The 55,471-nt window shown below is 64.0% G+C and carries 54 protein-coding genes and 2 pseudogenes (2 of these 56 cut by a window edge); 34 read left to right on the forward strand and 22 right to left on the reverse strand.

Annotated elements, in window-relative coordinates; genetic code table 11:
• The 19 genes and pseudogenes from ACLEJP_RS03205 to ACLEJP_RS03295 form a co-directional block, all read left to right on the forward strand.
• Positions 1-167: the end of a hypothetical protein gene (locus ACLEJP_RS03205; protein ID WP_440804491.1), read on the forward strand. 364 nt of this gene lie to the left of the window's left edge; the window shows 167 of its 531 coding nt (coding positions 365-531); its start codon lies beyond the left edge, outside the window; it ends in the stop codon at positions 165-167.
• Positions 164-745 (forward strand): phage baseplate assembly protein V, encoded by a 582-nt coding sequence (locus ACLEJP_RS03210; protein ID WP_440804492.1) that lies wholly within the window; start codon positions 164-166, stop codon positions 743-745. The genes ACLEJP_RS03205 and ACLEJP_RS03210 overlap by 4 nt, the downstream gene beginning before the upstream one ends.
• Positions 746-786: 41 nt before the next feature.
• Positions 787-996: a hypothetical protein gene (locus ACLEJP_RS03215; protein ID WP_440804493.1), complete on the forward strand. Its 210-nt coding sequence runs from the start codon at positions 787-789 to the stop codon at positions 994-996.
• 2 nt (positions 997-998) lie between these two features.
• Positions 999-1,325: a GPW/gp25 family protein gene (locus ACLEJP_RS03220; protein ID WP_019096799.1), complete on the forward strand. Its 327-nt coding sequence runs from the start codon at positions 999-1,001 to the stop codon at positions 1,323-1,325.
• The gene (locus tag ACLEJP_RS03225) at positions 1,322-2,302 is read left to right on the forward strand and encodes a baseplate assembly protein (RefSeq protein WP_440804494.1); all 981 of its coding nucleotides are present in this window, start codon (positions 1,322-1,324) and stop codon (positions 2,300-2,302) included. The genes ACLEJP_RS03220 and ACLEJP_RS03225 overlap by 4 nt, the downstream gene beginning before the upstream one ends.
• The gene (locus ACLEJP_RS03230) at positions 2,299-3,021 is read left to right on the forward strand and encodes a phage tail protein I (RefSeq protein WP_440804495.1); all 723 of its coding nucleotides are present in this window, start codon (positions 2,299-2,301) and stop codon (positions 3,019-3,021) included. The genes ACLEJP_RS03225 and ACLEJP_RS03230 overlap by 4 nt, the downstream gene beginning before the upstream one ends.
• Entirely contained in the window at positions 3,018-3,704 is a 687-nt protein-coding gene (locus tag ACLEJP_RS03235) for a phage tail-collar fiber domain-containing protein (RefSeq protein ID WP_440804496.1), read from the forward strand. Before ACLEJP_RS03230 ends, ACLEJP_RS03235 begins: the two co-directional genes overlap by 4 nt.
• A gap of 7 nt (positions 3,705-3,711) precedes the next feature.
• Positions 3,712-4,449 carry a hypothetical protein gene (locus ACLEJP_RS03240; RefSeq protein WP_440804497.1) on the forward strand — a complete coding sequence of 246 codons (738 nt, stop codon included), beginning with the start codon at positions 3,712-3,714 and terminating at the stop codon, positions 4,447-4,449.
• Positions 4,450-4,458: 9 nt separating this feature from the next.
• Positions 4,459-4,923: a hypothetical protein gene (locus ACLEJP_RS03245; protein ID WP_440804498.1), complete on the forward strand. Its 465-nt coding sequence runs from the start codon at positions 4,459-4,461 to the stop codon at positions 4,921-4,923.
• Between the two features lie 90 nt (positions 4,924-5,013).
• Complete coding sequence (locus tag ACLEJP_RS03250; RefSeq protein ID WP_440804499.1) at positions 5,014-6,180, forward strand: phage tail sheath subtilisin-like domain-containing protein; 1,167 nt, start codon at positions 5,014-5,016, stop codon at positions 6,178-6,180.
• A 12-nt stretch (positions 6,181-6,192) separates the two neighbouring features.
• The gene (locus ACLEJP_RS03255) at positions 6,193-6,702 is read left to right on the forward strand and encodes a phage major tail tube protein (protein WP_186678542.1); all 510 of its coding nucleotides are present in this window, start codon (positions 6,193-6,195) and stop codon (positions 6,700-6,702) included.
• Between the two features lie 48 nt (positions 6,703-6,750).
• Positions 6,751-7,047 carry a phage tail assembly protein gene (locus ACLEJP_RS03260; RefSeq protein ID WP_237859486.1) on the forward strand — a complete coding sequence of 99 codons (297 nt, stop codon included), beginning with the start codon at positions 6,751-6,753 and terminating at the stop codon, positions 7,045-7,047.
• 132 nt (positions 7,048-7,179) lie between these two features.
• Complete coding sequence (locus ACLEJP_RS03265; RefSeq protein WP_440804500.1) at positions 7,180-10,122, forward strand: phage tail tape measure protein; 2,943 nt, start codon at positions 7,180-7,182, stop codon at positions 10,120-10,122.
• Positions 10,123-10,131: 9 nt separating this feature from the next.
• Positions 10,132-10,977, forward strand: a complete 846-nt coding sequence (locus ACLEJP_RS03270; protein ID WP_440804501.1) for a phage tail protein — start codon at positions 10,132-10,134, stop codon at positions 10,975-10,977.
• A complete protein-coding gene (locus ACLEJP_RS03275; RefSeq protein ID WP_019098343.1) occupies positions 10,952-11,161 on the forward strand; it encodes a tail protein X in 210 nt (69 codons plus the stop codon). Before ACLEJP_RS03270 ends, ACLEJP_RS03275 begins: the two co-directional genes overlap by 26 nt.
• Positions 11,162-11,219: 58 nt before the next feature.
• Entirely contained in the window at positions 11,220-12,266 is a 1,047-nt protein-coding gene (locus ACLEJP_RS03280; protein WP_440804502.1) for a phage late control D family protein, read from the forward strand.
• Between the two features lie 36 nt (positions 12,267-12,302).
• The gene (locus ACLEJP_RS03285; RefSeq protein WP_440804503.1) at positions 12,303-12,854 is read left to right on the forward strand and encodes a glycoside hydrolase family 19 protein; all 552 of its coding nucleotides are present in this window, start codon (positions 12,303-12,305) and stop codon (positions 12,852-12,854) included.
• On the forward strand, positions 12,851-13,411 hold the full coding sequence (locus tag ACLEJP_RS03290) for a lysis protein (RefSeq protein ID WP_440804504.1): 561 nt from the start codon (positions 12,851-12,853) through the stop codon (positions 13,409-13,411). Before ACLEJP_RS03285 ends, ACLEJP_RS03290 begins: the two co-directional genes overlap by 4 nt.
• A gap of 118 nt (positions 13,412-13,529) precedes the next feature.
• A pseudogene (locus tag ACLEJP_RS03295) lies at positions 13,530-13,725 on the forward strand (DNA adenine methylase); the annotation flags it as partial.
• A gap of 99 nt (positions 13,726-13,824) precedes the next feature.
• On the opposite strand, the gene ACLEJP_RS03300 reads toward ACLEJP_RS03295, so the two are convergent.
• Positions 13,825-14,967 carry a two-component system sensor histidine kinase NtrB gene (locus ACLEJP_RS03300; RefSeq protein ID WP_440804505.1) on the reverse strand — a complete coding sequence of 381 codons (1,143 nt, stop codon included), beginning with the start codon at positions 14,965-14,967 and terminating at the stop codon, positions 13,825-13,827.
• A gap of 580 nt (positions 14,968-15,547) precedes the next feature.
• Between ACLEJP_RS03300 and ACLEJP_RS03305 the strand changes: the two genes are divergently transcribed.
• Positions 15,548-15,967, forward strand: a complete 420-nt coding sequence (locus ACLEJP_RS03305) for a response regulator (RefSeq protein WP_440804506.1) — start codon at positions 15,548-15,550, stop codon at positions 15,965-15,967.
• Between the two features lie 786 nt (positions 15,968-16,753).
• Here ACLEJP_RS03305 and ACLEJP_RS03310 read toward each other — a convergent pair.
• Complete coding sequence (locus ACLEJP_RS03310) at positions 16,754-16,981, reverse strand: DUF6555 family protein (protein ID WP_440804507.1); 228 nt, start codon at positions 16,979-16,981, stop codon at positions 16,754-16,756.
• Between the two features lie 151 nt (positions 16,982-17,132).
• Between ACLEJP_RS03310 and ACLEJP_RS03315 the strand changes: the two genes are divergently transcribed.
• A complete protein-coding gene (locus ACLEJP_RS03315; RefSeq protein WP_440804508.1) occupies positions 17,133-17,450 on the forward strand; it encodes a hypothetical protein in 318 nt (105 codons plus the stop codon).
• Positions 17,451-18,756: 1,306 nt separating this feature from the next.
• On the opposite strand, the gene ACLEJP_RS03320 is transcribed toward ACLEJP_RS03315, so the two are convergent.
• Positions 18,757-19,401: a LysE family translocator gene (locus ACLEJP_RS03320; RefSeq protein WP_440804509.1), complete on the reverse strand. Its 645-nt coding sequence runs from the start codon at positions 19,399-19,401 to the stop codon at positions 18,757-18,759.
• Positions 19,402-19,662: 261 nt separating this feature from the next.
• Between ACLEJP_RS03320 and ACLEJP_RS03325 the strand changes: the two are divergent.
• Positions 19,663-19,941 (forward strand): annotated as a pseudogene (locus tag ACLEJP_RS03325) (LysE family transporter); the annotation flags it as partial.
• Positions 19,942-19,947: 6 nt separating this feature from the next.
• On the opposite strand, the gene ACLEJP_RS03330 reads toward ACLEJP_RS03325, so the two are convergent.
• The 14 genes from ACLEJP_RS03330 to ACLEJP_RS03395 form a co-directional block, all read right to left on the reverse strand.
• Entirely contained in the window at positions 19,948-20,223 is a 276-nt protein-coding gene (locus ACLEJP_RS03330; protein ID WP_016715601.1) for a peptidylprolyl isomerase, read from the reverse strand.
• A 96-nt stretch (positions 20,224-20,319) separates the two neighbouring features.
• Positions 20,320-22,272 carry an acetoacetate--CoA ligase gene (locus tag ACLEJP_RS03335; protein WP_440804510.1) on the reverse strand — a complete coding sequence of 651 codons (1,953 nt, stop codon included), beginning with the start codon at positions 22,270-22,272 and terminating at the stop codon, positions 20,320-20,322.
• A gap of 163 nt (positions 22,273-22,435) precedes the next feature.
• Positions 22,436-22,915 carry a serine protease inhibitor ecotin gene (gene eco / locus ACLEJP_RS03340; RefSeq protein WP_440804511.1) on the reverse strand — a complete coding sequence of 160 codons (480 nt, stop codon included), beginning with the start codon at positions 22,913-22,915 and terminating at the stop codon, positions 22,436-22,438.
• A 55-nt stretch (positions 22,916-22,970) separates the two neighbouring features.
• Positions 22,971-23,741 (reverse strand): 3-hydroxybutyrate dehydrogenase, encoded by a 771-nt coding sequence (gene hbdH, locus ACLEJP_RS03345; protein WP_440804512.1) that lies wholly within the window; start codon positions 23,739-23,741, stop codon positions 22,971-22,973.
• A gap of 10 nt (positions 23,742-23,751) precedes the next feature.
• Positions 23,752-25,143 carry a GntP family permease gene (locus ACLEJP_RS03350; RefSeq protein WP_440804513.1) on the reverse strand — a complete coding sequence of 464 codons (1,392 nt, stop codon included), beginning with the start codon at positions 25,141-25,143 and terminating at the stop codon, positions 23,752-23,754.
• 260 nt (positions 25,144-25,403) lie between these two features.
• The gene (locus ACLEJP_RS03355; RefSeq protein WP_440804514.1) at positions 25,404-26,804 is read right to left on the reverse strand and encodes a sigma-54 interaction domain-containing protein; all 1,401 of its coding nucleotides are present in this window, start codon (positions 26,802-26,804) and stop codon (positions 25,404-25,406) included.
• Positions 26,805-26,840: 36 nt separating this feature from the next.
• Positions 26,841-27,857, reverse strand: a complete 1,017-nt coding sequence (locus ACLEJP_RS03360) for an ABC transporter permease (RefSeq protein ID WP_440804515.1) — start codon at positions 27,855-27,857, stop codon at positions 26,841-26,843.
• Positions 27,857-28,915, reverse strand: a complete 1,059-nt coding sequence (locus tag ACLEJP_RS03365) for a microcin C ABC transporter permease YejB (RefSeq protein WP_440804516.1) — start codon at positions 28,913-28,915, stop codon at positions 27,857-27,859. Before ACLEJP_RS03365 ends, ACLEJP_RS03360 begins: the two co-directional genes overlap by 1 nt.
• Positions 28,912-30,837, reverse strand: coding sequence for an extracellular solute-binding protein (locus ACLEJP_RS03370; RefSeq protein ID WP_440804517.1), 1,926 nt, complete (start codon positions 30,835-30,837; stop codon positions 28,912-28,914). The genes ACLEJP_RS03365 and ACLEJP_RS03370 overlap by 4 nt, the downstream gene beginning before the upstream one ends.
• Positions 30,838-30,850: 13 nt before the next feature.
• Positions 30,851-31,132, reverse strand: coding sequence for a peptidylprolyl isomerase (locus tag ACLEJP_RS03375; protein WP_003258780.1), 282 nt, complete (start codon positions 31,130-31,132; stop codon positions 30,851-30,853).
• A 32-nt stretch (positions 31,133-31,164) separates the two neighbouring features.
• Positions 31,165-32,274 (reverse strand): 3-deoxy-7-phosphoheptulonate synthase, encoded by a 1,110-nt coding sequence (locus ACLEJP_RS03380; RefSeq protein WP_440804518.1) that lies wholly within the window; start codon positions 32,272-32,274, stop codon positions 31,165-31,167.
• Between the two features lie 555 nt (positions 32,275-32,829).
• Positions 32,830-33,381 (reverse strand): YbhB/YbcL family Raf kinase inhibitor-like protein, encoded by a 552-nt coding sequence (locus ACLEJP_RS03385; RefSeq protein WP_440804519.1) that lies wholly within the window; start codon positions 33,379-33,381, stop codon positions 32,830-32,832.
• A 48-nt stretch (positions 33,382-33,429) separates the two neighbouring features.
• Positions 33,430-33,741, reverse strand: coding sequence for a hypothetical protein (locus ACLEJP_RS03390; protein WP_440804520.1), 312 nt, complete (start codon positions 33,739-33,741; stop codon positions 33,430-33,432).
• Positions 33,742-33,965: 224 nt separating this feature from the next.
• Complete coding sequence (locus tag ACLEJP_RS03395; protein ID WP_440804521.1) at positions 33,966-35,261, reverse strand: MFS transporter; 1,296 nt, start codon at positions 35,259-35,261, stop codon at positions 33,966-33,968.
• A gap of 155 nt (positions 35,262-35,416) precedes the next feature.
• Here ACLEJP_RS03395 and ACLEJP_RS03400 point away from each other — a divergent pair, with 155 nt between their 5' ends.
• Positions 35,417-36,292 carry an AEC family transporter gene (locus ACLEJP_RS03400; protein WP_440804522.1) on the forward strand — a complete coding sequence of 292 codons (876 nt, stop codon included), beginning with the start codon at positions 35,417-35,419 and terminating at the stop codon, positions 36,290-36,292.
• Between the two features lie 51 nt (positions 36,293-36,343).
• On the opposite strand, the gene ACLEJP_RS03405 is transcribed toward ACLEJP_RS03400, so the two are convergent.
• Positions 36,344-38,860 (reverse strand): excinuclease ABC subunit A, encoded by a 2,517-nt coding sequence (locus ACLEJP_RS03405; RefSeq protein ID WP_440804523.1) that lies wholly within the window; start codon positions 38,858-38,860, stop codon positions 36,344-36,346.
• A 190-nt stretch (positions 38,861-39,050) separates the two neighbouring features.
• On the opposite strand from ACLEJP_RS03405, the gene ACLEJP_RS03410 reads away from it, so the two are divergent.
• The 4 genes from ACLEJP_RS03410 (at position 39,051) to ACLEJP_RS03425 (ending at position 43,910) form a co-directional block, all read left to right on the forward strand.
• On the forward strand, positions 39,051-40,226 hold the full coding sequence (locus ACLEJP_RS03410; protein WP_440804524.1) for a M20 aminoacylase family protein: 1,176 nt from the start codon (positions 39,051-39,053) through the stop codon (positions 40,224-40,226).
• An 80-nt stretch (positions 40,227-40,306) separates the two neighbouring features.
• Positions 40,307-41,617, forward strand: coding sequence for a citrate-proton symporter (locus ACLEJP_RS03415; RefSeq protein WP_440804525.1), 1,311 nt, complete (start codon positions 40,307-40,309; stop codon positions 41,615-41,617).
• Entirely contained in the window at positions 41,614-43,071 is a 1,458-nt protein-coding gene (locus tag ACLEJP_RS03420) for an amidase (RefSeq protein ID WP_440804526.1), read from the forward strand. Before ACLEJP_RS03415 ends, ACLEJP_RS03420 begins: the two co-directional genes overlap by 4 nt.
• A gap of 65 nt (positions 43,072-43,136) precedes the next feature.
• Entirely contained in the window at positions 43,137-43,910 is a 774-nt protein-coding gene (locus ACLEJP_RS03425; protein ID WP_440804527.1) for an IclR family transcriptional regulator, read from the forward strand.
• A gap of 7 nt (positions 43,911-43,917) precedes the next feature.
• Here the strand turns inward: ACLEJP_RS03425 and ACLEJP_RS03430 are convergent, their stop codons facing one another.
• Together ACLEJP_RS03430 and ACLEJP_RS03435 are read right to left on the reverse strand one after the other, a co-directional pair.
• The gene (locus tag ACLEJP_RS03430; protein WP_440804528.1) at positions 43,918-44,829 is read right to left on the reverse strand and encodes a LysR family transcriptional regulator; all 912 of its coding nucleotides are present in this window, start codon (positions 44,827-44,829) and stop codon (positions 43,918-43,920) included.
• A gap of 16 nt (positions 44,830-44,845) precedes the next feature.
• Positions 44,846-45,502 carry an HAD family hydrolase gene (locus ACLEJP_RS03435; RefSeq protein WP_440804529.1) on the reverse strand — a complete coding sequence of 219 codons (657 nt, stop codon included), beginning with the start codon at positions 45,500-45,502 and terminating at the stop codon, positions 44,846-44,848.
• Positions 45,503-45,593: 91 nt separating this feature from the next.
• On the opposite strand from ACLEJP_RS03435, the gene lexA reads away from it, so the two are divergent.
• Genes lexA through ACLEJP_RS03455 form a run of 4 tightly spaced genes read left to right on the forward strand, consistent with a single transcriptional unit; the run spans position 45,594 to position 51,333 of the window.
• A complete protein-coding gene (gene lexA, locus ACLEJP_RS03440) occupies positions 45,594-46,211 on the forward strand; it encodes a transcriptional repressor LexA (protein ID WP_440804530.1) in 618 nt (205 codons plus the stop codon).
• Positions 46,211-46,831 carry a translesion DNA synthesis-associated protein ImuA gene (imuA, locus tag ACLEJP_RS03445; RefSeq protein ID WP_440804531.1) on the forward strand — a complete coding sequence of 207 codons (621 nt, stop codon included), beginning with the start codon at positions 46,211-46,213 and terminating at the stop codon, positions 46,829-46,831. Before lexA ends, imuA begins: the two co-directional genes overlap by 1 nt.
• 6 nt (positions 46,832-46,837) lie before the next feature.
• Entirely contained in the window at positions 46,838-48,256 is a 1,419-nt protein-coding gene (locus ACLEJP_RS03450) for a Y-family DNA polymerase (RefSeq protein ID WP_440804532.1), read from the forward strand.
• Positions 48,253-51,333 (forward strand): error-prone DNA polymerase, encoded by a 3,081-nt coding sequence (locus tag ACLEJP_RS03455; RefSeq protein WP_440804533.1) that lies wholly within the window; start codon positions 48,253-48,255, stop codon positions 51,331-51,333. Before ACLEJP_RS03450 ends, ACLEJP_RS03455 begins: the two co-directional genes overlap by 4 nt.
• A 152-nt stretch (positions 51,334-51,485) precedes the next feature.
• Here the strand turns inward: ACLEJP_RS03455 and ACLEJP_RS03460 are convergent, their stop codons facing one another.
• Entirely contained in the window at positions 51,486-52,307 is an 822-nt protein-coding gene (locus ACLEJP_RS03460) for an aldo/keto reductase (protein ID WP_440804534.1), read from the reverse strand.
• Complete coding sequence (locus tag ACLEJP_RS03465) at positions 52,295-53,200, reverse strand: LysR family transcriptional regulator (protein WP_440804535.1); 906 nt, start codon at positions 53,198-53,200, stop codon at positions 52,295-52,297. The genes ACLEJP_RS03460 and ACLEJP_RS03465 overlap by 13 nt, the downstream gene beginning before the upstream one ends.
• Positions 53,201-53,340: 140 nt before the next feature.
• On the opposite strand from ACLEJP_RS03465, the gene ACLEJP_RS03470 reads away from it, so the two are divergent.
• The 3 genes from ACLEJP_RS03470 to ACLEJP_RS03480 all read left to right on the forward strand — a co-directional run.
• Positions 53,341-54,039 carry a CoA transferase subunit A gene (locus tag ACLEJP_RS03470; protein WP_225777952.1) on the forward strand — a complete coding sequence of 233 codons (699 nt, stop codon included), beginning with the start codon at positions 53,341-53,343 and terminating at the stop codon, positions 54,037-54,039.
• Between the two features lie 35 nt (positions 54,040-54,074).
• Positions 54,075-54,731 (forward strand): CoA transferase subunit B, encoded by a 657-nt coding sequence (locus ACLEJP_RS03475; protein WP_186674200.1) that lies wholly within the window; start codon positions 54,075-54,077, stop codon positions 54,729-54,731.
• A 186-nt stretch (positions 54,732-54,917) separates the two neighbouring features.
• On the forward strand, positions 54,918-55,471 hold the 5' portion of the coding sequence (locus ACLEJP_RS03480; RefSeq protein ID WP_440804536.1) for a short-chain fatty acid transporter. Its footprint extends 865 nt past the window's final position; the window shows 554 of its 1,419 coding nt (coding positions 1-554); the start codon lies at positions 54,918-54,920; the stop codon falls past the right edge of the window.

The raw sequence follows: 55,471 nt of genomic DNA on the forward strand, positions 1-55,471 counted from the left end.
AGCTGGATAGCTTCGCGGTTTGGGTCGTCGAATGGACGCAGATCATCTACCTGGGCGAAGAAGAGTGGCCATGGCCCCGGGAGCCTGGCCCAGTGAAGTTCGCCTTCGATCCTGACAGTGGCCTCGGCAACGAGGACCAGTATCGAGAACCGGAGGCGCTGGCATGAGTTACGCGGCAGCGCAAATGGATCGCATGCTGGCGGGCCTGGTGATCCCCTGTTACGTCGTGGCGGTCGACCTGGCCGCCGCCAAGGTGCGGGTATCTGACGGCGGCGCGTGGACCAGTGCCTGGGTTCGCTGGCATGCCCAAGCCGCCGGCAAGGCCCGCCACTGGCGAGCGCCGAGCCTGGGGGAGCAGGGTGTGCTGGTGAGCCCGAGCGGCGAGCCCGCACAGGGGACGTTCGTTCCTGGACTGTACGGCAACGCCGGCCCGCCGCCGGACAATCGCGATCATGTCGAGACGTGGCGTTTTGAGGATGGCGGCTCCCTGGTCTACGACTGGGCGGCCAACAGCTACACCATCAAGCTGCCCAGCGGCACGGTCAGCATTGAGGTCGGCAGCAGCAAGGCGGTAATCACGAGTGCCGCGATCAACGCCGAGTCGACCGCGATCAAGGCCAAGGCGCCGGCCATCACACTGGAGGGTAGCGTGGAGATTGTCGGGCCGTTACGCGTGACGGGCGACATCCTCGGCCTCGGGAAAATCATCGATACCGCCGGCAACACGGCGAATCACAAACACTGACAGCCCGCTTTGCGGGCTTTGTCTTTTCTGGAGCATCACTTATGGCAGTTAAGAAAACCGCCGACACTGAAACGGTCGTCGGTGTGACTTTCATCGACCGCGCTTTCACCTCGCGCTCGCTGTTCCTGCAGGCCGGTGACGACCTGCGCGAGTTCAAGGTGCTGGCCGGCAGCGTGACCGTCCAGGCCGACGACGCCGAGGCGCTGGCGTTTCTGCGTGGCCATGCCGACCTGCAGCAGCTGGACGGCTAAGCATGATTGGCCTGGACCGCAGGACTGGCCAGAAATCCACCGGCCTCGATCATCTGAAACAGTCGATTGAGGACATCCTGACCACGCCCTTGGGTAGTCGCCGTATGCGGCCTGAATACGGCTGCAACCTGCGCCGCTTTGTCGACCTGCCGGTTAACGAGGGCTGGAAAAGCGCTGTGCAGGCCGAGGTTGCCCGCGCCCTGGGGCGCTGGGAACCGCGCCTGCAGTTGGAGCGGGTCAAGGTCGTTTCGGTGCTGGATGGCCAGATTGGCCTGTTGCTGACGGGCCAGTACCTGGGTAGCTCGGCCGTTGTGGAGGTGAGCGCATGATTGACCTGTCTTTATTGCCGCCGCCCGGCGTGGTGGAAACCCTCGAGTTCGAGACGCTATATCAGGAGGTGCTTGGCATCTTCCGCGCCCATATGGGCGACCAGTGGACCGCGCTTCTTGAGTCGGACCCGGTGGTCAAGCTGATGGAGGTCATGGCCTACCGTGAGCTGATGGTGCGTGCCCGTGTCAACGCGGCGGCCAAAGCCAGCTTGCTGGCCTATGCCAAAGGCGCCGACCTCGACAACCGCGCAGCCGACTACGGTGTGCAGCGCCTGACTATCCGCGCGGCTGACCCCGATGCGGTGCCGCCGGTGGAGGCGGTGATGGAAAGTGACGAGGCGCTGCGCTACCGCACGCGGCTGTCGCTGGAGGCGCTGTCCGTCGCCGGCAGCAGCGGGGCGTATGAATATCACGCACTGAGTTCGTCGGCCGAGCTGGTGCACGTTTCGGTCGATTCGCCCCGGTTTTCCGGGGTGCCGGTGCCAGCCCCAGTTAAAGCGCAATTGCCGGCCGGGGCCATTGTCGTGGTCTGCGACTACGATGCTGGCCTGGCCAACCCGCTGCCTGGCGATGTTTCTCTGGCCGTGTTGGCACGGCCTGAAAGCACCGTCCCCGAGGCGCAGCTGGTGACCACTGTCCTCAAGGCGCTGTCGGCCGATGACGTGCGGCCGGTGACGGATCGGCCGCGCGTACAGGGTGGTATTCCGACTGACTTTCAGGTTGAGGCGGTGCTGTGGGTGGAGGCCGGGCCAGACCCTGACGTTGTCCTTGCGGCGGCCGGGGCCAGCCTGGACAAGGCCATTGCTGCCGCGCGTCGGCTGGAGGGGCAACTGCCCGTCTCGGCCGTCTACGCGTCGTTACACGTAACGGGCATCAGTCGTGTCGACCTGATCAAGCCGGCGGCAGGAGTGGTGTGTGACAAGCGGCATTACCCGCGCGCCACGTCCATTGCCCTGACCACCAAGGTGGTCACATGAGCCTGTTACCGCACAACGCCACGCTGCTGGAGCGCGCCCTGGAGCGCGCCGGCGAGTTCGGCGTGGACCCGGACATTATCCGAGGCGTGGCCGACTCGGCGCGCTGCCCGCCTAACTTCCTGCCCTGGTTGGGCTGGGCGCTCAAGGTTGAAGGCTGGGAAGCGGCCTACACCGACGAGCAGCGCCGCGCGCTGATCCGTGAGGCGATCCCGGTTCACAAGACCAAAGGCACCGTCGGCGCAATCCGGCGGGTACTCAAGGCGGTGCGAGTCAATGCGGAGCTCAAGGAGTGGCACCAGATCCCAAACGCCGCGCCGTACACCTTCCACGTCACGGCCTGGGCCAATGACAACCGGTCGGGCGAGGGTTCGATTATCTCGCCCGAGCTGGGCGCGCGCCTGCGCGCCCTTATCAATGCGGCGAAAAACGAACGCAGTCATTACGAGTTCCGGCTGGGTGCGCGCTTCGACGGCGGTCTGGTGCTGGGTAACGCTGTCCAGGGGCGCACATTGCAGCGCCGGACGATGGAGCCGGCGCCGGTGCCAATTGATCCGTCGGCCCAAACGCTGCAGCTAGCCAATGCCGCCAACGTGCTCGGCGTCCATCGGCGGTCTGCCGAGACGCAGGGCGTTCCTATCAACGCTGAATCGGGCCTTGTTGCTGCCAACGCAGCACAGGGGTCCGTCGTCGTGCGCGGCACGATGGAGGCTGTTTTATGAGTACACCGTTACAACCTGTCATCACCAAGGCCGGCTTGGCGGCCATCTTCAACACGACTAATTCGGGTTTTGCGGCTGAAATCACTCATGTCGTCGTCGGCACTGGCAACTACACGCCCAGCAACGAGCAAAAGACCCTGCGCAACCAGGTAGCCAAGTACCCCATTGCCGGGGGCGAGAAGCTGACTAGCACGTTGTTGCACCTTTCCGCCGTTGCCGATGGTCCTGGCGCATTTTGGGTGCGGGAGCTTGGCTTTCTGCTGAGCGACGGCACCTTGTTGGCCGTGTGGTCGCACCCTACCGAGGCGCTTGCCTACAAGCCGGCCGGCGACCAGTTGTTGCTGGCTTACGACCTGTCGCTGGCCGCATTGCCGGCAAACAGCGTGACCATCAACACCTCGCCGGCTGGGCTGAACCTATCCCTGGCTGAACCCTTGGCCGCGCTGGCATCCGCATTGATTGGTGAGCAGCTGCGCAACCTGCAGCAGCAAGACCAGATTGAACAGCTGATGCAGCAGCAGCGCATGGCGCTTGCGCAATTGAGTCACCTGCAGGGACGTATCGAGCAGGCTGAACAAACGCAAACGGTAAACCATGAAGGGCTGCTGAGCATGGGTATTACCGCTGCTGACTCAATCATTTCGACCCAAACACAACTGACAAAACACCTATACGGAGTGTGACAAGGCTATGAGTCTCGAAACTGAAATTTCCGGTCTGACGTCGACTGCCAAGGCATTGATCGATATCTACGCTGGCAAGAATGCTGCGATAGATAAATCAGTTGCCGCTGCGGTTGCTGCTGTGCCCAACATGGAGCGGACCTGGTACGTCAACCAGATAACCGGGAGCGACGATAACGCGGGCACTGCGGCGGCGCCGCTTGCAACTATTGAAAAGGCAATGAGCAGTACGCCTGCCGGGGGCACCTGTAACGTCCGACTGCAGGCCGACTACATCCATACCAAGAGCACCGTGATTACAGTGCGCAACTTGCTGATATCCAGTGACGTGTCTGGCCTGAAGCGTAAATTCACTGTGACCTACCAGCTGGGTACTGATGGGCAGTACTTCATGTCTGGTTTCGCCATGGCGAGTTCATCCACTGTCGCTTTCTTGGATGTGACGCAAGTGATGCCCAGTCCGGCAGGGCTTAACCCGGTCCCAACCGGAACCGCCAACATCATGTTCCGGTCCTTCAGCCTTCAGATTGCGGCCCTTTACGCGGTCAAGTACGCCGCATGCGATCTACAGATGCCGGCTGACTTCGTGGGCTGGCTGGCCATGCAGCATAACAACGCGCTGATACTGCAGGTGGTTTCCTCCAGCTTCCCCTCGGGCTTTGCGGGTCGCTACGCCTACGGCGTTCCAGCCGGGGCGCTGGCGAAGGATTACCCGAACATCATGACCAATCTGACTTCGTTGTAAGGAATCGCTATGCAAAAACTGAATCTATCCGTCGACATGGGCGGCGGCATCATCCTGCAAGGTTATATCTACGAGGACCTGCCACTTGAGGCCGCCCTTAAAGCGGCCGCGATGCAAGTCGACCAGTCCGCCGACCAGGCGCGAGCCAGCATCATCGGCGGCTCGCTTCGCGTGGTTGAGTACGAAATGGCCGAGAAGGAGGCCGCCGCCTTCAAGGCTGCTGACTTCCAGGGTGAGGTCCCGCCTACCGTTCAGGCTGTTGTCGATGCGCAAGGCGTAGGGGCGCAGGAGGCCGCTGAAGGGATTCTGGCCGAGACGGCCGCCTGGCGTGGCGCGCTGTGTGAAATCCGCGCCGCACGCTTGAAAGGCAAGGCCGAGGTGCTCAAGGCGACCAGTCATGCCGAGGCGGAGCGCCTGGCTGACGCAGCTATCGCAGCGATCCGCGACAGTATCGCCGGCATCACCACCGCCTGATTCTGCTGCGTCCACCTTGAGCGCCCCGTTTTCGGGGCGTTTTCGTTTCTGCAGGGCCGCCACGTGCGGCCCTTTCTTTTGGAGCTTTCCATGGCTGGATTTTTTCACGGCGTTACCGTAACGAACGTTGACACCGGCGCGCGCAATGTCGCGCTGCCGTCCTCCTCCATCATCGGCCTGGTCGATACCTTCACCGAGGGCGCGAACGTCTCGGCTAAGGTCGGTGACCTGTTGCTGATTACCAACGAGCGCGAGGCCGTGGCCGCGTTCGGTGCCGATGCTGCCATCACCAAGGCTTGCCGGGCGATCTATACGCGCTCCAAGGCGGTTATCGTCGCCACGGGCGTGGCCAAGGGGGTCGACGCCGCCGCGCAGATTTCCGCGATCATTGGTGGAGTGCAGGCCAGCGGCAAACGTACCGGCCTGCAGGCGCTGCTCGACGGCAAGAGCCGTTTCAACGCCCAACCACGCCTGATCGTCGCGCCCAAGCACAGCGCGACTCAGGCGGTCGCGACCGCGATGCAGTCGATTGCAGAAAAGCTGCGCGCCGTGGCAATTGTCGACGGCCCCAACACCACTGACGAGGCGGCCAGTGCCTACGCCAAGTCGTTCGGCTCCAAGCGCATCTATATGGTCGACCCGGGCGTGCAGATGTGGGACACCACCGCCAACGCGACGGTCGACGCGCCGGCCTCGGCCTGGGCTGCAGGCGTTTTTGCCTGGACCGACAGTGAGTATGGTTTCTGGTCCTCGCCTTCGAACAAAGAGTTCGTCGGCATCACCGGCACCACCCGCGCCATCGAGTACCTGGACGGCGACGAGACGTGCCGGGCCAACCTGCTGAACAACGCCAATATCGCGACGATCATCCGTGACGACGGTTTCCGTCTGTGGGGTAACCGCACGCTGTCGAGTGATCCGAAATGGGCGTTCGTCACCCGCGTGCGGACCATGGACATGGTCATGGACGCGATCCTGTACGGCCACAAATGGGCGGTGGACCGGGGTATTACCTCGACCTATATCCGCGACGTGACCGAGGGCCTGCAGGCGTTCATGCGCGATCTGAAAGCCCAGGGCGCAATCATCAACTTCGAGGTCTACGCCGACCCGGTGCTGAACACGGCCAGCCAGCTGGAGCAGGGCAAGGTGTACTGGAACATTCGCTTCACCGACGTTCCGCCGGCCGAGAACCCCAACTTCCGCATCGAGGTCACCAATCAATGGCTGACCGAAGTCCTCGACCAAGTCGCGTAAGGAGCACATCACATGGCAATGATTCCCGAAATTCTGGCCAACATGAACCTGTTTGTGGACGGGATCAGCTTCCAGGGCGATGTGCCCAGCCTGACCCTGCCCAAGCTCACGCTGAAAATGGAGGAGCACCGGCCCGGTGGCATGGATATGCCGATTGAGATGGATGTGGGCATGGACAAGATGGAGTCCAACTTCACCACCACCGGCGTGCGTAAAGAGTCGCTGAAATTCTTTGGCCTGGCTGACGGCAACGCGTTCAACGGGACGTTCCGGGGTTCGTTCAAGGGCCAGCGGGGCGAGACCAAAGCGGTGATCGTCACTCAACGCGGCACCTTGAAGGAGCTGGATATGGGGGACTGGAAGCCGGGCGACAAGGCTGAGTTCAAGCACTCCGTGGCGTTGACCTATTACAAGCTCGAGGTCGGTGGTGAGGTCATCTATGAGATCGATCCAGTGGCGATGAAGCGCGTCATCAACGGTGTCGACCAGCTGGCCAGCCAGCGCCGCGACCTCGGCCTGTAATCCCCTGCAACCCTTCCGCATTCCTTTCTGATTCAAGGACACCGAGTCATGAGCAAGCCAGCACCGAAGTACCTCAAGCTGACCGCTGAAAATGTCACCGTCACCCTGACCAAGCCAACCGAGATGAATGGTATCAAGGTGGACACCATCACCCTGCGCGCGCCGACCGTGCGCGATATGCGCCTGTCCAGCCAGACCTCGGATGGCGACGACGAGCAACGCGAACTGAACCTGTTCGCCTCCCTGGCCGAGGTCAGTATCAAGGACCTGGAGGGCCTGACCTACAAGGATTACAACCGTATCTCGACCGGATATACCTTTCTGGTGCGAGAGGACGAACTGTAATCCTCAGACGATGAAGGCCGCCGCCAAGCGACTGGCGGCCGAGCTGAATTTCTCGGCCGAGGAAATCATGACCATGTCCTATGCCGACCTGGTCTGGTGGCTTACAGATTGAGCTTTGCATAGGGGGCTCCGGTGGCGAACAAACTAGCGTTAGCGCTGGTGATCGGCGGCACGGTCGCCTCATCGGTAGGTGCCGCATTCAAAACGGTTGAAAACGGCATCCAGAAATTGGAGGCCAAGGGCAACAGGGCCAAGGTGCTGAAAAGCACCATTGGCGAAACCATCAAGCTGCGCGAGGAATGGAAGCGCGCCCACGACAGTGGTGCTGCCGGTGCCGACAAGCTGTTGCGCAAGCTGAACGGCAACCTTGAGGCGCTGCGCAACCAAGGCGTCGAAGTCGGGCGCCTTAAGCGCGAGTACGAGCGCCTTGGCCGCGAAGCTCGTGCCACCGGTCTGCAGATGAAGGGACACCAGCAGCTGCAGGCGGGCAAGGAATCGCTCAAGTCGAACGTAGGGAAGGCAGTGGCCGCCACGGCCGCTGTTGCTGCGCCGACGATGATCAGCGCCAATTACCAGGCGATCATCCGCGACATTGCGATCAAGGCTGACATCGTCAACAAGCCCCAGGAACAGCAGCTAACCCGGACGGTAATCGGCACGGCCGCTGACACCGGGATGGCGCGCAACGACGTGGCCGCTCTGGTCAACCAGTTGGTCGGCGCCGGCATGGAGCTGGATAAAGCGCTGGCCTACGCGCCGGTGGCGGCCAAGTTCGCCGTCGGGCAAGGCGCCTCGGGCGTCGACACGGCGTCAATGATTCAGGCGCTCGAGCAGAACGCCAAGATCAGCGATCCGAAGGTCATGCAACAGGCGCTGGAGGCGATCGCCTATCAAGGGCAGGCGGGTAGCTTCGAGGCCAGCGATATGGCCCGGTGGTTCCCGCAACTGCTGGCCGGCATGGAGAAGAGCGGCATCACTGGGCTAAATGCGGTGACTTCGCTGGGCTCCATGCTGCAGGTACAGATGAAGACCGCCGGTGGTTCTGATGAGGCTGCCAACAACCTCAAGAACTGGATGGAGAAAATCGGTTCCGGCGACGTGGTCAAGGCCTACAAAGACGCTGGCATCGATTATCAGGCTTCGCTGAATACCGGCCTGCAGAAGGGGATGAATGTCATTGAGGCGTCCATGGCCCTGGCCATGAAGTACGTTGAAAAGACTGACCCGGACAAGGCCAAGAAGATCGAGGCGGCCAAGGCACAGATCGACAAGGAGGTTGACCCGGAGAAGGCCAGGGCAGCACTGGACGCCTTGGAGAAGACCCTGCGTACCGGCGATATCTTTGCTGACATGCAGGTCAAGGCGGCGCTGACCGCCTACGGGCAGAACCGGGGATTGTATGAGGAGCTGAAGGCCAACTCTGCCAACGCGCAGAAGGTCGGCGGCATCCTCGACAAGAACCTGGCCGAGCGTCGCGAAACCTCGGCCCAGCAATGGGCAGAGACGGTGCAGGCGGCTGACGACGCCATGCGCAGCTTTGGCGATGCCATCCGCCCAGCGACTGACATGGCGGCCAAAGGGCTGACAGCGGTCGCCCGTGGCATCACCTCCCTGTCGGACACCTTCCCGGCGGTCGTGACGGGCATTGCTGGTACCGTGGCGGCCATCCTGGCGTTACGGACCGCGTCTAGCGCGTTCAAGATCGGGCGGGGTGTGGTCAACATCGCGCGCGGCCGTGGCCTGGAGCGTTTCGCCGGCCGTGCTGGTCGGGGTGCACAGGCGCCCATCAAACTGCCCAAGACAGGCAACAAGGTGCTTGATACCGGTTTGGGTGCGTTGGGCAAGGTGTTTGGAGCCACGACCAGTAATGACCCCGCCCCAATCGCCGACAGCGATCCGCAGCGCGTGTTTGTAGTCAATGCCGACGCTATTGGACGGGTCGGCGGTAGCGTGGCCTCTTCTGGGCCTGCCGAGCCCGGTAGCCGTCGTGCACGCCGTCGACGGCGGCGTCGAGCTGGTACGGCGACCAATGCGCGGCGCTCGCCTGTTCCGTCCGCAGCCAAGGCGCATGTGCCAACGGCGGGCGTTGCGGCGCTCGCTGGTGCTGCCGAGGCAAACAGGCTGGGGCGCATGGTGCGAGGCGTGCGCGGCATCACCAAGGCTGCCGGCAAGCTGCCTGGGGGCAAGCTGATTGATGCGGTGCCCGGCGTGCTCGACGTAGCGCTGAATGCCGAAACCCGAGACGAGAAGGCCGAGGGTTACGGTGGCGTGGCGGGCGGCATGGCCGGGGCCATGGCGGGAGCAGCAGCAGGCGCGGCGATTGGTTCGATTGTGCCGGTCATTGGCACTACTGTGGGTGGCATCGTCGGGGCGGCCCTGGGCGGCCTCGGTGGCGAGTCCGTCGGCGGTTGGCTGGGTAAGCGATGGTTTGGGGAAGAAGCGCCCGAGAATGAAGAAAAGGCGCCAGTGCCGGCGGCACCAGGCGAGGCGCTACGCGTAACGCTGCAGCCGCAGGGGAACAAGCCTGTTACTCCGGTAGTGCCCGAGGCTGGCAAGCCGGCGCCGGCGCAGCCCACCATGGGCGAGTCCGTGCGCAGCCAGCCCAAGGCCAGCGCGGCCGATCCCGTTCCGCCACCGGTTAGGCCGGTGGTCATGCCAGCACCACACGCGCTGATGGTCCCGGCAGCACCGGTGGCGCCTCTGGTGCTGGCGGCATCTGCGACCAAGGCCGCCCAGGTCCCGACACACCAAGCGGCCTCCCAGCCGGCACCCCGGCCGGATGCGCTGGGTGGTGTGGTGCGCGACATGCCGACCCAGGCAAAGGCGCCGGAACCAAAGCTCCCCGAGCCGGCTAAGCCAGCCCAGGCGGCCCCGCTCAAGCCGCCGGCCCTGAAGGTGGACCAGGCCTTTACGTTCGCACCGTCGATCAAGGTCGAGGTGCTCGGGGATGTGAAAGAGCCAGAGCAGCTGGTGCGCGAAATTGAGTCGCCGCTGCGCCGCCTGTTTGAGACTTGGCAGCGCGAAGCGGAGGCGCGCATGGCGTCGGCCCAGTTGTTCGATCAACCACACGTTTAAGGAGGGTCTATGCCCTACATGGAACAGCTGGAATCGTCCCTATCCGGGCTGGTTTCAGCTGGGGAGGCTGGGCGCAAGGGGGTGGATGGCATGCTGTCACCCCTCAATGGCGCGGTTGGCAGCATCACAGGCGCCGCATCCGAACTGGAAAACATCCCGTTTGTCGGACCCGAGGCCGGGGAAAAACTGGGGCGCATCGTGCGTAGTATCAACGTGGCCCAGTCCCAGGTGGGGCAAGTGGCTTCGATGTATAGCCGTGCCGTCACCGGCGCCGCCCAAGTGCAGGAGCGCCTGGGCACGTTCAAGATGATGGCGGCCAAGGTCACGGCCGAGGCCAAGCGGGTGGCGGGAATGGTTAGCCCGTCGCTGGCCAACATCCTACCTTCGGGCGGGCTGCTGGGCTCGGCCACGCCACTGGCCGAGGCGGTCGCGCCGTTTCCCCACCTGCTGATCATCCAGCCGCACGACCCCAAGCTACAGCCGTATTACTTCAACCTGGACACCGCCGCCTTTGACGAACTGCGCCGGCAGGCGTCGTTCCGCTGGGCTGGCCAGGAACGCTTGCGCCGCAGTGTGGCGCAGCAAGCCGTTGGCCTGGGTGAGGAAAAGATAACGCTCAGGGGGGCGATCTTTCCGCACCACAAGGGCGGCATTAAGCAACTGAACGTGCTGCGCAGCATCGGCCGCAACCTGCAGGCGCTGAAGTTGGTCACGGGCTACGGCGAGGTACTGGGCGACTGGTGCCTGGTGAGCGTGGAGGAAGAACAGGGCCACTTGTTGGCAGGTGGCATCCCTCGGAAACAAGGGTTCACCCTGGAGTTTGTGAGCTATGGCAACGATCTGCAGAACGTCTAGTGGGGATCTGTTGGATGTGATCTGCCAGCACCATTACGGGCACCTCAATGGCACCGTCGAGGCGGTGCTGGAGGCCAATCCGGACTTGGCCAGGGAGGTGCAGCCGTACCGCGCTGGCCTGCTGATCCAGTTGCCCGACCTGTCGGCGCCGGCGGTGGAGCTGCTGCAGCTGTTCGATCGATAACCCGCGTTACGCGTAACGAGCCCCGCCCTGTGCGGGGTTCTTCATTTCTGGAGCAAGCATGAAACCGACGTACCGTATCGTCGCTGATGGCAAGGACATTACCGCGCTGATCAATGACCGCCTCTTGCTGTTGCGGATATCGGACAAGCCGGGCATGGAGTCGGACGAGTTCGAGCTGCGCATTGACGACCGTGACCAGGCTGTTGCGCTTCCTGGGCGCGGCGGCCGGGTGGAGGTGCTGCTGGGCTATGAGGGCCGGCCCCTCAAGCGGATGGGCGCCTTTACCGTCGACGAGGTGCAGCTGTCCGGCCCGCCGGACACCATGACCATTCGCGGCAAGGCCAGCGACATGCGCGGGAGCGGCAAGACCGTACGTAGTGGCAGCTGGGAAAACGTTCCGCTGTCGCAAATCGTCAACGAGGTGGCCAAGCGCAACGGCTGGGAGCCGGTGTGCCCGGTGACTACCAAGATCGAGCGCGTCGACCAGCGCAACGAGTCGGACTTCAACTTCGTCACTCGCCTGGCCAAGCAGTACGACAGCACCGCCAAGGTGGCTGAGGGCAAGCTGCTGGTCATGCCTCGGCAGGGCGGAAAAAGCATCAGCGGCAAGACCCTGCTGGTCGTGAACATCAACAAAACCGAGGTCGAGCGCTACCAATTCCGCCTCGGGGATCGCGGCGCGCAGAAGGCTGTGCGGACCCAGCACCAGGACAAGAGAACCGGCGCCTTGCAGGTGGTCCAGCTGGACAACGACGAGGCCCCCGACGGCCTGCCCCCGGTGCATACCGACCGCCATATCTATCCCGACAAGACTGCCGCGGAGCAGGCCGCCAAGGCGCGCTTGGCAGCGTTCAACCGCAGCACCGCCGGTGTGCGCCTGGAAATGGCCGGGCGCACTGACCTGTTTGCCGAACGCACGATCAATGCCCAGGGTTTCAAGGTCGGCCTGGATGGCGAGTACCTGGTGGACAGCGTCGAGCAGGTATTCACCGCCAGCGGCTGGACTACCACCGTGGAGTGCAACGGCGGCAAGAAGGGCAAGGCCAAGGCCTCGGGCAAAAAGAAGAAAGACGACAACAAGCCGCTCAGGGTTGAGCAGCTGTAATCCCAAAGCCGCACGCGGCAGCAATTGGAGAAATGAATGGCTATCTCAGTACAACAGCTACAAAAGATCTACCCGAACGCCGGCCCGAAAGCCGGCGTTTTTGTTCCCGGCCTCAACGCCACGATGGGTAAGTTCGGCATTATTACGCGCCTGCGTATGGCTGCCTTCCTCGCCCAGATAGGGCATGAGTCGGGCCAACTGCAGTACGTGCGTGAGCTCGGCAATGACAGGTACCTGTCGAAGTACGACACCGGGCGTTTGGCCCAGCGTCTGGGCAACACGCCTGACGCAGATGGAGATGGCCAGTTCTTTCGAGGTCGTGGCCTCATCCAGGTAACAGGCCGCTTCAACTACGAAGCCTGCAGCGAGGCTCTGTTCGGAGACAGCCGTCTGCTCCATACACCGGAGCTGCTCGAGCATCCAGTCTATGCATCGATGTCGGCCGGCTGGTTCTGGCAGAAGGAGGGGCTGAACAGCCTGGCCGACAAGGGCGACATGCTGACCATCACGAAGCGGATCAACGGCGGTACAAACGGCCTGGATGATCGCATGACCATCTACAAGCGAGCCCTTGAGGTGCTGCAGTGACCGCCTGGGGCGGTCGCCTGATCGCCGTGGCGACCTTGGCGCTCGCTTGTGCCATCGGTGCCCGGGCAGCGTGGGTATGGCAGGCGAACGCCTATGGGAAGCAGCTCGCCGAACAGGCTGGCGATTACCGCAAGCAGCTGGCGGAGAAGGATCGCCTGCACGGCCGTGAACGTGAGGAGGCAGCTGCAGCTGCGCTCAACCAACTGGCAGAGCAGCAGGATGCGCGCCGCGCCCTGGAGGCTCGCCTGCAGGATCAGAACAACACGCACTGGAAGGAAATGAACGATGCTCAACAAGCTCAGGCTCGTCTGCGTGACCGTCTTGCTACCGCTGATCTGCGGTTGTCAGTCCTTGTCGACACCGGATCCCTTGCCACCCAGGGTTGTGACAGTGGGATGCGAGAAGCCACCAGCACCGGAGGCGTGGTACATGGCGCCGTACGCGTCCAACTTGACCGAGCGCATGCTCAACGAATTGTCGCCATCACCGATGAAGGCGACCGGGGACTGATTGCGCTGCAGGCCTGCCAGGCCTACGTCCGCGAAGTCACCAAGTGAAAAGAGGCGAGCCGGGTGGATGCGCCAACATCCAGCCCGGCCCGCCGAACCCGCAGACCCTTCCTGCAAGTCCAGCCGTGGCCTCTGCCTTGTGCACAAAGCGCGGCGAGCCTAACACCTGACCTCTCCAATTATTCCCCTGGAAAGGTGGCAAGCGCCGCCTGGCCGACCGCTTGATCCCTCTCTTCCCCCCTCATGAATGCTATGTCGAAGTCTTCGCCGGCGGAGCCGCGTTGTACTTCATGCGTCCCCAACCAGCCCCGGTGGAGGTGCTGAACGATCTCAACGGTGACTTGGTCACCTTTTACCGCCTGTGTAGATATATAAAAGTTATGAGCGGATATCTATGGTCGCCTCCCATCATTTCCTATGCGTTAACTTTTTTTCAATCAGTCAGGTTCTTCAGTCTCTGATTAGGGGTTGATATCAATCGCTGGGAGATAAAGACGTATGGTTGTCCCCAAGCCTAGCGTGCTTTCTGCGAGAATGGCGCCATTACTCTGTTTAGCGAATCCGTAAGCTTGGCTGAGACCTAGCCCTGTGCCTTTGCCGAAGGGTTTTGTTGTGAAAAACGGCTCAAATATCCTTGGCATCACTTCTGGAGCGATGCCTTTCCCATTGTCGTTCACTTCAAAACAAACGAATTTTCCATGCAGCTTCTCCACTGCATTGTTTAACTCCACTGACTTTACTGACACGCGAATCAGTCCGCCGTTCTGAAGAACATCCCGGGCATTAAACAGCAGATTAAGAAGCACCATTTGCAGCTGCGTGGCATCCACTTCGATACTTGGCAGATGAGATTCAACTTCCTCTTCCAGAGCAATCCCTGGCGGTAGCGCATGCCTAAACATGCCCAACGCGGACGATAACAGTTTTTTAGGGCGATGTGCTAAAGGGGTCATCTGCCGTTGACGTGCAAACCCGAGAAGCTGCTGGGTCATCTCGGTACCCCGTTGGCCTGCGTCGAGTATAAGCTCCAGCAGACGCTTTACTCGGACCTGGTCTTGGCTAGCCATAGCCAAGCTTGCAGCATTGATAATGATGGATAGAAGATTGTTGAAATCGTGGGCTATCCCGCCTGTAAGCTGACCCAGCGCTTCCAGTTTCTGTGCTTGGAAAAGTTGGGCGCGGATGGAATCGAGCTGCAGCGCTGACTCACGCCGGTCAGTAATATCGCGGGTAACTTTAGCAAATCCAATGAATTGTCCTGTGTCATCTCGGATTACATCAAGCGCTGCTAAAGCCCAAAATTGAGATCCATCCTTTCGTAAACGCCAGCCCTCGTCTTGTGCTACACCATGCTCCAAAGCTTGATTGAGCAATCGCTCAGGTCGACCCTCTTCTCTGTCCTGCAGCGTAAAAAAGAGGGCGAAATGGCGACCGATCACTTCTGAGGCGTGATAGCCTTTGATCCGCTCAGCGCCGGCGTTCCACGACACGATACATCCAGAAGGGTCAAGCATGTAAATCGCGTAGTCTACGACTGATTGCACCAACTGTTCATAGCGGCTTGCAGGCATAGAGGATTGTTCATTTGTAATAACTGGGTCCATACAACCTCGCACGCATTTCATCAAAGCCGAGTGTATTGAGCCTCGGGTCTGGCCATCTTACTCCAAGCGAAAGCCGATTATACTGCCGTTTGCGCCATCTATACTCTCAAAATTCTTGTACAAAAAAATTTACGCGTATAGCTTTTCGGAGTTAGCGTACCTTTTATGGGCTATAGCCCAGTGTTGGGTTATGAAGCTCCACTGTTGTCCGGCAATAGTAAGGATTAAGAGTCTTGTAGCGTTTCGCTTGATAAGCTAGCGCAGCAGAAAGGACGATGAATTTCGGAGGCACAGATAAAAACTTCTTAGGCCTATAAAAGTGATAGTTGCCTTACGTTTAAGGGATGTCCTCGAAGCGACTAGAGCTAATCGAGTCGCGAATGCAGACGGGGCATCTTGATAAAGGTGAGTAACTGCGCTGGCAACAACCAAGCCTATACGAGTGTTAACCGGGGCAACGGGTAAGCCTGTGGGCGGCTGGCAAGCCTCAATGGGGCGGGCGGATGAGAGCGAGTTGACTCTGTAAAACAAAGTGCTATGCTTGCTGCGTTAAGTGTTGACTTTCAAGGCAGGAGGCCTAATGAAATTCAATAAGGAAGCGCTTTCTCTTCAAGGTCTTAGAGTTGTGGTTGTTGAAGATGATTGCCTGCTCCGTAGTTTGATGAGCGATATCATTCTGGAACTTGGCGCCGAATGCTTCGCTTTCAGCAATGCTGACGATGCGCTCATTGACTTATTGACTCAGAATGGCGGCTGCTCATTGATTATCGCTGATCACGGTGTGCCGGGTAGCATCAAAGGAATGGAATTTATATCCATGGCGCAGCAAAAATGGCCAGAGATTCCAGCGATTTTAGTCTCAGGTTTCGATTTAAAAGCTCACGTTTACATATCCGGTAGCGTCTATCTCAGGAAGCCGTGGACTGTCGAGGAGTTCCTGTCTGCTATTGCTTTGGCACTAGGATCGAGTCCATCTCAAGCCGGTGTAGGCTCTAGCTGAAGACTAGGGCGATGCAATCACGTGCGATCCACGTAGTGCCGTCGTTATGTTGAATGCGCCAGAGTGTCAATTTATAAGGTTAAGCAGTTATACCACGGTGCGACGGGGCCTGCTAAGCTTCCTACTCGACCACCTGTTTATTTCTATTGATGCAGCACCCAGCGACATAACTCACCGGACAGCTGGAAATTTCTCAATTTAGTTTCATACTTACAACGTCCATCATTTTTTGTGGGGTGTTTATGGCTTGTCCTGTTTGTGATGGAGACGCCGTGGTTCGCTGTATTGGTACCGGTGGCCTGCACGTATATTGCAAGCAGTGTGGTGGCTTTTTCAGAATCACTGGCACACTTGAGGCTCTTATGAAGGGGAGGACGATAAATGCCGGTGCTGCGCAGCGACTTCTATCTCAGCGTCGTGAAGCCCTTAAGATGGCAGGGGTTGGTGATGACGGTCCTAGGGACTTAGAACCAACGCTCTATGGAGGTGATTGTTCTACAATACTCATCTCTAATAAATGAGACTTAGGCGGAGTTTTCACCTCATCCATCACTATGGATTCCCGGTAATGATCGCCTGGACGTCCGGCGAGTTTTGATGGCTTCTACTTAGATCATGAACTGGCGACCGTCCTCATAGGTGTTTGTTCTAAATGATAGCTACCTACTGGTTGAAACCGTCAGCTCAGAGTCACCCACGGCAATGGAGTGCATCCATCGAAAAAAAGTCATTCGATGATTGGTCAGAGTTGAGTCGCTCCTTGCGCCCGTTCGGCTTGTGGCTTTCTCAAGAGGAATTCCTCCACCTGACGTTGGTGATGCCATAGCGCTCCGCTAGGGGCCGGCTGACCTTCTTGATTTTCTTGTCACCGCCGAAGCGGGGGATGATGCCCACCCCAGCATCGCAGCTGGCCCAATGCCAAGCTTCTTCGTTAGTCATTCTGGGATGGCGAATCACAAACGAGCGCGCCGTATTGTGCAGAGAATACTCGATGACGTAGATCTGGTCTGACATGCTTGATTCCTGAGCATGGGGTGATACAACGTCATAGATTGCTGCAAAAATGCTTGTTTTGCCATGGCCCTGTGAAAACCGGTCTAATCTTCAAAAAGCGTTTCGTTCCACCCCGGCGACGAAGGCAATCGATTCGGAGGGAGTAATGGGCATGTGGCGGCGCGGTGATGTGTTTTGGCACTGGGCAGACCCGACGCTTCATCATAGGACGTACGATGAAATCTTGGAGAACGGGTGTAATATTCAGGTTCAGGTGCGGTTGTCGCGTACTGGTGAAACTCAGTTGTTTATTGGTATCTACGCCCGAGAAGGACAATGCTTACATGAGGAGAGCCACGATCGGCTGCCCGGAAAAAACATGAGCCGGGCCTTGGTATGGGGCGTGGCCAAGGCTCGGGAGATGGCTCCCCTACTCACTGGGGGGTCACCGTTACCGTTGGCCCACGTGACCGCCGCACCGAAGACGTAGCCAAATCGCGTCGGCGAGGCGTTAGTCAACTGCATCAACCGCAGCAACGTCTAATCGCGGCACTCTCCCTCGGGTCGTTAGCCTTGCGGTAAACGTTGCCTGCTTCGGGGACGCCGATATCTCTAATTCGCGATCTGTGCGCGTTAACGCTGCATTCGCCAACCGGGTCAGCTCAACCCACTGAATGCTATTTATCTGACCTAACTGTACCCGGAGTTCAGCATCTTGCCAGGCTTCCTGGTACTGCGCTTCGCTCAAGGTTTCGGTGCGAAGAAAACGATTACGCCATGCCAGCATTGCTTCGGGGCCATTTGTGCTCATTCTCAATACCTATAAGACCCGTTTTTCGCCCCTTTGACGAAATGGCGCGGATCGTACCCCAAATCAACGAAGGCGACACAGTCAGGCGATGGCTGGACTCAACCCGGCCGTAACAGCCCGGTAATGCGCGATCGTTCGAAAGTGGCTTCGCCCAGTGCTAAATCATCACCGCCCAGCAGCGCAACGAACTGACCGAAGTCGAGACCGCCGCGCTGTGCTTCTTTGTTCAGGAGCTGCGAAACGCCTAGCGCAGTGTCGGACGCAGCCCGGCTGCCCCTGACCTATGGCGTGACGTCTGTGAGTCATGGTTGTGGCAGGAGTGGTCAGTTGGCCGGGCGCCGGTGCCCAGTGCCGGCGTAGTCAACCAGTCGTATCGGACTATGCTGGCCGTACCGGGCGCCACCGCTATCAATTCAAAAGGACAAAAGACACCGATTGCAGATTGAAACATTAAGTGGTTTGACATTACGAAACGGCCCGACGGATTGAGTCATGAAAACTAGGGCTCCACCGCCTTTTCTTAGCTTGCTCCAGCGACCCAAATGCTCGGTCATATGGCTTCTATCGATACCTCAAATATCGGTGGGATTGCAGATCGCTGGGCAGCTGTGGCTGCCTGTCAGGCTCATCCCCGTAATCGCTCGATTCCTGCCAGGATAGCTTCCGCATGCATATCCAAGGTCGTTAGAGAAGCCTGTGGGGCAAAATTGGGGCAAACCCTATGCCATTTTCATGCCAATCTATGCCAACGCATATGTCGATGCTGGAAAGCAAAAAAGGCGCTTAAGCCCAGTACTACGGGGCTTAGGAGCCTTTACATGTTGCTAGTACAGCACAATTGGGGTTTGAAACGCTAATCCTAGTCGAAGATGCCGCTTGGTCGGTTCAGCCCTCCCGGGTGGAGCGAGGTACCTTGAGCTAGATGCCGAAACCCTTTGAATAAGGCTTCGGCGCATTTCGGGTTGATGGCCCAGTCCATCCTAGCCTAGCGTCGGGTTAGAGCCAATCGAACTCCCAAGGCAACGAACGTACAGCCGACCACGCGATCCATTAAGTGCTGCAATGATCGATTTTGAGATACCGCCCCGGCGGCGCTTCCTGCTGCCAAGGCAAATATTGAGTCGGTCAAAAAGGCAACCAGAGCATAAGTCAAGCCCAAAACCAGGAACGACTCTGTTTGGTATGCTCCGTTGGGTACAACAAACTGAGGGAAGAAAGAAACAAAAAACAAAAGAACTTTTGGGTTGGTGAGCGTGGTGATGAAGCCTTTCGAGAGCAGATCTTTTAGTTGAGCGTTGGTTTTGATCTGCGGTTGTTCGACATTGGTAGCGCTTCGCTTACCGAAAGTGCCCAGGATCATTTTGGAGCCTAGGTACATAAGGTAGACCGCTCCCGCATACTTTATCGCCGAAAACATGAGTGGTGAAGCTGCAATCAAAGCGGTCAATCCCACCACGCTCGCCACCGCATGAGTACAGCTTCCCAGTGCTACGCCAGCCGCAGAAATCACTCCGGCGCGACGTCCATTAGCAACGCTCTGGCCAACGACGTAGGCCATGTCGGGCCCGGGTGTGATGGACAGGAGGAAGACAGACAAAATAAAAAGCCACAAGTTGGTAATGTCTAGCATCGATACCTCAACTCTTAGAAAAATCGCCAGATACGCGGCGCCACGGCGGGAGCGACATCCTATCTTACACACGCTGGAGGACGAAGAGTACGCGGTTGGGACAGAAGGAGGACCAGCTTTGGCGAGTGAATGGCTGACTCAGCGAAAGTGGAGGGCGCTTTTGAGGGGGGCGATGCGAAGGTAGGTGGTGTAAAAAAGGTTACGAAGTGAGAGTGGGACTCGATTGGTACCAGGGAGGCAAGGACGTCTGGTGTGGGTTTATATTGGCAATTGTTGGGCAACCCGAAAGCGATCCTGATCTTCACCGCCTTCCTGCCGCAATTCGTCTCGGTCGGCAGCGCTACCCCGGTGGGTGAGCAGTTCCTTTGGCTGGGTGGGCTGTTCCTGCTGCTGGAGTGGGCCGCCATCGCCATCTACGCAGGGCTCGGCGCGTACCTGCAGCGCTGGTTCAGCCAGCCCGGCCCGCGCCGCCTGTTCAACCGGGTCAGCGCTTCCCTGCTGGGCTGCGCCGGCCTCGGCCTGCTGGCTGCGCGCCGCTAGTGCGCATCAGTCGCGATAGAAGGTCTGCACCAGGTGGTAGCCGAACTTGCTCTTGATCGGCCCGTGCACCACGCGCAGGGGCTTCTTGAAAATCACCTGGTCGATGGCGCCGACCATCTGCCCGGGGCGGATCTCGCCCAGGTCACCGCCGCGCTTACCCGAGGGGCAGATGGAGAACTTTTTCGCGAGCACATCGAAGGCCTCGCCATTGGCGATGCGCTGCTTGAGCTTTTCGGCTTCGTCAGCGGTCTTGACCAGGATGTGGCGGGCTTGGGCTTTCATGGCGGTACCTGTGCTTCGCGGTGCAAAAAAGGGGCGCATTATGCCTGAGTCACCCTGGTTGAAGCCATTGCGCATGCCCTGTAGCGGGCGATAGCGTCAGCTCTGCAGTTCCTTGCGCTCGCGAAACTGCTCCAGCGCCTCGGGGTTGGCCAGGGCGTCGGTGTTCTTCACCGGCAGGCCATGCACCGCATTGCGTACCGCCAGCTCCACCACCTTGCCGCTGATGGTCCGCGGAATGTCATCGACCTGGGCGATCACCGCCGGCACATGGCGCGGCGTGGTGTACTGGCGGATGACCTGGCGGATCCGCTGGCGCAGGGCATCGTCCAGGTGCAGGCCATCGCGCAGGCGCACGAACAGCACCACCCGCACATCGCCGTTCCAGTCCTGGCCGATGGCCACGCTTTCCACTACCTGCTCGACCTTTTCCACCTGGCGGTAGATCTCCGCCGTGCCAATGCGCACGCCACCCGGGTTGAGCACGGCATCGGAGCGGCCATGGATCACCAGCCCGCCCCCGGCGCGCTGCTCGGCGTAGTCGCCCTGGGCCCACACCCCGGGGAACTGGCTGAAGTAAGCGTCGTGATAACGGCTGCCGTCCGGGTCATGCCAGAAGCCCAACGGCATGCATGGGAAATGGCGCGTGCACACCAGCTCGCCTTTTTCGCCCTGCACCGGCTGACCGTGCTCGTTCCACACCTCCACTGCCATACCCAGCCCCTTGCACTGGATTTCGCCACGGCGCACCGGCAGGGTCGGGTTGCCCAACACGAAGCAGGAGACTATGTCGGTGCCGCCGGACATGGAGGCCAGGCACAGGTCGGCCTTGACCTTGCGGTACACGTAATCGTAGCTGTGCGGCGACAACGGCGAGCCGGTCGACAGCAATAGCCGCAAGCGGTCGAGCTGGTGGCTTGCTGCCGGCTCCAGGCCCGCCTGCTCCAGCGCCGCCAGGTACTTGGCGCTGGTGCCGAAGACGTGGATGCCCTCGGCGTCGATCAGGTCGAGCAGGCGCTCGGGGCCCGGGTAGAAGGGCGAGCCGTCGTACAGCACCAGCGTAGCGCCCAGCGCCAGGCCGCTGGCCAGCCAGTTCCACATCATCCAGCCGCACGTGGTGTAGTAGAACAGGACCTCATCGGCCCTCAGGTCGTTGTGCAGGCCGTGCTCCTTGAGGTGCTGCAACAACACGCCACCGGCGCGGTGGACGATGCACTTGGGCACACCGGTAGTGCCACTGGAATACAGGATATACAGCGGATGGTCGAACGGCAGCGGGGTGAAGCGCGGCTCGCCGCCGGGCTGGTAGAAGTCGTCCCACAGCCTGACGCTGGCGGCCTGGAACTCGGCCGCGTGCGTACCACGGCGGGTATGGGGCACCACCACCAGGTGCTGCAGGCCGGGCAACTGCGCGCACACCTGATTGACCTTGTCCACCTGGTCGATGTCTTTCCCGGCGTACTGGTAGCCGGCGCAGGCGATCAGCAGTTTGGGCTCGATCTGGCCGAAGCGGTCGATGATGCCGTGCACACCGAACTCGGGCGACGAGCTGGACCAGACAGCGCCGAGGCTGGTGCAGGCCAGCATGGCGACCAGTGTCTGCCAGGTATTGGGCATGATGGCGGCGACCCGGTCGCCAGGGACGATGCCGGCAGCCTTGAGGGCGTTCTGCAGCCCGGCCACCTGGGCGGCCAGCTGGGCATGAGTGAACACCTGGCGTTGACCGTCTTCGCGTACGGCGACCACGGCAGGACGGTCGTCGCGACGGCGCAGCAGGTGCTCGGCGAAATTCAGGGTGGCGTCGGCAAACCACTGGGCATCGGGCATTCGCGCACCTTCGCGCAGCACCTGGCTGGGCGGGGTATGCCAGTGAACGTGGAAGTAGTCGGCGAGGGTGTGCCAGAAGGCGGCGCGCTGCTCGATGCTCCAGCGGTGCAACGCCTGGTAGTCATCAAGTTGCAGGTTGTAGCGCAGGTTGACCCAGCGGCGGAAGGCATCCATCCGGCTGGCCTCGATCTGCGCCGTGGAGGGGCGCCAGAGCACATCGTTCATGCCGAACCTCCTGCTACTGCCAGCCGAGCCTGAACCTGCTGGAGCGGCCCTGTGTCGCGATGGGCTGCGAAGCAAGGCCCGGCTTTTCAGCTTCGCAGCACAAATTGCCGGGTCTGCTTCGCAGCCCATCGCGACGCACGGCCGCTCCTGCAAGGAACGGTGTTTACTCTACTTTAGCCTTTTGCACGTCCTGCGCTGCGCTCCAGATGCGGTAGCGCACTTCGACATCCTTGGGCACATACACCACCACTGGCAGCTTGCTGTTGTAGCGCAGCATGAAGCCTTCGCCGACCACCGGCACGAAGGCCTCGGTGTGCTTGCCATCCGGGCAGGCCATCAGCGTGCTGGCCGGGCCACTGACCTGGTCCAGGCGGTAGTAGCTGTAGCCCCAGCCATCCAGGGTGCGTTCCTCCAGGCTGCCGCCCAGGCGTTGGCGGTTGCAGTCCACCTGCAAGGTCTTGCCAGCGAGGATTTCCAGTTTGTAAGCCGATTCATCGGCCTGCGCCGGCAGGTGAATGACCTGCCGGGTGAAGCCTTTTTCCGCCTCGGGGTAGGGCGCGACGTCCTTCAGGCTGGCAGCTGACGCGTGCGCGGCAGCCGCCAGGGTCAGGGCCAGGATCGCGGTCATCGGGGTTGGGCGCATAGGGCCTCCTTGCAGATAAACGAATGCAAGGCCAGCGCCAGATCCAGGCTGTCCCTCATTGGGCCAACCAGCCACCGTCGACGTTCCAGGCGGCACCGCGAACCTGGCTTGCGGCCTCGCTGCACAGGAATAGTACCAGCTCGCCCAACTGCTCGGGGGTGACGAAGGCCAGTGAGGGTTGCTTTTCAGCCAGCAGATCGTGCTGCGCTTGCAGCGGATCGCCACCGTTGGCCGCCCGATCGTCGATCTGCTTCTGCACCAGCGGGGTCAGCACCCAACCCGGGCAAAGGGCATTGCAGGTCACGTTGCTGGTGGCAGTTTCCAGGCCCACCACCTTGGTCAGGCCGACTACCCCGTGCTTGGCCGCCACATACGCCGCCTTGCCGGTCGAACCGACCAGGCCATGCACCGAGGCAACATTGATGATGCGCCCCCAGTTGCGCGCGCGCATGCCAGGCAAGGCCAGGCGGGTGCCGTGAAACACGGCCGACAGGTTGAGCGCGATGATCTTGTCCCAGCTTTCCGGCGGAAACTGCTCCACTGGCGCCACATGCTGGATGCCGGCGTTGTTGACCAGAATGTCGACGCCGCCAAAGGTCTGTTCGGCCAGGGCGAACAGCGCCTCGATCTGGGCCACGTCCGACAGGTCGGCCGGGTGGTGCACCACCTTCACCCCGTGCCGGGCGATCTCGGCTAGTGCCGCTGCCGGGTCGCCAAAGCCATTGAGCACGATGTTGGCGCCCGCGCGGGCCAGCACCTGGGCAATGCCCAGGCCGATGCCGCTGGTCGAACCGGTGACGAGTGCAGTCTTGCCGTTGAGGGTCATGCAATGCTCCTTAGACGATGCCGGTGGCGTAGAAGGTGGTGATGACCACGAATACCGCCAGGGTCTTGATCAGGGTAATACCGAAAATGTCCTTGTAGGCCTCGCGGTGGGTCAGCCCGGTCACCGCCAGCAAGGTGATGACTGCGCCATTGTGCGGCAGGGTGTCCATGCCGCCGCTGGCCATCGCCGCTACCCGGTGCAGCACTTCCAGCGGTATGTTGGCGGCATTGGCCGCGGCGATGAAACTGTCGCCCATGGCCGCCAGGGCAATGCTCATGCCGCCCGAGGCAGACCCAGTGATGCCGGCCAGCAAGGTCACGGTGATGGCCTCGTTGACCAGCGGGTTGGGGATGCCGCGCAGGGCGTCGGCCAGTACCAGGAAGCCCGGCAGCGAGGCGATCACCGCACCAAAACCGTATTCCGAGGCGGTGTTCATGGCCGCCAGCAAGGCGCCGGCCACGGCACTTTTGCTGCCCTCGGCCAGGCGCGCGCGAATGGCGCCGAAGGCACACACCAGAACCATCAGGATGCCCACCAGCAAGGCCGCCTGCACTGCCCAGATCGCCGTGAGCTTGGCCACGTCGCTTTGCACCGGCGCGCTCATGCCGGGCAGCTGCAGGCTGTGGCTGGGGCCGTACCATTGCGGGATCCAGTGGGTGAAGAGCAGGTTCATCACGCCCACCAGCAGCAGCGGCGACAAGGCCAGCCAGGGGTTGGGCAAGGCCAGGTCGGCGGCGGTTTCCGGTTCGTTGCGCAAGTTGCTGCCGTAGCCTTCACCGGCACGTTGCGCCTTGTTGCGCTGGCGTTGCAGGTAGGCCATGCCCGCACAGAACACGAACAGCGTGCCGATCAGGCCCAGCCAGGGCGCGGCCCAGGCGGTGGTGTTGAAGAAGGTGCTGGGGATGATGTTCTGGATCTGCGGGGTGCCGGGCAGGGCGTCCATGGTGAACGAGAATGCGCCCAGGGCGATAGTGGCCGGAATCAGCCGTTTGGGGATGTTGCTCTGGCGGAACATCTCGGCAGCGAACGGGTACACCGCGAACACCACCACGAACAGCGACACACCGCCGTAGGTGAGCAGGGCGCAGACCAGCACGATCACCAGCATGGCCTGGCGGGTGCCAAGCACGCGGATCGCCGCGGCGACGATCGAACGGGAGAAGCCTGACAGCTCGATCAGCTTGCCGAACACCGCCCCCAGCAGGAACACCGGGAAATAGAGTTTGATGAAGCCGACCATCTTCTCCATGAACACCCCGGTGAATGCGGGCGCCACGGCGGACGGGTCGGTGAGCAGCACGGCGCCGAGGGCGGCGATCGGGGCGAAAAGGATTACGCTATAGCCACGGTAGGCGGCGAGCATCAGCAGGGCCAAGGCGGCGAGGGCGATGAGCACGGTCATCGGGGTAGGTCTCCTGGGTGAGTCTTGTTTTTATCGGTGAACAGGAGATAGCGGGAATCGTGCCAGTTTTTAACTTGTTGATTTATATGAGCATTTTGTTTTCCTGTGGATTTTTGTCTCTGACTTGAGATTTTTGGGGCCGCTTTGCGGCCCTATCGCGACACAAGGCCGCTCCCACAGGATATCGCACACCTTCTGTGGGAGCGGCCTTGTGTCGCGATCGAGGGCGAAGCCCTCGCAGCAATCTCAAATCAGAAACATCAGTCTCCAATTTGAGACGAAAGCCCCAGCGCCACCATCTTCTTGTACAAGGTCGACCGCCCCAGCCCCAACGCCGCCGCGGCCTCTGGCACATTTCCCTCATGCTCAGCCAATGCCCCGGCAATCAACTTGCGCTCGAACTCCGCGCAGGCTTCGCGGTAGCTCTGCCGCACTGGCGCAGCCGCCACCGGGCTCAACGGCCCCAATGCCGCGCGCAAATCCGCTACCCCCAGCCGCGGCTGATCCGCCAGCAGCGTGGCCCGTTCCAGCACATTGCGCAGCTCGCGGATGTTCCCCGGCCACGCATGCCGCGCCAACAGCTGCTGTGCTTCAGGCTCCAGCTCATATTGGCTGCCCAGCTCGCTGAGGATGGCTTCGCACAGCGCTGGCAGGTCTTCCAGCCGTTGGCGCAGCGGCTGCACCTCGATCGGCAGTACGTTGAGCCGGTAATACAGGTCGGCGCGGAACGCACCGCGGGCGATGGCCGCCTGCAGGTCGATCGAGGTGGCGGCAATGATGCGCACGTCGCTGCGCAGCATCTGGTTCGAGCCTACCGGTTCGTACTCCTTCTCCTGCAGCACGCGCAGCAGCTTGCTCTGCAGCGCCAGCGGCATGTCGCCGATCTCGTCGAGAAACAGCGTGCCGCCTTCGGCCAGTTGCAGCTTGCCGCTGCGGCCCTTGCGGTCGGCCCCGGTGAAGGCGCCAGGGGCAGTACCGAAGAATTCGGCCTCCAGCAGCGTCTCGGGGATCGCGGCGCTGTTGACGCTGACGAAGGCCTTGTGCGCACGCGCCGACGCTGCGTGAATGGCGTGGGCGAGCAGTTCCTTGCCGGTACCGGTTTCGCCCAGCAGCAATACCGGCGAATCACTGCTTGCGCCACGCCGGGCGCGGCGCTTGGCCTCCAGGCTGGCGGCGCTGCTGCCGACGAACTGGGCGAAGCTGTATTTGGCCTGGCGGGCACGCAGCTGCGAGCGGGTCGAGGCCAGCTCCTGCTGCATGCTGGAATAGCGCTTGAGCAGGGGTGACAAGCTGCGCAGCTGGTCGAACAGGGCAAAACCAATGGCGCCGATGAGGCTGCCCTGGTCGTCGTGGATCGGCAGGCGCATCACCACCAGCGGCTCGTTCGGGGTGTCGAGCATGTCCAGCAGGATCGGCCGGCCATGGGTCACCACTTCACGCATCAGGCTACCGGGGATCACCGCCTCGCACGGCCGGCCGATGGCGCCGGCGGCATCGGCCAGGCCGAAACGCCGGGCATAGCGTTCGTTCATCCAGACAATGCGCGCCTGACGGTCGACGATCACCGTGCCTTCGCTGGACTGCTCGATGATCTCGAACAGCGAACGGATCGCCAGTTGCCGAACCTGGGGGTAGTCCTTGAGGCTGTCGCTGTCGTGCATGGGTCAAATTCCAAATCATGTAGGAGCAGGCCTGGCCTACCCCCTGGGGTCGAACGCCTCGCGCAAGGCATCGCCGATAAACACCAGCAGCGACAGGATCAGCGCCAGTGCAAAGAACGCGGTAAAGCCCAGCCACGGCGCCTCCAGATGCTGTTTGCCCTGGGTCACCAGCTCACCCAGCGAAGCGCTCCCGGCCGGCATGCCGAAACCAAGGAAGTCCAGTGCAGTCAGGGTGGTGATCGCGCCGGTCAGCATGAACGGTATGTAAGTGAGCGTGGCGTTCATCGCATTGGGCAGGATGTGCCGCAGCATCACCTGGCTGTCCGGCAACCCCAGTGCCCGGGCCGCCTGCACGTACTCCAGGTTGCGCCCTCGCAGGAACTCGGCACGCACCACATCGACCAGGGTCAGCCAGGAAAACAGCGCCATGATCCCCAGCAACCACCAGAAGTCCGGTTCGACAAAGCCGCTGAGGATGATCAGCAGGTACAGCACCGGCAGCCCCGACCAAACCTCCAGCAGGCGCTGGCCGAGCAAGTCGACCCAGCCGCCGTGGTAGCCCTGCAGGGCGCCGGCCGCCACGCCGATGAGTACGCTGACCACGGTCAGGGCAAAGGCGAACAGCAACGATACCCGGGTGCCATACAGTACCCGGGCCAGCACGTCGCGGCCCTGGTCGTCGGTGCCCAGCCAGTTGCTGGCGCTGGGCGGGCTGGGCGTGGGCACCTGCAAATCGTAGTTGGGCGTATCGGCACTGAACGGGATCGGCGCGAACAGCATCCAGCCGCCCTGGTCGGCGATCAGCTGGCGCACGTAGGCGCTGCGGTAGTCCGGCTGGAACGGCAGCTGGCCGCCGAACTGCTGCTCGCTGTAACGCTTGAGCGCGGGCACGTACAGTTCGCCCTGGTAGCCCAGCAGCAACGGCTTGTCGTTGGCCACCAGCTCGGCACACAGGCTCACCAGCAGCAGGCAGGCGAACAACCACAGCGACACCCAGCCAAGGCGGTTGCGGCGAAAGCGCTGCAGGCGACGGCGCGCGACCGGTGACAGCATCAGTGCGCCCTCGTGTCGAAGTCGATGCGCGGGTCGAGCAGGGTATACGACAGGTCGCCGACCAGGCGGATCAACAGGCCCGCCAGGGTAAAGATGAACAGCGTGCCGAACACCACCGGGTAGTCTCGCGACACTGCCGCTTCATAGCTCATGCGGCCCAGGCCATCGAGCGAGAAGATCACCTCGATCAGCAACGAGCCGGCGAAGAACACCGTGATCAGCGCCTGCGGCAACCCGGCCACCACCAGCAGCATGGCGTTGCGCAATACGTGGCCATACAGCACCCGGCGCTCACTCAGGCCCTTGGCCCGGGCGGTAACCACGTATTGCCGGGAGATCTCGTCGAGGAAGGCATTCTTGGTCAGCAGGGTGAGGGTGGCGAAGCCGCCGATGACCAGCGCGCCGACCGGCAGCACCAGGTGCCAGAAGTAATCGGCGACCTGGCCCAGCAGGCTGAGTTCGTCGAAGTTGTCCGAGACCAGGCCACGCACCGGGAACCAGTTGAGCGAGGTGCCGCCAGCGAACACCACGATCAGCAGCAGGGCGAACAGGAACGAGGGCAGGGCGTAGCCGACCACGATCAGCGCGCTGCTCCAGGCATCGAAGCGGCTGCCATGGCGTACCGCCTTGCGGATGCCCAGCGGGATCGAGACCAGGTAGGTGATCAGCGTGGCCCACAAGCCCAGCGACAGGGTAACCGGCAGTTTGTCGAGGATCAGCTCGGTGACCTTGGCGCCACGGAAGAAGCTGTTGCCGAAGTCCAGCCGGGCGTATTGGCCGAGCATCAGCCACAAGCGCTCGGCGGCGCTCTTGTCGAAGCCGTACTGGCGCTTGATCTCTTCGATCAGCTTCGGGTCCAGGCCACGGCTGGCGCGGGACTCGCCATGCACCACCTCGGCCCGGGCACCGGGCGCACCGGCGCCCAGCCCCTGCAGGCGCGCCACGGCCTGTTCCACCGGGCCGCCCGGCGCCGCCTGGACGATGGCGAAGTTGACCAGCAGGATCGCCAGCAGGGTCGGAATGATCAGCAACAAGCGGCGCAGGATGTAACCGGTCATGGCGAAGCCTTCAGGCGCTCGGCCATCTGCGCATTGGTCAGCGCGCTGGGGCTGACCTCCCACCAGGTGTCCAGGCCTTCGTCATAGGCAGCCTGGACCTTGGGCCGGCCGAAGCGGTTCCACCACACGGTGGAGCTGCCAGGCGGGTAGTAGTTGGGGATCCAGTAGTAGTTCCATTGCAGCACCCGGTCCAGGGCGCGGGCATGCTGCAGCATGTCGGCCTGGGTGGCAGCGCGCACCAGGCCGTCGACCAGATGGTCCACGGCAGGGTCCTGCAGCACCATCAGGTTGTTCGAGCCGGGGTCGTGGGCCGCTGCCGAGCCAAAGTAGTTGTACAGCTCGGCGCCGGGCGACAGGGTGACCGGGTAGCCGGTCACGATCATGTCGTAGTCGCGGGCCATCAGGCGGTTGACGTATTGGGCCGAGTCGACGTTGCGGATGTTCAGTGTCACGCCGATCTGCGCCAGGTTGCGCTTCCACGGCAGGAGCAGGCGCTCCATGCCTGCCTGGCCGTTGAGGAAGGTGAATGCCAACGGCGTGCCCTGGCTGTCGACCAGGCGATCGCCCTGCGGGCGCCAGCCGGCCTGTTCGAGCAGGGCCAGGGCCTGCAACTGTTGTTGGCGGATGATCCCCGAGCCATCGCTGACCGGCGCGCTGAACACACGGCTGAAGACTTCGTCCGGCACCTGGCCACGCAACGGTTCGAGCAGTTTCAGCTCACCGGCATCAGGCAACTGGCGCGCAGCCAGCGGGGTGTTGGAAAACACACTCTGCTGGCGGATGTACAGGTTGCGCATCATCTGCCGGTTGCTCCATTCGAAATCCCACAGCATGCCCAGTGCCTGGCGCACCCGGCGGTCCTTGAACTGCGCTTGGTCAAGGTTGAACACGAAGCCCTGGGCAACCTGCGGCTTGGCCGGGCCCAGATGGGCACGCTGCAGGCGCCCGTCATCCAGTTGCGCGCCGGCATAGCCCAAGGTGTAGGCGGTGGCGGAGAACTCGCGGTTGTAGTCGTAGCCGCCGCCCTTGAGCACCTGCCGCGCCACTTCGGTGTCGCCGAAGTACTCGATGCGCAGCTTGTCGAAATTGTAGCGGCCACGGCTGGGCGGCAGGTCCCGTGCCCACCAGCTGGGGTCACGCTCGAAGGTGATGCTGCGGCCGTTGTCGATGCGCCCGATACGGTATGGCCCGCTGCCGACCGGTTTGTCGAAGCCGGCGCCATTGGCGAAATCGCGCTGCTGCCAGTCGTGCTCGGGCAGCACCGGCAGGCTGGCGAGGTCCAGCGCCAGGGTACGACCGTGCCCGGGTTTGAAGTCGAAACGCACACGCCGTGGGCTTTCCACGGCCACCCCGGCAACGTCGGCAAACTGGGTGCGGTACCTGAGGCTACCCTTGCTCATCAGCAGCTCGAAGGTGAAGCGCACGTCTTCGGCGCGCACCGGCTTGCCATCGGCGAAGGTGGCGCGCGGGTCGATGTCGAAACGCAGCCAGGCGTCATCCGGGCCGCGCTCCATGCGCTGGGCAATCAGGCCATAGACGGTATAGGGTTCGTCGAAGGAACGCATGGCCAGTGGCGCGTAGAGCAGGCCATCGACCTCGCTGACGCCGATGCCTTTGTCGATGTACGGCAGGATATGGTCGAACTGGCCGATCTCGATGGCCGAACGGCGCAGGATGCCACCCTTGGGAGCGTCGGGGTTGACGTAGTCGAAGTGCTGGAAGCTGGCGTTGTAACGGGGCGCTTCGCCGTAGACGGTGAGGGCGTGGGTGGGGGCAGCGTGGGCTTCGAAGGCCAGGCAAAGCAGGAACACACAATACAACCCCTGCAAGAGCGGGTTTGCCCACGAATGCGGCCATGCAGGCAACCCGGTTGCCTGAACTGACGCGTTCGCGGGTGAACCCGCTTCCACAGGGACCTTCACCGGTGCTGAGGGCTCAGTCCTGGCGGCTGGTCACTTCCAGCAGGTGGTAGCCGAACTGAGTCTTCACCGGACCTTGCACGGTATTGACCGGGGCGCTGAACACCACGGTGTCGAACTCCTTGACCATCTGGCCCGGGCCGAACGAGCCCAGGTCGCCGCCCTGGCGGCTGGACGGGCAGGTGGAGTTGGCCTTGGCGATTTCAGCGAAGTCGGCACCCGCTTCGATCTGGGCTTTCAGTTCGTTGCATTTCTCTTCGCTGCTGACCAGGATGTGGCGGGCGGTTGCACGGGCCATGGGTACTGCTCCTTGGGCTAAAAGAGGCAAGCCTAGCGCACTTGTCCGGCGTCTGTCTCGCCAGCCGTGCATGCGGCCTGGCGGAGTTTTTCCGCGGCCTGGCACAACAGGGTTTCGGTCGACGCCCAGCCCAGGCAACCGTCGGTGATCGACACACCGTATTTCAGTGGCCCCTTGCCCAGCGCCTGGCAGCCATCGAACAGGTGGCCCTCGATCATTACCCCGACGATCGAGCGGTCGCCGGCCAGGCGCTGCGCCAGCACGTCGCTGAACACGGCGGGTTGGCGCGCCGGGTCCTTGCCGCTGTTGGCGTGGCTGCAATCGACCATGATGCGCGCCTGCAGCCCGGCCTTGGCCAGCGCCTGGCGGGCCATGGCGATGCTCTCTGCATCATGGTTGGGGCCCTTGTGGCCACCCCGAAGGACCAGGTGGGTATCCGGGTTGCCCAGGGTCTCGATGATGGCCGGGTAGCCCTGCGCATCCATGCCGAAGTGGCGGTGCGGGTGGGCGGCGCTGCGCATGGCGTCGCTGGCGATGGCGATGCCGCCGTCGGTGCCGTTCTTGAAGCCTACCGGCAGTTCCAGGCCACTGACCATCTCGCGGTGGATCTGCGATTCGGTGGTGCGCGCGCCAATCGCGGCCCAGGCCAGCAGGTCATCGAAATAGCCGGCGGCCATCGGTTGCAACAGCTCGGTGGCAATCGGCAGGCCGCGTTCGAGCATGTTCAGCATCAGCCCGCGGGACAGGGCGATGCCGGCGTGCATGTCGTCGCTACCGTCGAGGTGCGGGTCATAGGCCAGGCCTTTCCAGCCGACCGTGGTACGCGGTTTTTCGACATAGGCACGCATGACCAGCAGCAACTGGTCGCCAACTGCGCGGCTGAGGCCGGCCAGGCGGTCGGCGTATTCCAGGGCCGAGCGCGGGTCATGGATCGAGCATGGGCCGACGATTACCAGCAGGCGCGGGTCGTGGCCGTCGAGGATGTCGCGGATGGCCTGGCGCTGGGCATGGACTTGCTGGGCCAGTTCGCTCGACAGCGGCATTTGCTGCTTGAGCAGGTGCGGGCTGGGCAGACGCTGGCTGACGGTGGTGTTGGCCGCTTGCGGCTGGGTCAGGGGCAGGGCGAGGCTGGAAGCTTGCATGGCGTTTTTTCCCTGGGCGGACGGCGGGTCGTGGCCCGCGCTGTCGGCCCTATCGAGGTGTTCGACAGATCGTTGAATGAGTATTGGCTGCTGCATTGCCACCTGTGGAAGACCGAACGGAGGCGGCAGGCTGGCCCGAACGGGATTGGCTAAATCGCCAGGCGTAGCTGTTGGCGGAGTAATAAGTGGTGTAGTTCATGAATCGGTCCTCAATGTGCATCGGTGTCGGGCAAAGGCCTGAAAAGCAAAACCCCCGGTCGGGAGGCCGACCGGGGGTTTGAGTATGCTCATGTTCGGCGGCCCCTCGAAGGTGGGCGCCGCGTGGGTATCGGCGCCTAGTGGCTAAACCAATACCCGAAGTAATAGCTGGCAGCTGCCATGCAGCCGGCAACGGCCAGCACAGGGCGCAGGTTGCGACCGGTGTGGTTGGCGTGGTTGCGGGTGTGTTTCGGCATGTTGCTCTCCAGTGAATGAGCCCGAGCTTACTTCAGTTCGGCCAGGCCATTCAATGAGTAAATGCTATCGCGGCGATCATGTGTTCTTGTACTGCCTGGTTCAATGCCCGTAGCGCCCGACCAGGCTCTGCGCGCCCAGCGCATGGCCTTGCAGCAACTGCAGCAGGCCGGTGCGGTCCAGGCCTTCGGGCAAGGTGCCTGGTGGCAGGTCGGTGGCGATCAGGGTCAATACGTAGTGGTGCGGGTTGTCGCCGGCAGGCGGGCAGGGGCCCCGGTAGCTGAGCGTGCCGCGCGAATTGCGCCCCACCGTAACGCGTTGCCCGGTGAGGCCGGCGGCGCCTTCCTTCAGCCCATCCTGGTCAGGGTGGATGTTGTAGACCAGCCAGTGGACCACACCGAGGCCCTTGCCGCCGTCCGGGTCGAACAGGATCAGGGCCAGCGACTGCGTACCCGCGGGCAGGTTGTCCCAGCTCAGTTGCGGGCTGCGCTCTTCGCCCGCGCCGCAGGCCGGGTCCAGGCCAACCTGCGGCAAGGCGATGATGCCGCCGTCGGTAAACGATGAGGAACTGATCGACAGCGCGCCTTGGCCAGCCGCGATAGCCAGGGGACTACACGCTAGCACGGCAGCCAGCAGCCAGGGTGTGAGGTGCATGGCGAATCCTCGCTGGGGCATTTCGGCGCAGTGTAGCCCAGCGCTGCCTCAACGGCTGTCCTGGTCCTCGGCATTGCCACCGGTATGGCCCGCGCCGGAGCCTGTGGCTTCACCGGTGCTGTTGGAGCCGCCAGCGGCACCGTCGGCGGCATCGCTGTTGCTGCCGGTGTCGCTGCTGTCGTTGTCCGTGCTGCTGCCCGGGCTGTTGACGCTGCTGCCTTCACCGGCGGTCTTGCCACCGCTCTGGTCGGCTTGCGGACGGGTGTCGGTAGTGGTGCTCTCGCCAGCGGCGAAACTGGTACCGGCCAGCGTGGCCAGGGCCAGGGCGAGGGACAGCGAAAGGGGACGAATGCGGATCATGGCAACACTCCTGGGCAGATGATCTGTCATTCGTTTGGCCGAGGAGGAGGGGCGCGGTGCCTTTGGCGCGACGAGTGGTAACTATGTAGCACCTGTGAGATCGAGCGCCGCCCGCGCGGCGCTCGATCTCATAGGCAACGAAGATCTTCAGGCAAACACATCAAGCCCCAGTCCTCCACACGTTTCCAGCGACGCTCTCCGGGGCTGCGTAGCAGCCCCTACGTTCAGTGGCTTGCACTGCGGCCGCTGGGCACAGGCTCGGTGGGGGCCAGCGGTGGGTGCTCCTGCGCTGCATGCATCAGGTCTTCAGTCACCCGCAACTCGGCACCGGTCGGCGAGAAGGTGGTCGAAGCGGTGAACGGCGCCGGATGCTCTGCCGCCGGGCGCTTGCCACGGCGCCACATGAAGAAGCACACCATGGCCAGGTTGACCACGGCGAACGCCCAGAACAGGCCGGGCTCGCCGAATTCGGTCATCATCGGCGAGATCGCCACCGGCGCCATGGCCGACCCCAGCGAGTTGATCAGCAACAGGCCCTGGATCATCGGCACCAGCGCATCGGACGGCGCGCGGTCGGCCGCATGGCTGACCGCCACCGGGTACAGGGTGAACACGCCGCCACCCAGCAGGAACAACATGGCCGGCAGCAGGACCGAGTCCGATGGCAGGAACACCGTCAGCAGCGACAGCAGCAGGCACAACGCTGCCAGGGCGATCAGGACATCCTGGCGGTCCTTGCGGTCGGACCAGCGCCCGACCGGGTATTGCAGCAGCATGGCCCCGAGGATTACCCAGGCCATCATGTTGCCGACCTCACCCACATCCAGGCCGATGCGTTGCAGGTACAGCGGCAGCAGGGTGTAGATGGCGGCAATCGCCACACCCGAACCAAAGCAGCCGACCAGGCCCGACGGTGCCACGCCCAGCAACTGCCGCGGCTTGAGCGGCTCGACCTGGTCCAGCAGGGGCGACACCCGTGGCAGGATCACGATCGGCAGCACCGACAGCGCCGCCAGCACGCCGGCCAGCATGAACGGCGCGGTGTCACCCAGGTGGGTGATTTCACCCAGGCCGGCCTGGGCAATCACCCCGGCACCGTAGAAGGCGATCATGTACAGCGCCAGCAGACGACCACGGATCTTGGCGTCACCGGCCAGCAACAACCAGCTCTCGATCACCAGGAACACGCCCACCGCCGCCCAGCCGTTGACCAGGCGCAGCAGCGACCACCAGGTGACTTCGTAGAACAGGCCTTGCAGCAGGATGGTCGCCGCGATCAGCGCGGCGAAGCTGGTGTAGGCGCGGATATGGCCGATACGCAGGATCAGCCGGTCGTTGAAGATGGCACCCAGGGTCAGGCCGATGAAGTAGGTCGACGAGACCACCCCGATGGTGGTGGCCGATTCGCCGGCAGCGCCCAGGCGCAGGGTGGTAAGGGAAGACATGAAGCCGTTGCCCAGGGCAATGATGAACAGCCCGAGCAGGGGCGCCAGCGCCATGGCCAGCAAACGCGGAGACATAGGTACCTCGAGTGGGGTCGGCCCGCCACGGCGACGGGCGAAAAGGACGCGCGATTCTAAGGGCTTGGGCGGTTTTGCCCAAGGGGGCCAGGCATGCGACGAGACGCCGCAGTCTGCGGCATAATGCGGCCCCATCCCCAAGGAAGGCAGGCCCCATGTTCGCCTCACTGTTCGCAGTCCTGGCCCCGGTGTTCATCGTTGCCGGTATCGGCTATGCCTGGGCCCGCAAGGGCCTGGACTACCCCACCGAATTCATCGCCCGGGTGGTGATGACCATCGGCACCCCGGCGTTGGTGCTGTCCACCCTCAGCCGTAGCGAACTGCAGCCGCAAGCCTTCGCCAGCATGGCCATGGCCTGCCTGCTGTGCACCCTGGGCATGGCCCTGGCCGGCTGGCTGGTATGCCGCGCCACCGGCCGACACTGGCGGGTGCTGTTGCCGGCGTTCATGTTTCCCAACACCGGCAACATGGGCCTGCCCATCAGCCTGTATGCCTTCGGCGAACATGGCCTGGCCCTGGCCGTGGCGTTCTTCCTGACCCTGTCGATCGTGCAGTTCACCCTGGGCATGGCCATTTCCGGGACTGCCGCGTCGTTCCAGGCGTTGCTGCGCAACCCCATCGTGATCAGCCTGGCCGGCGCCATGCCGATCATCTTTCTCGACTTCGAACTGCCGCGCTGGCTGGCCAATACCGCCAACCTGCTGGGCGGCATGACCATCCCGCTGATGTTGCTGACCCTGGGTGTGTCGCTGGCCAGCATTCGCCTGCGCCAGGTCGGCAGCGGCATGCTGCTGGGCGGCTTGCGCATTGGCCTGGGCGCCGCGGTGGGCTGGGCGGTGGGCGTGGTGTTGGCCATGGACAGCCTGGAACGCGCGGTACTGATGGTGCAATCGGCGATGCCCGTGGCGGTGTTCAATTACCTGATGGCGGTGCGCGCCAAGCGTGAGCCAGAGCAGGTGGCAAACCTGGTGATGTGCTCGACCGTGCTGTCGTTTGCCTGGTTGCCGGTGGTGCTGGCCTGGTGGATGTAGGCCGGCACCGGCCGCTGCGCGGGCCTGCTTGCGCAGCGCCCGGTGCAGGGTTTACAGGGCCTTGGCAAGAAACGGCGCGGTCCTGCTTTGCCTGCACTGCGCCACCCTGTGCGGTGTCCCGCTGACCACCACCTGGCCCCCGGCGTCCCCGGCTCCCGGCCCGATGTCGATCACCCAGTCACTTTGCGCCACCACGCGCATGTCATGTTCCACCACCACCACGCTGTGCCCGCCATCAACCAGACGGTTCAGTTGTACCAGCAGCCGGTCGATGTCCTGTGGGTGCAAACCGTTGGTGGGCTCGTCCAGCACATACAGTGTCGCGCCACGGGCCATGCGTTGCAGCTCGGTGGCCAGCTTGATGCGCTGTGCCTCGCCGCCGGACAGTTCGGTGGCTGGCTGGCCCAGGCGCAGGTAGCCCAGGCCGATGTCCTGCAGCACCTGCAGGCAGCGCCGTGCCGGTGGTTGTTCGGCGAACACCTGCAGGGCCTGGTCGACGGTCAGCTGCAGTACCTGGGCGATGTTCATGCCTTGCCAGGTCACGGCCAGGGTCTCGGGGTTGTAGCGGGCACCCTGGCAGGTCGGGCAAGGCGCGTAGACACTGGGCATGAACAGCAATTCGACACTGACGAAGCCTTCGCCCTCGCAGTTGGCGCAACGGCCCTTGGCCACGTTGAAGGAAAAGCGCCCGGCATCGAAGCCTTGGGCCCTGGCCTGCTCGGTGGCAGCGAACAGCTTGCGCACCGCGTCGAACAGGCCGGTATAGGTGGCCAGGTTGGAGCGCGGCGTGCGGCCGATCGGCTTCTGGTCGACCTGAACCAGGCGCTTGATGCTGCCAAGCCCGGCGCTCACCTGGCCGCTACTGACCTGTTCGGGATCGTCCTCCAGGCTCTGCTCCTCGGGCTCGTTGCGCGTCTCGGCGTGGCCCAGGTGGGCACCCACCAGTTCCAGCAGGGCCTGGCTGACCAGGCTGGACTTGCCCGAGCCGGAAATGCCGGTGACGGCAGTGAAACAGCCCAACGGGAATGCGGCGCTGAGGTTGTGCAGGTTATTGCGGGTGATGCCTTCGAGCTTCAGCCAGTCGCAGGCCTGGCGTGGCGCGCGCGTGGTTTGCGCCGGTGCGTTGAACAGGTAGCGGCGGGTACAGGACTGTTCGACCCGGGCCAGGCCTGCGGGCGGCCCGCTGTAGAGAATGGTCCCGCCATGCTCGCCGGCAGCCGGCCCTACGTCCACCAGCCAATCGGCACGGCGCATGGTGTCCAGGTCATGCTCCACCACATACACCGAGTTGCCGGCCTGCTTCAGGCGTTGCAGCGCGGCGAACAGGGCCTCGCTGTCGGCCGGGTGCAGGCCGGCGGATGGCTCATCGAGCACGTAGACGACGCCGAACAGCTGTGAATTCAACTGGGTCGCCAGGCGCAGGCGCTGCAGCTCGCCGGAAGACAGGCTTGGGGTACTACGCTCCAGGGCCAGGTAGCCCAGGCCCAGTTCCAGCAGGGTGTCGATGCGTTCGAGCAGTTCGTGGGCGATACGTTGCGCGGCCAGGCGTTTTTCCAGGCTCGGCGCGTCGTGCTGTTGCGCCAGGTAGTCCGCCGCTGCCACCTTGCGCAACAGCTCGGCCAGCGCCTGCAGCGGAAGCTGCGACAGCTCGGCGATGTCCAGGCCGGCGAAGGTCACCTGCAGCGCCTCGCGCTTCAAGCGCTTGCCCTGGCACAGCGGGCAGGGGCTGGGGCGCATGAAGCGGGCCACGCGCTTGCGCATCTGTGCGCTCTGCGAGTGCATGAAGGTGTGCAGCACATAGCGTCGCGCGCCCATGAACGTGCCCTGGTAGCTGGGTTCCTGCTTGCGCTTGAGCGCCGCGCGGGTCTGGGCCGGGGTCAGGCCGGCATACACGGGCGCGGTGGGGGTTTCCTCGGTGAACAGGATCCAGTCACGCTGCGCCTGCGGCAGGTCGCGCCAGGGGATGTCGACGTCATAGCCCAGGGTCACCAGGATGTCGCGCAGGTTCTGCCCTTGCCAGGCCATCGGCCACGCCGCCACCGCACGTTCGCGGATGGTCAGCGACGGGTCGGGGACCATGCTCGCTTCGCTCACTTCGTAGACCCGGCCCATGCCGTGGCATTGCGCGCAGGCGCCCTGGGGCGTGTTCGGCGAGAAATCCTCGGCATACAGCATGGCCTGGCCAGCCGGGTAGTGGCCGGCGCGGGAATAGAGCATGCGGATCGAACTGGACAGGGTGGTCACGCTGCCCACCGAGGAACGCGCACTTGGCGTGCCGCGTTGTTGCTGCAAGGCCACTGCTGGCGGCAGGCCTTCGATGGCATCCACGTCCGGCACCCCCACCTGGTCGATCAGGCGGCGGGCATAGGGCGCCACCGATTCGAAATAGCGGCGCTGCGCCTCGGCGTACAGGGTCGAGAAGGCCAGCGAGGACTTGCCCGAACCGGATACGCCGGTAAACACCACCAGCGCGTCGCGGGGGATATCGACATCGATATTCTTGAGGTTGTGCTCGCGGGCGCCACGGACACGGATGAAACCGGTGGGGGTGGTTGGCTGTGGCGGCATCGGGGCGGTCCTCGGCGGTTGGGAGCGCTCACGGTAGCAGTTTCCCAATCGGTTCCGCAGCGTGGAACCACATTCAATTGTGCTCCCGCCTCACACGCGCAAACCTGTCGTCCAGCACGACCTGCCTCGACCGTCGTGACCTCAAGGCAAACAACAAGAACGGGAAACCACCCGCGCAAGGAGACTCTGCATGTCCCGACATCAGCACATCCTGGCCTGGCTGAACGATGTGGCCAGCGACCTTCAGGCTATCCGTCACGATATCCACGCCCACCCGGAACTGGGCTTCGAAGAAAACCGCACCGCGGCGCTGGTCGCCCGGTTGCTCGAGAGCTGGGGTTATGAAGTGCACACCGGCATCGGCAAGACCGGCGTGGTCGGCGTGCTGCGCCATGGCAGCAGCCCACGCCGCCTGGGCCTGCGCGCCGACATGGACGCGCTGCCCATCGACGAGGCCAGCGGCGCCACGTACAGCAGCCAGCACCAGGGCTGCATGCACGCCTGCGGCCATGATGGGCATACCACCATGCTGCTGGGCGCCGCGCGCTACCTGGCGGCAACCCGGCAGTTCGACGGCACGCTGACGCTGATTTTCCAGCCGGCCGAGGAGGGCCAGGGCGGCGCCGAGGCGATGCTGGCCGATGGTTTGCTGGAGCGCTTTCCTTGCGATGCACTGTTCGGCATGCACAACATGCCTGGGCTGCCAGCCGGGCACCTGGGCTTTCGCGAAGGGCCGATGATGGCCTCGCAAGACCTGCTTGCGGTGACCTTGGACGGGGTTGGTGGCCATGGCTCGATGCCGCACCTGACCGTCGACCCGCTGGTGGCGGCGGCCAGTGTGGTGATGGCACTGCAAACCGTGGTGGCCCGCAATATCGATGCGCAGGAGGCGGCCGTGGTTACCGTCGGCGCCTTGCAGGCCGGCGAAGCGGCCAACGTGATCCCGCAGCAGGCGCTGCTGCGCCTGAGCCTGCGCGCGCTGAACGCCGAGGTACGGACGCAGACCCTGGAGCGGGTGCAGGCCATTATCGTCTGCCAGGCCGAGAGCTTTGGCTGCCGCGCCACCATCGAACATCGCCCGGCCTACCCGGTGCTGGTCAACCATGCGGCGGAAAATGCCTTTGCCACCCAGGTCGGGGTGGAATTGCTGGGCGCCGAGGCCGTGGATGGCAACACCCGCAAGCTGATGGGCAGTGAAGACTTCGCCTGGATGCTGCAACGCTGCCCGGGCGCCTACCTGTTCATCGGCAATGGCGTAGCGCGGCCGATGGTGCACAACCCGGCCTATGACTTCAACGACGACATCCTGCTGACCGGTGCCGCCTACTGGGGCGCGCTGGCAGAGCGCTGGCTCGCGCCCGCCTGAGCGTTGCTTTTGAGACTGCCGCTGGAACCCGGCCGCGCCTGCGCCGGGCGATCACCCAATCCTTGTGTGGAGTGTTTCCTATGCAGACTTCGAACACCGGCGTGTCGCGTACCCGGCAAGTGGTCGCCGCCGTCATCGGCAATGCCCTGGAGTGGTATGACTTTATCGTGTACGGCTTTCTCGCCAGCATCATCGCCCGCCAGTTCTTCCCCTCCGACGACGAATACGCGTCGCTGCTGATGGCCCTGGCCACCTTCGGCGTCGGCTTCTTCATGCGCCCGGTGGGTGGCGTGCTGCTGGGCATGTACGCCGACCGCAAGGGGCGCAAGGCGGCCATGCAGATGATCATCCGGTTGATGACGGTGTCGATCGCGATGATTGCCTTTGCCCCGGACTACCTGGCCGTCGGCATGGCTGCGCCCATGCTGATCGTGGTGGCGCGCATGCTGCAGGGCTTCGCCACCGGCGGCGAGTACGCGAGTGCCACGGCATTCCTGGTGGAGAGTGCGCCGGCCCACCGCAAGGGCCTGTATGGCTCGTGGCAGTTGGTGGGGCAGTGCCTGGCGGTGTTTTCCGGCGCGGCGATGGTGGCCCTGGTCACCCACCTGTGCACGCCGCAGGCGCTGGACAGCTGGGGCTGGCGTATTCCGTTCGTGCTCGGCCTGCTGATCGGCCCGGTGGGGCTGTGGATCCGCAAGCACATGGCAGAGCCCGAGGAGTTCCTCGCGGCGCGCCGCCAGGCCAAGGGCCAGGCGCCCAGCCTGTGGCAGGTGCTGCGCGAACACCGGCGCAGCCTGCTGGTGTCGATGGGCCTGGCCTGTGGCGCGACGGTGTCGTTCTACGTGGTGCTGGTGAACATGCCGACCTTCGCCCACAAGAACCTCGGGCTGCCGCTGGACCAGGTGCTGCTGGTGCAGATGCTCGCCGTGGGGCTGATGACCGTGGTGATTCCGCTGTCCGGGGCGTTGTCGGACCGGCTGGGGCGGCGGCCGGTGCTGATGGCCTTTACCCTGGCATTCTTCGTCATGGTCTACCCGTTGTATGTGTGGGTGGCCGCGGCACCATCGCTGGAGCGTTTGCTGGTGATGCAATTGCTGCTGTGCACCGCCATCGGTGGCTTCTTCGGCCCGGCGCCCACGGCGCTGGCCGAACAGTTCCCGGTCGAGGTGCGTTCCACCGGTGTGTCGGTGGCCTATAACGTGGCGGTGATGGTGTTTGGCGGCTTTGCCCCGTTGATCGTCACCTGGTTGAGCAAGGCGCTCGGCACGCCAGTGGCGCCGGCATTCTACGTCCTGTTTGCCTGCCTGCTGACACTGCTGGGCACCTATTGCCTGAGGGAAGCGCCGCGCACGCTCAAACCTGCCGCCTTGAACCTGGGAGTGAAACCGTGATGCCGCTTGCCATCGACCCTATCGTTGCCCTTGACGCCGAGGCACTGTCCCAGGCCATCCATGCTCGCCAGGTGTCGTGCCGGGAGGTGATGCAGGCCTACCTGGTGCATATCGAACGGTTCAACCCGCAGGTCAATGCGCTGGTGTCGCTGCGCCCGGCCGAGGTGCTGCTGGCCGAGGCCGACCAGCGTGATCGCGAGCTGGCGGCTGGCCATTCGCGCGGCTGGATGCATGGCATGCCCCAGGCGATCAAGGACCTGGCCGCCACCGCGGGGCTGCGCACCACGCTGGGCTCGCCGCTGTTTGCCGAGCAGGTGCCCGGGCAGGACGCGATCAGCGTGGCGCGGGTACGGGCCAGCGGCGCGCTGATTGTCGGCAAGAGCAACGTGCCTGAGTTCGGCCTCGGCTCGCAGACCTACAACCGCCTGTTCGGCACCACCTCCAACGCCTACGACCCGGCCCTGGTGGCCGGTGGCAGCAGCGGCGGGGCGGCAGCGGCGCTGGCCATGCGCCTGCTGCCGGTGGCCGACGGCAGTGACATGATGGGCTCGCTGCGCAACCCGGCGGCGTTCAACAACGTATATGGCCTGCGCCCGTCGCAAGGCCGGGTGCCCCATGGGCCGGCGCCGGAACTGTTCCTGCAGCAGCTGGCCACCGAGGGGCCGATGGGGCGTAGCGTGGTGGATGTGGCCCGGCTGTTGTCGGTGCAGGCAGGCTTTGACGCGCGCGCGCCATTGTCGCTGAGCCAGGGCCGATATGATTTTGCTGCGGGCTTGCAGCGTGATTTCCGTGGTGTGCGGCTCGGCTGGCTGGGCGACTACGAGGGCTACCTGGCGATGGACGCCGGGGTGCTGAACCTGTGCGAAGCGGCACTGGCGGACTTCACTGCACTGGGGTGCCGGGTCGAAGCCTGCCAGCCGGCGTTCGACCTGGCGCAATTGTGGCAATGCTGGCTGACCCATCGCCACTTCCTGGTGCACGGCAACCTGGCGGCGGCCTATGCCGACCCGGCCACGCGCGCCCTGCTCAAGCCCGAGGCGCAGTGGGAAGTGGAGGGCGGTCTGCAGCTGAGCGCGGCGGCGCTGTACCAGGCTTCGCTGGACCGCAGCGCCTGGTACCGCGCGCTGGCCAAGCTGTTCGAGCGTTACGATTTCCTGCTGTTGCCAACCGCCCAGGTGTTCCCTTTCGATGCACGGCAGCCGTGGCCGACGCTGGTCGGGGGGCGGGCGATGGACACCTATCACCGCTGGATGGAAGTGGTGATCGGGCCAACCCTGGCCGGTTTGCCGAGCATCAGCGTGCCGGTCGGTTTCAATGCCGCCGGGCTGCCCATGGGCCTGCAGATCATCGGCCCGGCCCAGGCCGACCATGCGCTGCTGCAGCTGGCCTACGCCCACGAACAGCTCACCCGCTGGGTCGAGCGGTGCCCACCCCAGCGCCTGCAAATGCCATGAAACCGCCGCGCAGGCGCGGATCTTGCTGGCTATCCTGAGCATCCAGCTACAGGGAGGTCATTCTTATGCGGATCACGGCAGACACCGGCGGTGTACGTTCGGTGGAAAGGGCGCTGGCCATCGTCGACCTGCTGGGCGAACACCAGGCACTGGGCCTGGAAGAGCTGCATTACCTGACGGCACTGCCCAAGGCCACGGTATCGCGCATGCTGGCCACCCTGCAGGAGCAGGGCTGGGTCTACCGTGGCCTCAGCGACCGGCGTTACCGCCTGAGCGCCCGGCGCCTGTTCGGCGACCGCCAGTTGCGCTTCAAGCGGCGCCTGGTGGAAAGCGCCGCGCCCCTGCTGCTGGAGCTGAGCGAGCGCACCGGGCTGGTCGCCGACCTGTCGTGCTTCGACGGTGAGCGCCTGGAAGTGATGGAGAGTGCTGTTCCCCAGGTACTGCGCAAGCGCTACCCGCACACCTGCCAGATCGTCGGCCACCATGCCAGCCTGTTTCACTCGGCGATGGGCCGGGCATGCCTGGGCGAGTTGGCAGAGGCTGAAGTGCAGCGCCTGGCGGCCCACGAGCAGCTCGGCGACGAGGCGCTGCTGCGGGATATCGAGGAAGAGGCGAACAAAGGGTTTGGCCAACGAACCGAAGGGCACTGGGAATACCCGGTGCGCTTGCCGTTCCTGATCCGCGCGATTGCCTTGCCGGTGCATGCCGAAGGGCGCCTGGCCGGCAGCATTGCCTTGCACTGGCCATTGGACCAGGCGCCGGTGGAGCGGGTGTCGAGCCTGCATCTGAGCAGCCTGGCGACAACCGTGGGCGAAGTGCAGCGGGCCTTGGCGGTTTGAAGCCAGGTCAACGCTCCAGGCTGTACATCCGGCACTCCGCCAACAGTGCCAGCAGGTTCGGCTCGCGCTCGCGCGCCTTCAGAAACACCACACCGATATGCTGCTGCACGCGATACCGCGGTTTCAGGGCGATCAACCTGACCCGGTTTTCGTACACCGCGGCAATGCGCCCGGGCAGCAGGGCAAAGCCCACGCCCGAGCTGACCATGCTCAGCAGGGTGAAGATGTCGTTCACCTGCATGGCCACCTTGGGCTCGAAGCCGGCCTGCTGGAACACCCGTGCGCCATCGCGGTGGGTGGCGAAGCCTTGGGTCAGGGTGATGAAGGTGGAGTCGGCCAGGTCGGCCAGGTCCACCTCGGCCTGCCCGGCGAAAGGCGAGTCGGTGGGGACGGCGAGGAAGATGTCGTCGGAGAACAGCGGCAACTGCGCGCAGGCCGGGTCGCTGACGCTTTCGTCGAGCGAAACGAGAATCGCCTCCAGCTCATGGTTCTTCAGGCGTTGCAGCAGGTCGACGTTGGAGCCCAGGGTCAGGTCGATATTGAGTTCGCTGCGGCGCAGCTTCAGGCCCATGACCAGCTTGGGCACGGTTTTCACTGTCAGCGAGTAGAGCGCCCCCAGGCGGAAGCGCTCGGCATAGAAACCGGCAGCCTCACGCGTCTGGCGCACCATCTGCTCGGCGTCCTGGATCAGCTGGCGGGCTTTCTTTTCCAGTACATAGGCGCTTTCCAGCGGGATCAACTGGCGGCCTTCGTGCTTGAACAGCGGGCAGCGCAGCGCGCTTTCCAGCGAATGGATGGCGCGGTGCACGCTGACGGCGCTGGTCGCCAGCTCGGCCGCGGCGCGGCCAAGGTTGCCGGTGCGCATGAAGGCGAGGAAGGTTTCCAGCTTCTTGAGGGTCAGTTCTTCGTCGATGAGCATGAGTGGCCGCGTCGGGTCATTGCCTGGCCTTGATCAACGCCCACAACGCCGGGTCGTTGAAATCGTCAATCACCAACCCGGCCCCCGCGGCCAGCAAGCGCTCTGGCGTCTGGGTCGTGGCCACGCCCACGGTGAAGATCCCTGCGCCACTCGCCGCCGCCACCCCTGGCAGCGAGTCCTCGAAGGCCAGGGCCTGCCCGGCCTCGGCCCCCAAGCGCTGCAGCCCGGTCAGGTAGGGCAGCGGGTCGGGCTTGGGCCGTGCCAGTTCCTCGGCCACCAGCACGTGCTCGAAGTGCCGGCCCAGGCCCATGGCGGCCAGCATGTGTTCGGCATTGAGCCGCGGTGCGTTGGTCACCACGCACAGCCCCAGCGCATGCGCGCGGGCATGTTCCAGCAGGCGCAGCAGGCCGGGCATCGGCTCCAGGCTGGGCGACAGGTCGCGGAACAGCGCCTCCTTGCGCTCGGCCAGTGCCCGGCATTGCCCGGCACTGGCACCGACAAACAGCTCGGCGAACAGCTCGCCATTGGCGCGGCCGCTGACCTGGGCCTCGAACTGTGCCTGGCTCAGTTCGCGGCCGTCATGCTCGTGCAGCAGCTGGCGAAACGCCTGCAGGTGCAGGGTGTCGGTGTCGGTGAGGGTTCCGTCGAGGTCGAACAGCAGGGCAGTCAGCATTGGGTATCCAGATAAAAAACCACGCGCCTGGGCATGATAGCGAAAGCTGACGACGAAGGGGGCTGTTCAGCGTGCCCCGAAAAGAGTACAAATGTGCTCCATGGATACTCTGACCCCCAAACGCCGCGCGATCTTCGACTTCATCCGCGAGCGCATCACCGACCACGGCCAGCCACCGAGCCTGGCCGATATCGCCACGCGCTTCGGCTTTGCCTCGCGCAGCGTCGCCCGCAAGCACATCACCGCCCTGTGCCAGGCCGGCTACCTCGAGGTCACGCCGAACCAGGCGCGCGGCATCCGCCTGGCCGAACCGCTGCGCCGGCCGGAAATCCTTGCAGTACCGGTGCTGGGCCAGGTGGCGGCAGGCGCCCCCATCGGCCCGGACCTCGACATCCACGAGCAGTTGTTGCTCGACCCCAGCCTGTTCCGCCGTACCCCCGACTACCTGCTGAAGGTGCGTGGCGACTCGATGATCGACGACGGCATCTTCGACGGCGACCTGGTCGGCATCCTGCAGCAGGCCGACGCCCGCGACGGGCAGATCGTGGTCGCGCGCCTGGACGGTGAAGTGACCATCAAGCGCCTGCAGCGCCAGGGCCGCGGTTACCGGCTGTTGCCGCGCAACCCGGCTTATGCGCCCATCGATGTGCGGCCTGAACAGGAGTTCTTCATCGAAGGCGTATTCTGCGGCTTGCTGAGGCGTGACTGATGGGCGCGGTGGTCGACCTCGACCGGCTGCTCGACCAGCGCCGGGTATGGCGTGGCCGGCAGGCCCAGGCGCGGCCGCAGGGGTTGCAGCCCACCGGCCATGCCGCCCTCGACAAACGCCTGCCGGAAGGTGGTTGGCCGGCAGCGGCCCTCAGCGAACTGTTGCTGGCCAGCCCCGGCTGTGGCGAATTGCAATTGCTGTGGCCAACGCTGGCGCGCCTGACTGCTGACGCTGGCCGGGTGGTGCTGGTGGCTCCGCCCTTCATTCCTTACGCCCCGGCCTGGCAGGCTGCCGGGGTGGACCTGCGCTGGCTGGTGCAGGTGGACGCCGAACCTGCCGATGCCCTGTGGGCGGCCGAACAGTGCCTGCGCTCCGGCAGTTGTGCGGCGGTGCTGTGCTGGCCGGAACGTGCCGATGACCGCGCCCTGCGGCGCTTGCAGGTGGCCGCCGAAACCGGCCAGGCACTGGCCTTTGCCTGCCGGCCGCAACAGGCCGCGCACAACCCTTCACCCGCCGCGCTGCGCATCGCCGTCGACACCCGCCCGGCGCAGTGGCGTGTGCTGAAAAGCCGGGGCGGCATGCCACCGGCGCTGCCCATCGCCTGCCCGGGGCGGGGCTGATGCACCATGCTCTGGGCCTGCATCCTGTTTCCGCAGCTGGCGCTGGACACGGTCCTGCGAGAGCGTGACGACCCCGACACCCCCTTGGTGCTGCTTGGCGGCCCGGCCCAACGCCGGGTGCTGCAGGCGGTCAACCCGGCTGCGGCCGCACTCGGCTTGCGTGCCGGGCAAACCCTGACCGCCGCACGCGCCCTGGCCGAGGGTTTCAGTTGTGTCGAAGCCGACCCCAGGCGCATCGACCAGGTGCAGCAGTTGCTGGCGGCCTGGGCCTACCGCTTCAGTGCCCAGGTCAGCCTGCACTACCCACGCGCGCTGTTGCTGGAGGTGGGCTCCAGCTTGCAGCTGTTCGGCCCCTGGCCGGCGTTCGAGGCGCGCCTGCGTCAGGAACTGGCGGAGCTGGGGCTGCGCCAACGCATCGTCCTGGCCAGCAACCCAGTGGCGGCGCGTATGCTCGCCAACGGCCACGACGGCCTGGCCGTCGGCGATGCCGATGCCACCCGGGCGGCGCTGCTGGGCATGCCGATCGAGCGCATCGGCCTGCCGGCGCCGGCTGCCGAGGCCTTTGCGCGCATGGGCCTGCGGCAGTTGGGCCAGGTCCTGGCCTTGCCCCGCGATACCTTGGCCAGGCGCTTTGCGGCCCAGGTGCAGCTGCACCTTGACCAGTTGCTTGGCCTGCGCAATCTGGGCCTGGCCTTCTACCAGCCACCCGACCGTTTCGAAACCCGGCTGGAGCTGAACTTCGACGTCGAATCACACCAGGCCCTGCTGTTCCCGTTGCGGCGCATGCTCAACGACCTGGCCGCCTTCCTCGCCGGGCGTGACTGCGGCGTGCAGCGGTTCTGCCTGCACCTGGAGCACGCCGACGGGCCGGACACCTTGCTCAAGGTGGGCCTGCTGGCCGCCGAACGCGATGCCGCGATGCTGTTCGAGCTGGCACGCGGGCGCCTGGAACCGCTGCGCATTGCCGCGCCGGTGCGCAACCTGCGCCTGGTGGCGGAGGACCTGCCACCGTTCGTGCCGCAGCACCAGGCGTTGTTCGACCCCCGGGCGCAACAGGCGCAACCCTGGGAGCAACTGCGTGAACGGCTGCGCGCGCGCCTCGGCGATGACGCGGTCAAGCGCCTGAGCGTGGCCGCCGACCACCGCCCCGAATGCGCCTGGCAGCAGGTAGAGCAGGGCGGCCCGGGCAGCTTGCCGGTGGCCCCTGGCAGCCGCCCGGGCTGGTTGCTGGCGGCGCCGATGAGGCTGGAGGAAACCGGCTACCGCGTGCAGGGCCATGCCGAGCGTATCGAGTCGGGCTGGTGGGATGGCGGCGACGTGCGCCGTGACTACTACCGCATCGAAACCCGCGATGGCCTGCGTGGCTGGGCCTACCGCGACCTGAGCCAGGCTGGCCCGTTGTGGCTGCAAGGCTGGTTCGCATGAACGCCCCGGGTTATGCCGAGCTGCATTGCCTGTCCAACTTCAGCTTCCAGCGCGGCGCGTCGAGTGCCGACGAGCTGTTCCGCCGTGCGCGCGAGCAGGGCTACCAGGCCCTGGCGATCACCGATGAATGCACCCTGGCCGGCATCGTCCGGGCCTGGCAGGCGGCAAAGGAACACCAGTTGCAGTTGATCGTGGGCAGTGAAGTCCAGCTGCAGGACGGCCCCAGGCTGGTGCTGCTGGTGCAGGACCTGGCGGGCTATCAGAACCTCTGCGCGCTGATCACCCGGGCCCGGCGGCGCGCGCAGAAGGGCGAATACCAGCTGTTTCGCGATGACCTGCAGCAGCACCACCAGGGCCTGCTGGCCCTATGGGTGGCCGACGACGGCACCGATACCGCCGCGGGGCAGTGGCTGTACAGCGTGTTCGCTGAGCGCCTGTGGCTGGCCGTGCACCTGCACCGCGGCAGTGACGATGCCCTGCACCTCGAACGCATGCGCAGCCTGGCAGCCAGGGTCGGGATCCGTGCCGTGGCCTGCGGCGACGTGCACATGCACGTGCGCGGCCGCCGCGCCTTGCAGGATTGCATGACCGCCATCCGCCAGCACTGCCAGGTGGCCGAGGCCGGGCGCTTTCTGTTTGCCAATGGCGAGCGGCACCTGCGCAGCCAGGCGCAACTGGGCGAACTCTATCCCGCCGACCTGCTGGCCGAGACCTTGGCCATCGCTGCACGCTGCCGCTTCGAGCTGAGCGAGTTGAAGTACCAGTACCCACGCGAACTGGTGCCCGAGGGGCATACCCCGGCGAGTTGGCTGCGGGCGCTGTGCGAGCAGGGGTTGCCGTCGCGCTGGCCGGCCGGGGCGAGTGGCAAGGTGCGGGAAGTGCTGGGCAAGGAATTGGCGCTGATCGAGGAGCTGGGCTACGAGAGCTATTTCCTGACCGTGCACGACATCGTCGCCTTCGCCCGCAGCCAGGGCATTCTCTGCCAGGGCCGGGGGTCGGCTGCCAACTCGGTGGTGTGTTTCGTTCTCGGCATCACCGAACTCGACCCCCTGCAACACCGCCTGCTGTTCGAGCGTTTCCTCTCGCGCGAGCGCAACGAGCCGCCGGATATCGACGTGGACTTTGAGCATGACCGCCGCGAAGAAGTGATCCAGTATGTGTTCCGCCGCTATGGCCGGCACCGGGCGGCACTCACCGCGGTGGTCAACACCTACCATGCCGCCGGTGCGGTGCGGGATGTGGCGCGGGTGCTCGGGTTGCCCGCCGACCAGGTGGATGCCCTGGCCAAGTGCTGTGGCCGCTGGAGCGATCGCATACCCGATGACCAGCGCCTGGCCGAGGCCGGTTTCGAGGCGGGCAGTCCTTCGCTGCGGCGGGTGCTGGTGCTGGCCGGTGAGCTGATCGGCTTCCCCCGGCACCTGTCGCAGCACCCGGGCGGTTTCGTCATTTCGCAGCAACCCCTGGACGAACTGGTGCCGGTGGAAAATGCCGCGATGCCGGAGCGTACGGTGATCCAGTGGGACAAGGACGACCTGGACATGGTCGGCCTGCTCAAGGTCGACGTGCTGGCACTGGGCATGCTCAGCGCCCTGCGCCGTTGCTTCGACCTGTTGCAACGCCACCGTGGCCGGCACTTGACCCTGGCGACCATTCCCGGCGAAGACCCGGCCACCTACGCGATGATCAGCCGCGCCGAGACCATGGGCGTGTTCCAGATCGAGTCGCGCGCGCAGATGGCCATGCTGCCTCGGCTGCGCCCGGTAACCTTCTATGACCTGGTCATCGAGGTGGCGATTGTGCGCCCCGGGCCGATCCAGGGGGACATGGTCCACCCTTACCTGCGCCGGCGCCTGAAGCAGGAGCCGGTGACCTACCCCTCGCCGCAGCTCAAGGCCGTGTTCGAGCGCACCCTGGGGGTGCCGTTGTTCCAGGAGCAGGTGATGGAGCTGGCCATGGTCGCCGCCGACTACAGCCCCGGCGAGGCCGACCAGTTGCGCCGCAGCATGGCCGCGTGGAAGCGCCATGGCGGCCTGGAGCCGCACCGCGAGCGGCTGGTGCAGGGCATGTTGCGCAATGGCTACGAGTTGGCGTTTGCCGAGCGCATCTTCGAGCAGATCAAGGGCTTTGGCAGTTATGGCTTCCCGGAGTCACACGCGGCCAGCTTTGCCTTGCTGTGTTATGCCAGCAGCTGGCTCAAGTGCCATGAACCGGCGATCTTCACCTGTGCGCTGGTCAACAGCTGGCCCATGGGTTTCTACAGCCCCGACCAGTTGCTGCAAGAGGCCCGGCGCCAGGGCATCGAGGTCAGGCCGGTGGATGTCTGCCACAGTGATTGGGACTGCACGCTTGAGCCTGACGCGGGCGAGGCCCTGGCCATCCGCATGGGGTTGCGCCTGGTACGTGGTTTTGCCGAGGCCGATGCCAGGCGCCTGGTGCAGGCGAGGGCACAGCGGGCATGGCGCGATGTCGAGGACGTGTGCTTGCGCGCCGGGCTCGACGCGCGTGCCCGCGCCCAGCTGGCCGATGCCGGCGCGCTGCGCGCCTTGGCCCGCGATCGCCATCAGGCGCGCTGGCAGGTGGCGGCGGTGCAGCCGCAGCTGCCCTTGTTCGCCGACGTTGACACTGTGCCGGAAGGCGACGTCGAACTGCCTGTCCCCAGCGTGGCAGAGAACCTGATGGCCGATTACCAGACCTTGGGCACCACGCTTGGGCCGCATCCGTTGGCCTTGTTGCGCTCACGTCTGAGGGCGCTGGGCTGCCGCAGTTCGCATGAACTGCAAGGTGTCGAGCATGGCGACAACATTGCCGTGGCCGGGCTGGTGGTGGGCCGCCAGCGGCCACAGACGGCCAGCGGCGTAACCTTCGTCACCCTGGAGGACGAGCACGGCATGCTCAATGTCGTGGTGTGGCGCGACCTGGCCGAGCGGCAGCGGCGGGCGCTGGTGGGGTCGCAGTTGCTCAAGGTCAGCGGGCGGCTGGAGCAGGCCGACGGGGTGTGCCACTTGATTGCGCGGCGGCTGGAAGATGTCAGCCAGTTGCTGCAGGGGCTGGATGTGCGCAGCCGCGATTTCCATTAAAGCGATCCGGGTACCCTGCAGGAGCGGTTTTATCCGCGAAACCGGCGACGCGGTGGCTGGCACCGGCTGCGCCGGTGATCGCGGCTGAAGCCGCTCCTGTAGGTGCGCCGTCAATTCAAAGCCGTGGGCAGGCGCGCGACCCGTGCATGTACCTAGACCATCGCCAGCCGTTGCTTGCGCGTCGGCGGCGGGAACGCGCGGTCTATCGCCCGCAGGTCCTCACTGGTCAAGGTCAGCGAAGCCGCCGCTGCATTCAGCCGCACATGCTCGGCTGCTACCGCCTTGGGAATGGCGATCACCCCGTCATTGCGGGTCACCCAGGCCAGGCTGACCTGGGCTGCCGTGGCACCGTGCCGTTCGCCGACCTGCGCCAGCACCGGGTGCTGCAACAGGCGCCCGGCCTGGGCCAGCGGGCAGTAGGCCATGGTCGGCAGGGCGCGCTGTTCGCACCACGGCAACAGGTCGAACTCGATGCCGCGCTGGGCCGGGTTGTACAACACCTGGTTGGTCGCGCAATCGGGGTTGTGCAATTCGCGCAGGTCGTCGACATCAAAGTTGGACACGCCCCAGCGCCTGATCTTGCCTTGCTCGCGCAAGCGCTCGAAGGCTTCGACGGTTTCTTCCAGCGGGTGCTGGCCGCGCCAGTGCAGCAGGTACAGATCGATGCAGTCGGTGCCCAGGCGCGCGAGGCTGCGTTCGCAGGCGGCTGCCATGCCGCGCCGGCTGGCATTGTGCGGGTAGACCTTGCTGACCAAAAACACCTGGTCACGGCGCCCGGCAATGGCCTGGCCAACGACGGTTTCCGCGCCGCCCTCGGCATACATCTCGGCGGTATCGATCAGGCTCAGGCCAAGCTCGATGCCTTGTTGCAGGGCCGCCACCTCGGCTGCCCGGCGGCCTGGATCTTCACCCATGTACCAGGTGCCCTGGCCGATGGCCGGAACGCTCGAACCTGCCAGTGTCACGTAACGCATGTCACCTCCGGAATGCGGGTATTGGAAAGCAGCACCTCGAGCAGCGCCTGCGCCGCCGTGGAAAGTCTGTGCTCGCTGAGGGCAATCACGCCAATGCGGCGTTCGACCGTCGGCTCGACCAGCGCCACGCAGCGGGCGCCAAGCTCCTGCATCTGGTTGATGCACAGCGCCGGCACGGCACTCACCCCCAGGCCACTGGCAACCATGCGGCCGATCGTCGAAAGCTGGTGGCTCTCGAACGCCACCGCCAGCTTGCCGTGCCGTGCAGCCACGTTCTGCTCCATCAGCAGGCGCACCGCCGATGGGCGCTGCAGGGCCACGAAGTCTTCGGCCAGCAGTTGCGCCCAGCTGACCTGGGGCAATCGCGCCAGGGGCGAGTCGGCAGGCACCACGGCGACGAAACGGTCCATGTACAGCGGGTGGAAGTCCAGGCCATCGATGTTGTCCGGTTCGAAGCCGATGCCCAGTTCGACGCGGCGATGACGCACCAGTTCCAGTACCTGTTCGTTGATCACATCGTGCACGGTGACGTTGACCTTCGGGTAGCGCTGGCGAAATACCTTGAGCGAATGCGGCAGCAGGTTGCCAGCGAAGGCCGGCATGGCCGCCACCGACACCCGGCCCAGTTGCAGGGTGAAGCGCTGGCGCAGCATTTCTTCGGTGTCGTCCCAGTCGGCCAGCAGGCGCCGGGCCAGCGGCAGCAGCACCTCACCTTCGGCGGTCAGGCTGACGCTGCGGGTGGTACGGCTGAGCAGGGCGCCCCCGAGGTTTTCTTCCAGGGCCTTGATGGTCAGGCTCAGGGCCGGTTGCGAGACATGCAGGTGCTCACCGGCTTGGGCGAAGCTCTGGTACTTGGCCACGGTGACAAAGGCACGCAGTTGCTTGACGTTCATGACTGGCCTGCTGGTTGTTTTGCAAAAATTATCAATCGATGATGAAAACAAAATTAACAAATCAGTCGCTTGCGGTGAAGATGTCCCCACACGCTCACCGACAGCCTCGTCGGTTCAACAACTACAAAAGGCGGATCAGCATGGCCGGACTGGACAAGCGCGTTGCAACCTATGAGCAGGCCCTCGAAGGCCTGACCGACAACATGACGGTACTGGCAGGCGGTTTTGGCCTGTGCGGCATCCCGGAAAACCTCATCAGCGAAATCAAGCGGCGTGGCGTCAAGGGCCTGACCGTGGTCTCCAACAACTGCGGCGTCGATGGTTTCGGCCTTGGCGTGCTGCTGGAAGACCGGCAGATCCGCAAGATGATTGCCTCGTACGTGGGCGAGAACGCCGAATTCGAACGCCAGCTGCTCAGCGGCGAGCTGGAAGTGGAACTGACCCCGCAAGGCACCCTCGCCGAGAAGATGCGTGCTGGCGGCGCCGGCATCCCGGCCTTCTACACCGCCACCGGCTACGGCACCCCGGTAGCCGAAGGCAAGGAAGTGCGCGAGTTCAACGGCCGCAAGTACATCCTTGAACAGTCCATCACCGGTGATTTCGCCATCGTCAAGGGCTGGAAGGCCGACCACTACGGCAACGTGGTGTACCGCAACACCGCGCAGAACTTCAACCCGCTGGCAGCCACCGCCGGCAAGATCACCGTGGTCGAAGTGGAAGAGATCGTCGAACCCGGCGTGCTGCTGCCCAGCGAAATCCATACCCCGGGCATCTACGTCGACCGCGTCATCGTCGGCACCTTCGAGAAGCGTATCGAAAAGCGCACCGTCAAGGCCTGAGCGCCATCCAGCAGAACAACAAAGAGACCCTGACCATGGCACTGACCCGCGAACAGATGGCGCAACGCGTCGCCCGTGAATTGAAAGACGGCTACTACGTCAACCTCGGTATCGGCATTCCGACCCTGGTGGCCAACTATGTGCCCGCCGACATGGATGTCATGCTGCAATCGGAAAACGGCCTGCTCGGCATGGGCGAGTTTCCTACTGAAAGCACCCTGGATGCCGACATGATCAACGCCGGCAAGCAGACCGTCACCGCCCGTCGTGGCGCCTCGATCTTCGACTCGGCGCAATCCTTCGCCATGATCCGTGGCGGCCACGTCGACCTCACCGTGCTCGGTGCCTTCGAGGTGGACGTGCACGGCAACATCGCCTCGTGGATGATTCCGGGCAAGCTGGTGAAGGGCATGGGCGGCGCCATGGACCTGGTAGCCGGTGCCGAGAACATCATCGTCACCATGACCCACGCCTCCAAGGACGGCGAGTCCAAGCTGCTGCCGCAGTGCAGCTTGCCGCTGACCGGTGCCGGCTGCATCCGCAAGGTGCTGACCGACCTGGCCTACCTGGAAATCGAAGACGGCGCCTTCATCCTGCGCGAAACCGCGCCGGGGGTGAGTGTTGAAGAAATCATCGAGAAGACCGCCGGCAAGCTGATCGTGCCGGATGACGTGAAGGAAATGACCTTCTAGGCATTGCCGCACAGCGCCCCTGTAGCAGCGGCCTTGTGCCGCGAACGGGCCGCGAAGCAGCCCCCGATTTTGGCATCGACGCCGGGATCGGGGGGCAGCTTCGCGGCTCTTTCGCGGCACAAGGCTGCTGCTGCGGGGGTTTTGCGTTTGCTGATATCCGATAAAACCAACAAGAGGAATTCAACCGTGGCCGCTGAAATCCAAGACAGCCGCTCCGCCCGCTTTGCCTTGCGCTGCTCCAACTGGGCCGAACGCTGGTTCCCTGACTCCTGGGTGTTTGCTGCCCTGGCAGTGCTGCTGGTGTGCATCGGTGCGCTGGCCATGGGCGCCAGGCCGACCGATACCGCCAAAGCCTTCGGTGATGGCTTCTGGAGCCTGATCCCGTTCACCATGCAAATGGCCTTCGTGGTCATCGGCGGCTACGTGGTGGCCAGCTCGCCGCCCGCCGCACGGCTGATCGACCGCCTGGCGCGCATTCCCGGCAATGGCCGCTCGGCGGTGTGCTGGGTGGCGCTGATCTCGATGCTGGCCTCGCTGCTCAACTGGGGCCTGTCGCTGGTGTTCGGTGGCCTGCTGGTGCGCGCCCTGGCCCGGCGTAGCGAACTGCAGATGGACTACCGCGCCGCCGGTGCGGCCGCCTACCTGGGCCTGGGCGCCGTCTGGGCACTGGGCCTGTCGTCTTCGGCGGCGCAACTGCAGGCCAACCCGGCCAGCCTGCCACCCTCGATCCTGTCGATTAC

The sequence above is a fragment of the Pseudomonas sp. SMV7 genome, from assembly GCF_052041995.1.
Classification (GTDB): Bacteria; Pseudomonadota; Gammaproteobacteria; order Pseudomonadales; family Pseudomonadaceae; genus Aquipseudomonas.

Bases quoted from the DNA above. Each gene is read 5' to 3' on its own strand.
- ACLEJP_RS03210 (WP_440804492.1), top strand. From the start codon at position 164: ATGAGTTACGCGGCAGCGCAAATGGATCGCATGCTGGCGGGCCTGGTG.
- ACLEJP_RS03215 (WP_440804493.1), top strand. From the start codon at position 787: ATGGCAGTTAAGAAAACCGCCGACACTGAAACGGTCGTCGGTGTGACT.
- ACLEJP_RS03220 (WP_019096799.1), top strand. From the start codon at position 999: ATGATTGGCCTGGACCGCAGGACTGGCCAGAAATCCACCGGCCTCGAT.
- ACLEJP_RS03225 (WP_440804494.1), top strand. From the start codon at position 1,322: ATGATTGACCTGTCTTTATTGCCGCCGCCCGGCGTGGTGGAAACCCTC.
- ACLEJP_RS03230 (WP_440804495.1), top strand. From the start codon at position 2,299: ATGAGCCTGTTACCGCACAACGCCACGCTGCTGGAGCGCGCCCTGGAG.
- ACLEJP_RS03235 (WP_440804496.1), top strand. From the start codon at position 3,018: ATGAGTACACCGTTACAACCTGTCATCACCAAGGCCGGCTTGGCGGCC.
- ACLEJP_RS03240 (WP_440804497.1), top strand. From the start codon at position 3,712: ATGAGTCTCGAAACTGAAATTTCCGGTCTGACGTCGACTGCCAAGGCA.
- ACLEJP_RS03245 (WP_440804498.1), top strand. From the start codon at position 4,459: ATGCAAAAACTGAATCTATCCGTCGACATGGGCGGCGGCATCATCCTG.
- ACLEJP_RS03250 (WP_440804499.1), top strand. From the start codon at position 5,014: ATGGCTGGATTTTTTCACGGCGTTACCGTAACGAACGTTGACACCGGC.
- ACLEJP_RS03255 (WP_186678542.1), top strand. From the start codon at position 6,193: ATGGCAATGATTCCCGAAATTCTGGCCAACATGAACCTGTTTGTGGAC.
- ACLEJP_RS03260 (WP_237859486.1), top strand. From the start codon at position 6,751: ATGAGCAAGCCAGCACCGAAGTACCTCAAGCTGACCGCTGAAAATGTC.
- ACLEJP_RS03270 (WP_440804501.1), top strand. From the start codon at position 10,132: ATGCCCTACATGGAACAGCTGGAATCGTCCCTATCCGGGCTGGTTTCA.
- ACLEJP_RS03275 (WP_019098343.1), top strand. From the start codon at position 10,952: ATGGCAACGATCTGCAGAACGTCTAGTGGGGATCTGTTGGATGTGATC.
- ACLEJP_RS03280 (WP_440804502.1), top strand. From the start codon at position 11,220: ATGAAACCGACGTACCGTATCGTCGCTGATGGCAAGGACATTACCGCG.
- ACLEJP_RS03285 (WP_440804503.1), top strand. From the start codon at position 12,303: ATGGCTATCTCAGTACAACAGCTACAAAAGATCTACCCGAACGCCGGC.
- ACLEJP_RS03300 (WP_440804505.1), bottom strand. From the start codon at position 14,967: ATGGACCCAGTTATTACAAATGAACAATCCTCTATGCCTGCAAGCCGC.
- ACLEJP_RS03305 (WP_440804506.1), top strand. From the start codon at position 15,548: ATGAAATTCAATAAGGAAGCGCTTTCTCTTCAAGGTCTTAGAGTTGTG.
- ACLEJP_RS03310 (WP_440804507.1), bottom strand. From the start codon at position 16,981: ATGTCAGACCAGATCTACGTCATCGAGTATTCTCTGCACAATACGGCG.
- ACLEJP_RS03315 (WP_440804508.1), top strand. From the start codon at position 17,133: ATGTGGCGGCGCGGTGATGTGTTTTGGCACTGGGCAGACCCGACGCTT.
- ACLEJP_RS03320 (WP_440804509.1), bottom strand. From the start codon at position 19,401: ATGCTAGACATTACCAACTTGTGGCTTTTTATTTTGTCTGTCTTCCTC.
- ACLEJP_RS03330 (WP_016715601.1), bottom strand. From the start codon at position 20,223: ATGAAAGCCCAAGCCCGCCACATCCTGGTCAAGACCGCTGACGAAGCC.
- ACLEJP_RS03335 (WP_440804510.1), bottom strand. From the start codon at position 22,272: ATGAACGATGTGCTCTGGCGCCCCTCCACGGCGCAGATCGAGGCCAGC.
- eco (WP_440804511.1), bottom strand. From the start codon at position 22,915: ATGCGCCCAACCCCGATGACCGCGATCCTGGCCCTGACCCTGGCGGCT.
- hbdH (WP_440804512.1), bottom strand. From the start codon at position 23,741: ATGACCCTCAACGGCAAGACTGCACTCGTCACCGGTTCGACCAGCGGC.
- ACLEJP_RS03350 (WP_440804513.1), bottom strand. From the start codon at position 25,143: ATGACCGTGCTCATCGCCCTCGCCGCCTTGGCCCTGCTGATGCTCGCC.
- ACLEJP_RS03355 (WP_440804514.1), bottom strand. From the start codon at position 26,804: ATGCACGACAGCGACAGCCTCAAGGACTACCCCCAGGTTCGGCAACTG.
- ACLEJP_RS03360 (WP_440804515.1), bottom strand. From the start codon at position 27,857: ATGCTGTCACCGGTCGCGCGCCGTCGCCTGCAGCGCTTTCGCCGCAAC.
- ACLEJP_RS03365 (WP_440804516.1), bottom strand. From the start codon at position 28,915: ATGACCGGTTACATCCTGCGCCGCTTGTTGCTGATCATTCCGACCCTG.
- ACLEJP_RS03375 (WP_003258780.1), bottom strand. From the start codon at position 31,132: ATGGCCCGTGCAACCGCCCGCCACATCCTGGTCAGCAGCGAAGAGAAA.
- ACLEJP_RS03380 (WP_440804518.1), bottom strand. From the start codon at position 32,274: ATGCAAGCTTCCAGCCTCGCCCTGCCCCTGACCCAGCCGCAAGCGGCC.
- ACLEJP_RS03385 (WP_440804519.1), bottom strand. From the start codon at position 33,381: ATGCACCTCACACCCTGGCTGCTGGCTGCCGTGCTAGCGTGTAGTCCC.
- ACLEJP_RS03390 (WP_440804520.1), bottom strand. From the start codon at position 33,741: ATGATCCGCATTCGTCCCCTTTCGCTGTCCCTCGCCCTGGCCCTGGCC.
- ACLEJP_RS03395 (WP_440804521.1), bottom strand. From the start codon at position 35,261: ATGTCTCCGCGTTTGCTGGCCATGGCGCTGGCGCCCCTGCTCGGGCTG.
- ACLEJP_RS03400 (WP_440804522.1), top strand. From the start codon at position 35,417: ATGTTCGCCTCACTGTTCGCAGTCCTGGCCCCGGTGTTCATCGTTGCC.
- ACLEJP_RS03405 (WP_440804523.1), bottom strand. From the start codon at position 38,860: ATGCCGCCACAGCCAACCACCCCCACCGGTTTCATCCGTGTCCGTGGC.
- ACLEJP_RS03410 (WP_440804524.1), top strand. From the start codon at position 39,051: ATGTCCCGACATCAGCACATCCTGGCCTGGCTGAACGATGTGGCCAGC.
- ACLEJP_RS03415 (WP_440804525.1), top strand. From the start codon at position 40,307: ATGCAGACTTCGAACACCGGCGTGTCGCGTACCCGGCAAGTGGTCGCC.
- ACLEJP_RS03425 (WP_440804527.1), top strand. From the start codon at position 43,137: ATGCGGATCACGGCAGACACCGGCGGTGTACGTTCGGTGGAAAGGGCG.
- ACLEJP_RS03430 (WP_440804528.1), bottom strand. From the start codon at position 44,829: ATGCTCATCGACGAAGAACTGACCCTCAAGAAGCTGGAAACCTTCCTC.
- ACLEJP_RS03435 (WP_440804529.1), bottom strand. From the start codon at position 45,502: ATGCTGACTGCCCTGCTGTTCGACCTCGACGGAACCCTCACCGACACC.
- lexA (WP_440804530.1), top strand. From the start codon at position 45,594: ATGTGCTCCATGGATACTCTGACCCCCAAACGCCGCGCGATCTTCGAC.
- imuA (WP_440804531.1), top strand. From the start codon at position 46,211: ATGGGCGCGGTGGTCGACCTCGACCGGCTGCTCGACCAGCGCCGGGTA.
- ACLEJP_RS03450 (WP_440804532.1), top strand. From the start codon at position 46,838: ATGCTCTGGGCCTGCATCCTGTTTCCGCAGCTGGCGCTGGACACGGTC.
- ACLEJP_RS03455 (WP_440804533.1), top strand. From the start codon at position 48,253: ATGAACGCCCCGGGTTATGCCGAGCTGCATTGCCTGTCCAACTTCAGC.
- ACLEJP_RS03460 (WP_440804534.1), bottom strand. From the start codon at position 52,307: ATGCGTTACGTGACACTGGCAGGTTCGAGCGTTCCGGCCATCGGCCAG.
- ACLEJP_RS03465 (WP_440804535.1), bottom strand. From the start codon at position 53,200: ATGAACGTCAAGCAACTGCGTGCCTTTGTCACCGTGGCCAAGTACCAG.
- ACLEJP_RS03470 (WP_225777952.1), top strand. From the start codon at position 53,341: ATGGCCGGACTGGACAAGCGCGTTGCAACCTATGAGCAGGCCCTCGAA.
- ACLEJP_RS03475 (WP_186674200.1), top strand. From the start codon at position 54,075: ATGGCACTGACCCGCGAACAGATGGCGCAACGCGTCGCCCGTGAATTG.